This is a genomic window from Ruegeria sp. BHSB058, assembly GCF_059613285.1.
Map to the genome: position 1 here is coordinate 1 of NZ_JBXWSF010000020.1, position 55215 is coordinate 55215.

Here is a 55215-nt window from a genome sequence, read left to right on the forward strand (position 1 = left end):
TCCCGATGGGTGTGGGATCGAACCTGATCGTTCGTGACGGCGGTCTGCGCGCGGTGGTGATCCGGCTGGGGCGGGGCTTTAACGGCATATCAGTCGAGGGCAATACAGTTGCCGCCGGGGCGGCCGCGCTGGACGCGCATGTGGCGCGCAGGGCGGCGGATGCGGGTGTCGATCTGACGTTTCTGCGCACCATTCCCGGCTCGATCGGCGGCGCGGTGCGGATGAACGCGGGCTGCTATGGCAGCTATGTGGCCGATGTGTTTCGGAGCGCGACCGTGGTGACGCGCGGCGGCGAGATTGCTGAACTGACCGCAGCCGAGCTGAACTTTCGCTATCGCCAGTCCGACCTGCCGGAAGGCGCGGTGCTGGTGTCCGCGACATTGCAAGGCCCCTCGGGCGATCCGGATGAATTGCACGCCCGTATGGACGCGCAACTGCAAAAGCGCGACGAAACCCAGCCCACCAGGGATCGCAGCGCCGGGTCCACGTTTCGCAACCCGGCCGGGTTTTCCTCGACCGGGCGGGAGGATGACGTGCACGACCTCAAGGCGTGGAAAGTGATCGACGATGCCGGTTTGCGCGGCGCCCGAAAGGGCGGGGCGCAGATGAGCGAGAAGCATCCCAATTTCCTGATCAACACCGGTGACGCAACCGCCGCAGACCTCGAAGGTCTGGGCGAAGAGGTGCGAAAAAAGGTTTACGAAACAAGCGGCATCACGCTAGAGTGGGAAATCATGCGGATCGGTGATCCGCTTAAAGAATAAGAGCCGAACCCGCCGACCAGAACAGGCAAAACAAGGCGGCGGATCAAAGGCATAACACAGCAGCACGGGCCATCGAATAAGGTCCGGGGACATTGAGGCGCACGAACGTGGGTAGGTCGAGCAGGACAAGCCCCAAAGTGGCGGTATTGATGGGTGGACCTTCGAAGGAACGCGAGGTCTCGCTCAGCAGCGGGCGCGAATGCGCTGCCGCCCTCAGGGGAGAAGGCTTTGAGGTGGTCGAACTGGACGCTGGTCCCGACCTTTATGCGCGCCTTCAGGAGATCAGGCCGGACGTGGCGTTCAACGCCCTGCATGGACGCTGGGGCGAGGATGGTTGTGTGCAGGGGCTGCTGGAATGGCTGCGCATCCCCTATACCCATTCCGGGGTTCTGGCCTCGGCGCTGGCGATGGACAAGCAGCGCAGCAAGGAGGCGTTCCGCGTCGCGGGCCTGCCGATTGCCGACAGCGTGATCGTGCCGAAATCGGCGGTGATGGCCGATCATGTCATGGCCGCGCCTTACGTGGTCAAGCCGAACAACGAGGGTTCCAGCGTCGGTATATATCTGGTGTTCGACGGTGCAAACTCGCCGCCGAAACTGTCGGAGGACATGCCCGATCAGCTGATGGTCGAACAATATGTGGCGGGCCGCGAACTGACCGTATCGGTGATGGATGGCCGCGCGCTGACCGTGACCGAGATACTGACCGACGGCTGGTACGATTACGACGCCAAATACAAGCCCGGCGGCTCGCGCCATGTGCTGCCGGCTGACATCCCGTCCGAGATTTTCGATCTGTGCATGGACCATGCCCTGCGCGCCCATGAGGTTCTGGGCTGCAAGGGTGTCAGCCGCACCGACTTTCGTTGGGATGACAGCAAAGGCCGGGACGGACTGTTTCTGCTGGAAACCAACACCCAGCCGGGCATGACGCCGACCTCGCTGGTGCCCGAGCAGGGCCAGCATTGCGGCATGAGTTTCGGCGAGCTGTGCGGCTGGATGGTGGAGGACGCCTCATGCGACCGATAATTCCTCATCGCGAGCTTGTGGCCTATCGGGAAAAGCCACTGACCGCCGGGGATGCCGCATTCGAGGCGGCGGGCACGCCCGAGGGCCGCGCCAAGCCCCGGTTCCGGCTGCGGTTGCCTGGCCGGTCGGGCCGCAAGGCCGATCCGGCCCCGTCACGGCTGAGCTTTCGCTTTCAGCGCTGGATGCTGACCCCCGGCATTCGGTTGGGGTTGCGCATGGGCATCCCTTTCACCGTCGTGTTCGTGGCCGGAACCGCGTTTTTCGCCGATGACCAGCGCCGCGCCGCAGTGCATGGTTTTGTTGCCGATCTGCGCACCTCGTTCGAGGAGCGCCCCGAGTTCATGGTCAACCTGATGGCCATTGATGGGGCGGGCACGAACCTGGCCGAGGATATCCGCGAGGTGGTGCCGCTGGATTTCCCGATCAGCTCCTTTGACCTGGATGCGGACCAGATCCGCGAGACTATCGCCGGGCTCGACCCGGTCAAGTCGGTGAGCGTTCTGATCCGGCCTGGCGGTATCCTGCAGGTGGACGTGGTCGAGCGCGAACCGATGGTGGTCTGGCGCACCCGCGAAGGGATCGAGCTGCTGGACGAAACCGGCGCGCATGTGGACAACATCGCCGCGCGGACCGACCGCTCTGACCTGCCGGTGATTGCCGGCGATGGCGCGGATGCCCATGTCGGCGAGGCGCTGGCGCTGATGCGTACGGCGCAGGCGCTGGGCGACCGGGTGCGCGGGCTGGTGCGCGTGGGCGAGCGGCGTTGGGATCTGATCCTCGACCGCAACCAGCGCATCATGCTGCCGACCGAGCGCCCGGTGCAGGCGCTGGAACGGGTGCTTGCGGTCAGCGAGGTGCAGGATCTGCTGGAGCGCGACGTGGCGGCGGTGGACATGCGTCTGGGATCGCGGCCAACCATAAGAATGAACGAAACCGCCAGCGCAGAATGGTGGAATACGGAAGTAACGGTAAAGAGCGGGCAATAGCATGATGATGACGGATCTGTATCAGTCACAACGGGCCATGCGGCAGATGCGGCGGCAGGCGATGCAACGGGGCGTGGTGGCCATTCTGGACGTGGGCAGTTCCAAGATAGCCTGCCTGGTGTTGCGTTTCGACGGGGCTGGAAAGCTGAGCGAGGACAATTCCATCGGTTCGATGGCGGGCCAGACCGGGTTCCGGGTGATCGGCGCCGCGACGACCCGTTCGCGTGGGGTGCAGTTCGGCGAGGTCACCGCCATGCAGGAGACCGAACGCGCCATCCGTACCGCCGTGCAGGCGGCACAGAAGATGGCCGAGATCCGCGTCGACCATGTCATCGCCTGTTTTTCGGGGGCCAATCCCCGGTCTTACGGGCTGGACGCGCAGATCGATCTGGAAACGCAGATGGTCAGCGAGGCGGACATCGGGCGTGTCCTGAGCGCCTGTGACGTGCCGGAATACGGGGCGGGGCGCGAGGTGCTGCACGCCCAGCCGGTGAACTTTGCGCTCGACAACCGTTCGGGCCTGATCGACCCGCGCGGCCAGCTGGGTCAGACGCTGGCGGTGGACATGCATATGCTGACCGTCGACGCCTCGGCGATCTACAACCTTGTCCAGTGCATCAAGCGCTGCGATCTGGAACTGGCGGGGATCGCCAATTCGGCCTATGTCTCGGGCGTCTCGGCGCTGGTCGAGGACGAGCAGGAACTTGGCGCGGCCTGTATCGACATGGGCGGCGGCACCACCAGCGTGTCGATCTTCCTCAGGAAACACATGATCTATGCCGATTGCGTGCGCATGGGCGGCGATCACGTCACCGGCGACATTTCGATGGGGCTGGGCATCCCGGCCTCGGTTGCCGAGCGGATCAAGACAGTCAATGGTGGCGTGCATGCAACCGGCGCCGACGACCGTGACCTGATCGACATCGGCGGCGATACCGGCGACTGGGAACACGACCGTCGCACCGTCAGCCGGGCGGAACTGATCGGCATCATGCGCCCAAGGGTCGAGGAAATCCTCGAAGAGGTGCGCATGCGCCTTGATGCCGCCGGATTCGAACACCTGCCCAGCCAGCAGATCGTGCTGACCGGCGGCGCCAGCCAGGTCACCGGCCTTGACGGGCTGGCCAGCCGCATCCTTGGTCAGCGCGTGCGCCTGGGTCGCCCGCTGCGGGTTCACGGCCTGCCGCAATCGGCCACCGGTTCGGGGTTTTCCTCGGCCGTGGGGCTCAGCCTGTTTGCGGCGCACCCGCAGGATGAATGGTGGGATTTCGAAGTGCCGTCGGATACGTTCAACACCCGCCCGTTCAAGCGGGCGGTGCGCTGGTTCAAGGACAACTGGTAGTCTGAACGCGCGCTCAGCCCGGCCAGGCAAAGGACCGGGCCGAGCGCATCATCGCGTCGATGGCGGGCGGGAACCTGCGCCCCGGCACCGTGACCATCGCGATCTCGCGGCTTACCTCGGGCTCGGACAGCGGGCGCTGGATGAGGCCGGGCAGGGTTACCGAATATTCCGGCATGAAGGCAAAGCCGATCCCTGCCAGAACCATCGCCTGCACCCAATCCTCGCGTTCCGACCGGAAGCGGGCATAAAGTTCGATACCGTTCTGTTCGCAGACCCCCGTTACCATTTCCCGCAATTCGCAGGCCAGGCGATCGACATAGTCCTGCCCCGAGAGATCGGCGAGGGTGACCGCATTGCGCGCCCTCAGCGAATGGTCGGGGGGCAGGACCACCACGTAGCGCTCGGAATAGAGCGGGTGCACCCGGAACCGGTCGCGGACGTCGTCGGTCACGGTCATCACGACGGCGTCGAGTTCGTCATCGGCCAGCAGCCGTGACAGTTCGGGGGCCGGGGCCTCGCGCACCGCCATTTCCATGCCCGGATGGTTGCGCTTGAACTCGGCCAGGAACCGCGCCAGCCGCACATGGCCGACCGTCGCCATCACGCCCAGCCGGATCGGCGCCTTGTCCAGCAGGCGGAAATTCTGCGCCAGCATCCGGGTGGCTTCGGTTTCCTCCAGGATATGCTCCAGATGCGGCAGCATCGACCGCCCGAACTCGCTCAGCAGGATACGCCGCCCTTCGCGATGGAACACCGCCGCGCCCAGTTCCTGTTCAAGCGCCTTGATGCCCTTGGTCAGGGCAGGTTGCGACACGTCGCATTCTTCGGCGGCCTTGGTGAAATTCAATGTACGCGCCGCCGACAGCACGTACCGGACCTGAGACATTTCCATGTGACCTGACCCCCCTTGCGACCCCTTCATCAAAGGATACCGCAAAATGCCCAAACCGTCAGTTATCAATCCATAACGTGGGGCCGGTGGTCGATGACGGGTGGCGGTGTTTCAATGGTCGCATCAACCGCAACACCGGACGGGAGGAAACTGACATGTCGGTATTCATGGTGGAACGCAGTCTCAAGGGGATCAGCATGGAGGATCTGGCCGGCGCACAAAAGGCGGCGATCAGCACGGCGGAATCCATGCGCGGGCAGGGGGAGCAGATCAACTATATCCGCACCACCTTTGCGCCCGAGGATGGCCGCTGCATGTGCCTGTTCGAGGGCCAGAACGCCGACCAGGTAAAGCGCCTGAACGACACCGCGGGCCTGCCCTATGACAAGATCGTGCAGGCGCTCGATCTGACCCCGTAATTCCGACCGGGGCGCGCGGCGATTTCTTTGCGCCGCGCCCCTATTTGTCCGGTGACAGCCGAAGATCACCATGTTACATATCACATGAGCGCCCGCAAAAGAGGCGCCGCAGAGGGTCGGGCAGGCCCGCGAACATGAAAAGAGATCGCTGATTCCCGTAATGTCGCATTGCGGGCTAAACTTTTTGTTGTGCCGCGTGTGCACCTTCCCCCCATATTTGCGCAAATTGGCGAAATGCCGCGTGTTGAGATGCTGAATCTTCCATATTTTGTGGCAGATTTGCGTTTTTGGCGTGACGTTTGGAAATTGCATATGTAGGATTGGCTGTGGATAGGTCAGAAAAATCCCGCGTTTTGCGGGCAAAAAATACAGGCGGACAGAGCATGACATTGAATCTTTCGATGCCCGGGCAAGAAGAACTGAAGCCACGGATTACGGTTTTCGGCGTCGGCGGCGCTGGCGGCAATGCCGTCAACAACATGATTGAAAAACAGCTTGAAGGCGTCGATTTCGTTGTCGCCAACACCGACGCACAGGCGCTGCAGCAAAGCCAGTCGTCGGCGCGCGTGCAGCTGGGCGTCAAGGTGACCGAAGGGCTGGGCGCGGGCGCGCGTCCCTCTGTCGGCGCGGCGGCGGCCGAGGAAAGCATCGAACAAATCGTCGATCATCTGGCCGGGGCGCATATGTGTTTCATCACCGCTGGTATGGGCGGCGGCACCGGTACCGGCGCGGCCCCGATCATCGCACAGGCTGCGCGTGAACTGGGCGTGCTGACCGTCGGTGTGGTGACCAAGCCTTTCCAGTTCGAAGGCGCCAAGCGCATGCGTCAGGCCGAGGACGGCGTCGAGGCGCTGCAGCAGGTGGTCGATACTCTGATCATCATCCCGAACCAGAACCTGTTCCGCCTCGCCAACGAAAAGACCACGTTCACCGAGGCCTTCTCGATGGCCGATGACGTGCTGTACCAGGGCGTCAAGGGCGTGACCGACCTGATGGTGCGGCCGGGCCTGATCAACCTCGACTTTGCCGACGTCCGCGCGGTGATGGACGAGATGGGCAAGGCGATGATGGGCACCGGCGAAGCCGATGGCGAAGACCGCGCTGTTCAGGCCGCCGAAAAGGCCATCGCCAACCCGCTGCTGGACGAAATCAGCCTGCGTGGCGCCAAGGGCGTGCTGATCAACATCACCGGCAGCCACGATCTGACGCTGTTCGAGCTGGACGAGGCCGCTAACCGCATCCGCGAGGAAGTAGACCCGGATGCCAACATCATCGTCGGCTCGACGCTGGACCCGGCCATGGAAGGCACCATGCGCGTGTCGGTCGTTGCCACCGGTATCGACGCATCCGACGTGCATGCGGAAGTTCCCGTCGCCCGCCGCCGGTCGATGTCGGCCCCGCTGACGCAGAAGACCTCTGCCGAGGAAAAGGCACCGGTTGCGGCTGAACCCGCGCCTATTGCCGCCGAAACCCGGCCCGAGCCTGTGGCCGAGCGCGAACCTTCGCTGTTCGAGGCATCCGAGCCCGAAGAAGAGACCCACATCGCCTCCGGCTTTGACGACGAACCCGAAACGATGGAAGACGACGGCCTGCCGCCGCCCGCCTATCAGCCCAGGGTTCCGGAATTCGAACCGCAGGTCGACAGACACGAAGAAGCGGCCGAGTCCTTTGTCGCGCCGCGCGCTCCGGCACCGGGAACGCCGTCTCCGGAAGCGTTGCAGCGGCTTCAGGCCGCGGTCAAGAAAGTGCCGTCGTCGCAACAGCGCCGCCCCATGGTCGACCCCGTGCAGGCAAAGCCCGAAGTGCCCCACGAAAAGTCGCGCTTTGGCTTCAACAAGCTGATCGACCGGATGACCGGACACGCTGCCGACACGCCGTCGCAGCCGGTGCGCCACCAGCCGCCCGTGCGCCATCGTGACGCTACGGCACCCGCGCATGACGAGGCGGATCCCGAGCAGGAGCGCATCGAAATCCCCGCCTTCCTGCGGCGTCAGGCCAACTGAAAGCGGTAACAAATTAAGTATCCGGGGTCGCCGCTGGGCGGCCCCTTTTCTTTGCGATTCAGATGGTTATATCGCTGTGAGCAGGGTTCTGCCGATCTGTTACACACTTGTTTCATTCGGTTACAAAGAGTGAATTGTACGTAACTGCCCGGTCCCTTAACTGATTTGCCAACACAGCCCCTTGAGGTTGGACACGGCTCGCAGAGGCATATCTTGCAAAATACGCTCAAATCTCCGGTCACGTTCAAAGGCGTCGGCCTGCATGGCGGCCAGCCTGCCACGATGGTCCTGCGCCCGGCGGCTGCCGGTCACGGCATCTGGTTCAAACGCACCGATATTGAGCTTGGCAATGCGATGATCCCGGCCTCGTACGACGTGGTCGAGCGCACGCCGCTTTGCACCCGTCTGGTGAACGAGGCCGGTGCCTCGGTTTCGACGGTCGAGCATATCATGGCGGCGTTGGCCGGATGTGGTGTTCACAACGCGCTGATCGAAATCGACGGCCCCGAAGTGCCGATCATGGATGGCTCGTCCCTCGACTTCGTGCGCGGGATCATGGCGCGCGGCGTGCGTCAGCAGGCCAGCCCGGTTCTGGCCTTCGAGGTGCTCAAGCCAGTGACCGCGCAGCGCGAAGGCGCGCAGGCCACCCTGCTGCCCGCCGACGGGCTGACGATCGAGTTCCACATCGATTTCGAGGACGAGGCCATCGGCCGTCAGACCAAGACGCTTGATATGCGCAACGGATCATTCGCGCGCGAACTCAGCGATTGCCGCACGTTCTGCCGCCGCTCGGATGTCGAAGCGATGCGTGCCAACGGCCTGGCGCTGGGCGGCACGCTGGACAACGCGGTTGTGGTTCAGGGTGCCGAAGTGCTGACCCCGGGCGGCTTTCGCCACGCGGACGAGGCGGTGCGCCACAAGATGCTGGATGCGCTGGGTGACCTTTACCTCGCGGGGGGGCCGATTCTGGGCCACTACATCGGTGACAAGTCCGGTCACACGATGACCAACACGCTTTTGCGCAAGCTTTTCGAGACGCCGGGCGCGGTACGCCCCGTGCTGTGCACGCCCGAACAGGCCGCACGCCTGCCGGGACAGGGACTTGTCTGGGCGGAAATCCCCGAAGTCGCCTGACACCCAATCTTGATCGCGGCAAATCAGCGAAGGCGTTGATAAGGCGTTTTGCACCGGAATTTTATGTGCTAGACCGAAGCCCGATCAGGGGTGAACCCAGCGACAGTAGAAGGCAAGGATGGGCGGTATGGTTGGCAGCAAAGCGGCAGTCAGGCTTGCGGGTGCGATTCTTCTGACGGTTGCTCTGGCGTCATGCAGCGGGTTCGCCCGGCGGTCGGCAGACCGCACGCAGAATCTTGAAGGCTATACACCGGAACAGATCTTCGCCCGTGGCGAATACGAGCTGGCGCAAAGCCGCGAGGACGATGCGGCGTGGTATTTCTCGGAGATCGAGCGGCTTTATCCCTATTCGGACTGGGCGCGGCGGGCATTGATCATGCAGGCCTTTTCGTATCATTCCGACAAGAACTATGAGGAAAGCCGCGCCGCCGCGCAGCGTTACATCGATTTCTACCCGGCGGACGAGGACGCGGCCTATGCCCAGTATCTGCTGGCGCTCAGCTATTACGACCAGATCGACGAGGTGGGCCGTGATCAGGGCCTGACCTTCCAGGCGCTGCAGGCGCTGCGCACGGTGATCGAGGTCTATCCCGACAGTGAATACGCCACCTCGGCGATCCTGAAGTTCGACCTGGCCTTTGACCATCTGGCTGGCAAGGAGATGGAGATCGGGCGGTTCTACCTGCGCAAGGAACATTACACCGCCGCGATCAACCGCTTCCGCGTCGTGGTCGAGGATTTCCAGACCACCACCCACACCGCCGAGGCGCTGCACCGCCTCGTCGAGGCCTATCTGTCATTGGGGCTGGTGGACGAGGCGCAATCCGCAGGCGCGATCCTGGGCTACAACTACCAATCCAGCGAATGGTACGAGAGCAGCTACAAGCTGCTGACCTCGCGCGGGCTGAAACTCAAAGCGAGTGGCAACAACTGGCTCAGCCAGATCTACCGCCAGTCGATCAAGGGACAATGGTTGTAAGCGTCATGCCGACGGGTCTGGGAGACTAGGGCCGATGCTGCGGGCGCTTGATATTCGCGACATGCTTATCATCGACCGGCTTGAGATGTCCTTTCAGCCGGGCCTCAACGTACTGACCGGCGAGACCGGGGCGGGCAAATCCATCCTGCTTGATTCGCTTGGGTTCGTTCTGGGCTGGCGCGGGCGCGCCGAGCTGGTCCGGCAGGGCGCGGAACAGGGCGAGGTCGTGGCCGAGTTCGATTTGGCCGAGGGCCACCCGGCCCTTGCAGTGCTGGCCGAGGCAGGCATCCCGGCGGGGGAGGCGCTGATCCTGCGTCGGGTCAACACGGCGGACGGGCGCAAGACCGCCTGGGTCAACGACCGCCGCTGCTCGGGCGACGTGTTGCGGGCGCTGTCGGAAACGCTGATCGAACTGCATGGGCAACACGACGACCGGGGTTTGCTGAACCCGCGTGGTCATCGCGCGATGCTCGACACGTTTGCCGGTCTGGACGCCGATCTCGGCGCCGTACGCGGCGCGTGGGCGGCCCTGTCGCGCGCCCGCAAGGCGCTGGAGGAAACCGAGGCGGCGGTGAATGCCGTCCGCGCCGAGGAAGATTTCCTGCGTCATGCCGTGGGCGAGCTGGACAAGCTGGACCCGCAACCGGGCGAGGATGCCGAGCTGGACGCCCGGCGCCGGATGATGCAGGGCGCCGAACGTATCCGCGACGACGTGGCCCGCGCCTTTGACCTTTTGGGCGGCGATGGCGCCGAAGGCGCGATGGGCGACGCATTGCGCTGGCTCGAAGGCGTGTCGGACAAGGCGGGAGGTCAGCTGGAACAGCCGATCGCCGCCCTTGGCCGCGCCCTGATCGAGTTGGGCGAGGCGCAGGACGGTGTCGGCGCGTGCCTTGAGGCGCTGGATTTCGATCCTACCGAACTGGAACGGGTCGAGGAACGCCTGTTTGCGATCCGCGCGCTGGCCCGCAAGCACGATATTGCCCCCGACGATCTGGGCGGGTTTGCCGAAACGCTGCGGGCGCGGCTGAACCAGCTTGAGGCCGGCGATACCGCACTGTCGGATCGCCGCGCGGCGCTGATGGCGGCGCAGCGCGCCTATGACACCGCCGCTCGCGCCCTGACCGCCGCCCGCGCCGAGGCCGCGGGGCGTCTTGACCAGGCGGTGATGGCCGAACTTGCGCCGCTCAAGATGGAACGCGCGGTGTTCCGGACCGACATGACCGAGGCCGAGCCGGGCCCCGAGGGCCGCGATATGGTGGCCTTTACCGTGGCCACCAACCCCGGCGCGCCTGCCGGGCCGCTCAACAAGATCGCGTCGGGCGGCGAACTCAGCCGGTTCCTGCTGGCGCTCAAGGTTTGCCTGTCCGGCGATGACAGCGCCCGCACCATGATCTTTGACGAGATCGACCGGGGCGTCGGCGGCGCCACCGCCGATGCCGTCGGGCGCAGGCTGGCGTCACTGGCGCAGGACGGGCAGGTGCTGGTCGTCACCCATTCACCGCAGGTCGCGGCGCGTGCCGCGCATCACTGGCGGGTGCAGAAACAGGTCGAGGATGGCCAGACCCTGTCGACCGTGCTGCGGCTGGACCCGGACGAGCGGGTGGACGAGATCGCCCGCATGGTCGCGGGCGACACTATCACCGACGAGGCGCGCGCGGCTGCCCGCGCCTTGCTGCATGCCTGATCCGCGACCCTGCCGCAACGCGCGGGCCATAGTGTCGTGAACCGTCTTTTCTGTTAGGCCCTCGTGGCTTACTAAGGGATATCCGACGAACCGAGGGACGCGATGACACAGTCCACCCGCACCGTGTTGCGCAATCAGATTCAACAGGCCCTCGCCGCGATCAAGGATGCTTGGCGCGTGTTGCGCCGGCGCGGGCCCAGCCAGATCCAGTTCTGGTTCATCGCCCTTATGATCGGCATCGCCGCTGGCTTTGCCGCGCTGTTCTTTCGCAAGGGCATCGCCGCGCTGCAGGCCAATCTGTACGGAACCGACAACGTGCAATACCTGCACAGTTTCGCGGAAAAGCTGCCGTGGTACTGGATTCTGTTCATCCCGATCATCGGCGGTCTCGTGGTTGGCCTGATCCTGAATCATTTCACCGATGACGGGCGGGTGCGCTCGGTCGCCGACGTGATCGAAGGCTCGGCGCTGACCGATGGGCGGGTGGAAACCCGCGCCGGGATCGCGTCGATGGTGGCCTCGCTGATCACGCTCAGTTCCGGCGGCTCGTCGGGCCGCGAAGGCCCTGTGGTGCACATGGCGGGTGTGATCTCGACCTGGGTCAGCGACCGGATACATGCCGACGGCATTACCGGGCGCGACCTGTTGGGCTGCGCCGTGGCGGCGGCGGTTTCGGCCAGCTTCAACGCCCCCATCGCGGGCGCGCTGTTCGCGCTTGAGGTGGTGCTGCGCCATTTTGCCGTTCACGCCTTTGCCCCGATCGTCATCGCCGCTGTCGCGGGGACAGTGATCAACCGGCTGGAATATGGCGACGTGACCGAGTTCGTTCTGGACACGCCCGGTTCGCTGCAATTCTACGTCGAACTGCCCGCCTTTTTGCTGCTGGGGCTGATCTGCGGGCTGGTGTCGCTGCTGCTGATGCGCTCGATCTTCTTTGCCGAGGATATCGGTACCCACATCCAGAACCGCCTGTCGCTGCCGCGCTGGCTGCGTCCGGCGGTGTCGGGCGCAATGCTGGGCCTGATCGCCATCTGGTTTCCGCATATCATCGGCGTGGGCTATGAAACGACGATCCTTGCGCTGAGTGGCAAGCTGGCCCTGACCACGGCCATCGTGTTCGCGGTGGTCAAGACCGTGGCGCTGGCCATCACCATGGGCGGGCGCATGGGCGGCGGCGTATTTTCCCCGTCGCTGATGATCGGGGCGCTGACCGGGCTGGCATTCGGACATATCGCCACCGGGTTTCTGCCCGCCGTGTCGGGCACCGATGCGCTTTACGCCTTTGCGGGCATGGGTGCGGTTGCGGCGGCGGTGCTGGGCGCGCCGATCTCGACAACCCTGATCGTGTTCGAACTGACCGGTGACTGGCAGATCGGTCTTGCGGTGATGGTGTCGATCTCGATGTCCACCGCGCTGGCCTCGCGGCTGGTGGACCGGTCCTTTTTCCTGACCCAGCTGGAACGGCGCGACGTGCATCTGGCCGCAGGTCCGCAGGCCTATCTGCTGGCGATGCTGCGCGCGGGCGCGGTGATGCGCCCGCTGGGCGATCCGCGCGCGCTAAGCGCCGGGGAGTGCCGTGAACTGGCCGCTCAGGGCCTTTGCATCAGCGCCAGCTCGACGCTTGAGGCCGCGATGCCCTTCTTCGACCGTGACGACGTGGATTGCATTCCGGTGGTGATCCGCGAGGAGGACGGCACCGAAACACCGGTTGGCGTGCTTTATCACATCGACGCGCTCAAGGCCTATAACCGCGCCCTGGCCGCCACCGCGGCCGAGGAGCATTCGTGATCGGTCAGAGCTGCTCCACCTTCACCGAGTCGCTGAGAACGAAGGCCACGTGATCCTTGATCTCGGCCACGGGCGCGTCCGGGTTTTCATAGCTCCATGCCGCGTCGTTGGTGACGGACGACATGTTGACGATGTGAAAATAGGTCGCCTCGCCCTTGTGCTCGCAACTGGCGACCTTTTCGGACCGGTCCAGAAATGCCATCGCGATGTCGGCGCGGGGAAAATAGATGACAGGCGGCAGATCACCTTCGCTCAGCTCCAGCGCATTGGTCGTCTCGCCCAGGATTGCTCCGCCCGAACGTACGCTCCATTTACCGGGAGCCTTCCGAATCTTGATGTGATCAGTCATTCCTGTTCCTTCCGTATACGTATCAGAGCCTCGTTCGTGCCCTTTTCCTGTGACATGCAGATGTCAGATCGTTGAGGTCGCGGCATCCAACCACAGCCGGGCCTGTGCGCCAAGCCTCGGGCCGACCCTTTCCGCAACGTCGCGGTGATAGGCGTTGAGCCAGGCCCGTTCATCCGCGCTCAACATATCCACCACAATCAGCCGCCGGTCAATCGGGACATAGGTCAGTGTGCGCCAGTGCAGCATGGCGCGTTCGGCATCGCCGCCGGGCAGGGTGGGGGCCTCTTCCACCACGACGAGGTTCTCGATCCGGATGCCGAACGCTCCCTCGCGGTAATATCCCGGCTCGTTCGACAGGATCATTCCCGGCTCCAGCGGCACGTGGCTGAGGCGCGACAGGCGCTGCGGCCCTTCATGCACGCTCAGATAAGTGCCGACGCCATGCCCGACCCCGTGGTTGAAATCCTGTCCCGCCAGCCACAGCGGTGCGCGCGCCACGCATTCGATATCCCGCCCGGCCAGCCCGACGGGCCAGCGCAGCATCGACATGGCGATCATGCCTTTCAGCACGCGCGTGAAACAGGCTTTTTCGTCGTCTCCGACCTCGCCGATGGCAATGGTGCGGGTGATATCGGTGGTGCCGTCCAGATACTGTCCGCCGCTGTCCAGAACCAGAAGGTGGCCGTTTTCCAGCACGCTGTCGGTGTCCTCGGTCACCCGGTAATGCATGATCGCGCCATTGGGGCCGGTGCCAGCGATGGTGTCGAACGAGATTTCCCGCAACGCATTGTCCTTGCGGCGGCAACTTTCCAGCCGGGTGACCACCTGCGTCTCGCGCAGGGTTCCGGGCGCCTGGCCATCCAGCCAGCACAGCAGTTCCACAACTGCCGCCGCATCGCGCAGATGTGCCTCGGCAGTTCCGGCGATCTCGGCGGCGTTCTTGCGTGCCTTGGGCAGGGCGCAGGGGTCGCCGCCATCGACCAGCCGGTCGCCCAGTGTATTCGCCACGATCTGCGGCACCGTGCCCATGTCCACCTGCACCGGCCCAGCCAGGGCCTTGACCGCGGGCAGGAACCCGTCGGGATCGTGTACCGAAACCTGCGGCCCCAGATGCCCGCGCACCTCGCCGAGCTTTTCTGTCGCCATGAACAGGTCAACCCGGCCATCGCCGTGCAGAATGGCAAAGCCATGCGCCACCGGGTTGCGCGGAATGTCCGAGCCGCGAATGTTCAGCAGCCACATGATCGAATCGGGCAGGGTGATCACCGCAGCCTTGCGCCCCGCCGTGGTCATACCCCCGGCCAGACGGGCGATCTTGCTCTCAGAGCTTTCGCCGGCGAATTCGATCGGATGCGCCTTGACCGGGTTCATTGGCGGGGCGGGCTGATCGGGCCAGACCCGGTCCACCAGGTTTTCGCAGCGCACCAGTTCGATACCTGTGCCGTCCAGGTCCGCCAGCGCGCCCTTGATCTGACCCGCCGCATGCAGCCACGGATCGAACCCCACGCGCCCGCCATCCGGCAGCTTTTCCTTCAGCCATTGGGTCAGGCTGACATCCGGCCACGGCACCGGGGTAAACGCCGCTGCGACCTGCGCCTTGACCTGTGTGCGATAGCGCCCGTCCACGAATACGCCCGCCACGCCCCTCAGGGCGGCACAGAACCCGGCCGAGCCGGTGAACCCGGTCAACCAGGCCAGCCGGTCGTCATGGGCCGCCACATATTCCCCCTGATGGGCGTCCGCACGCGGGATCAGGAAGCCGTCCAGCCCGTGCTGTTCGATCTGCCCGCGCAGCGCGGCCAGCCGCGGCGGCCCCTGTTCCGGGCGGGCGGTCACTTCGAATGTCTGGAACATGGAGGCCTCGTTCGTCACTTGTCTTCGGCCGAAAGGTGCGGCGCGACGCGGGGAAAGTCCAGTCGCAAAGCCGTGCGCTCATTCGGCAAAAAAGCCGAGCAGCGCCCCAAGGTATTCATCCCACACCGCGTTGCCCGGCATCGGGATGTGGTTTGCGGTTTCCAGAACCATCAGCTCGGCATCGGGGATGCCTGCCGCAAGTTTCTGAGCCTCGGACAGGGGGTGAACATTGTCGTGCCGCGCGTGGATGATCAGCGTCGGGCAGCGGACCTGGGGCAGAAGCGGCAGCAGCGACTCGCGGTGAATGGCGTCGCGCACCTTAAGGATCGTCTGTTGTGAACTTGCACCGATCATGTTGCGCGCCATGTCGTGTACGGCGTCCAGCGGCCCTTCGGGGAAATAGCTGAGCATCATGGCGGAAACGAAGCTGATCTCAGGCGCGCTCCACCCTTCGGCAGCCAGCGCGCGCAGCGCGTCCGAACTCAGTTCCGGCGACCGCCGCCCGCGCCCTTCGGCATAGCCGCCGACGATGACAAGGCGGCGCACGCGGTCGGGGTGTTTCACGGCAACACGCACCGCCGACAAGGCACCGCCGGATTCCGAAAACAGTCCAAAACGCTCGAACCCGGCGGCGTCTGCCGCGGTTATCATGTTCTCGGCCAGAGCGTCGAACGAGAATTCCTCAAGCGCGCGATCCGACCGGCCAAACCCGATGGGATCGAAACGCAACAGCGTGTGATGCGCGCCAATTGCCTCGAACAGCGCGCGCTCGGATGGTGTGTTCCACTCGGCCTCGATGTCCGTCGTGTTGTATCCGCCGCGCACCAAAAGCGGCCCCGATCCGGTCACGGCATAGGCAAGCGATTTCCCCTCGGGCGTCTGCGTGTACCGGATGCGTTGCACCGATGCCGGTGCGGGCATGTCCTGCCCGACCTCGGCAACAGGGGCTACCCATTTGAGCCCCCGCCGGGCAACCGTGGCGATCACCCGTTGCGACTTGCCGTCATCGCCCACGGCCTTGCGGGCGGCGGCAATGCGGGCGCTGATGGCCGAGTCGGACACGATCCGGCCATGCCAGACCTCTTCGACGATCTCGTCCCGGCTGACCAGCCGCCCGGCGTTGCGCACCAGCAGATGCAACAGGTCGAACACCTGTGGTTCCACCGCAACCGGCGCGCCGTCGCACAGCAACAGGTGCTCCCTGGCGTCCAGAACATAGATGTCGAAACCGTACCGCATGTCGGGATAACACCCGTCTTTTGCCGATCCGGCAAGGTGTTACCGCAAAAACAGGGGTTTCTAAGGGAAATCCAAGGACCGTCTTCAAGCGGCAGGGGGGCGAGGTGCGCCATCCTGACAGCATCACTATTGGAGGACCCCGACCATGATGGCGCCGTTTGACACCGCATTGCTTCGCCACACCGCCGACAGGCACCAGCCCCCTTCGCGCACCGAACGCGTCGCAGCCAGACAAGCCGAAGAGGCGGTCAATGAAAAACGCCGCACCTTGTGGAACAGTGTGCGGCGTCATCTCGACTGGTGGGCGGGGCGGATCAGCTCGCCTTCCTGATCCCCATCACCCGCGCCCGCGCGCGCGGGTCGCTGTCGAACAGGGCCGCCAGTTGTTCCGTCATCGCGCCGGCCAGCTGTTCGACATCGGTGATCGTCACTGCGCGGTCGTAATAGCGGGTCACGTCATGGCCGATCCCGATGGCCAGCAGCTCGACCATCTTGCGCTTTTCCACCATGGCGATCACATCGCGCAGGTGCTTTTCCAGATAGTTGGCGGGGTTCACGCTGAGCGTTGAATCATCGACCGGGGCGCCATCCGAAATCACCATCAGAATCTTGCGCTGCTCCCGCCGCGCGATCATCCGGCGATGCGCCCATTCCAGCGCCTCGCCGTCGATGTTTTCCTTCAGCAGGCCCTCTTTCATCATCAGGCCCAGATTGGGTCTCGCCCGCCGCCACGGGGCATCGGCGCCCTTATAGATGATGTGGCGCAGGTCGTTCAGACGGCCGGGTTGCTGCGGGCGGCCATCGTTCAGCCACGCCTCGCGCGCCTGTCCGCCTTTCCACGCCCGCGTGGTAAAGCCCAGAATCTCGACCTTCACATTGCAACGCTCCAGCGTCCGCGCCAGAACATCGGCACAGATCGCGGCGATCGAGATCGGACGCCCCCGCATCGACCCGGAATTGTCCAGCAGCAGCGTCACCACCGTGTCCCGGAACTCGGTATCCTTCTCGACCTTGAAACTCAGCGGTGTGGTGGGGTTTGCCACAACACGCGCCAGACGGCCCGCATCCAGAATGCCTTCCTCGCGGTCGAATTCCCAACTGCGGTTCTGCTGCGCCTGCAACCGGCGCTGCAACTTGTTGGCAAGGCGCGAAACCGCCCCTTTCAAAGGCTCAAGCTGCTGGTCCAGATAGGCGCGCAGCCGTTCCAGTTCTGCGGGCTCGGCCAGATCTTCGGCCGCGATCTCTTCGTCATGGGTGTCGAGGTAGATCTTGTAATCCGGATCGGCCTCGGAGGCGGGCGGCGGGGCAGGAGGTTCCTGCGGCGCTTCGCCCTCGGGCATCTCGATCTCGTCGCCCATGTCGTCTTCGGCCATCTCGTCCATCGAGACCTGGGCCTGAGACTGATCCTGCTGTTCTTCCTGGGCCTGTTCGGGGTCGGCGTCGGCGTCCTGATCCTCCTGATCGTCCTGACCGGTGCTGTCGGGATCGGGCTGTTCGTCGGCGTCGTCCTCGGCCTGATCATCCTGATCCTCGTCCAGTTCGTCCGGGTCGTCGCCCAGCTGGTCGCCATAGCCCAGATCCTTGATCACCTGCCGCGCGAACCTGGCGAACTCGGCCTGATTCGAGAGGATATCGTCAAGGTTTTCCAGCGTTCCGCCGGCCTGTTCCTCGATGAAGCCGCGCCACAGGTTCATCACGTTCTCGGCGGCGGGCGGCAGGTCGCGCCCCGTGGCCAGATGCCGGATCAGATAGCCCGCGGCCACCGGCAGCGGCGCCTCGGCGGGTTGCTTGCACTGGTCATAGCCACGCCGGATCGCCTCGTGGCTGATCTTGACGTCGATGTTCGACGCGGTGCCCGGCATGTCGCGCGCGCCCATCGCCTCGCAGCGGGCAACCTCCATCGCCTCATAGAGATCCCGCGCCATGTCGCCCGGAGGGGCATAGCGGTTGTGCGTGGCATCGTCGTGATAGCGGCGCTGCAAGGCCAGCGCATCCGCCGTGCCGCGTGCCAGCAGCACCTCTTCGCGGCTCATCCTGCGCGAAACCTGCGGCAGCCGCATCGACTCGCCCGACAGCCCCGAGGGATCGACCGTGTATGACACGTTCAATTCCGGATCGTGGGCCATCACCTTGGTGGCCTCGGCCAGCGCCTTCTTGAACGGATCGGCGGGGTTGTCGTTTGGTTTTTTCATCAATCGGCCCCTGCCTGTTCAAGCGTCATTTCACCGGTCGCCAGCCGCGCCAGCACATCCACATGCACATCCAGCGCATCCACCACAGTATACCCCGGTTCCTGCCCGTCAAAGGCCAGATTCAGATCGGTGCCCGCCAGCACAATTGCGTCGGCGTCAAGATCGTTGACCATGCGGCGGCCTGCATCCAGAAACAGGGCGCGGTCGGACGCTGAACATACCCCTGCAATCGCCATGTCCTGATAGGTCTGCCCCAGCGTGTCGATCTCGTCTTCCAATGCGACCGCGCCGGTCTGCGCAAGCTGTCCATAGAGTTTCGTTCGCATCACAACCCGCGTACCCAGCAATCCGACGGTTCCAAACCCTTGCGAGGCGAAATAGGCGTCCAAAGGTTTGACCGCCGATATCAAGGGCAATGAGGACAGTGCCACCGTCTCGTCATAGCAGAAATGCCCGCCCAGAGATGTGATCGCTGCGCAGTCGGCGCCCGCCGCTTTCAGCCGGTCGATCAGGCCCGCATAGATCCGCGCCTGCGTGTTCCGGTCATCGGCCAGATTGGTTCGCACCAGATCCTGCACATCCGCATGAACGATGGTCAGCGCCAGCCGCTTGCCCTGCGCGGCCACAGCGGCAGTCAGCCGCTGATAATAGACCACCGTCGCCGCAACTCCGATCCCGCCTATCAAGCCGATATGCACGGCCGACGTCATGTCACCCCAGGCTCGCGCTCGCGGCGCTTTCCGGCAGTTCCTCGTCAAAGCAGCGCTGATAGAATTCGGCCACGGTCTGGCGTTCCAGCTCGTCGCATTTGTTCAGGAAGCTCAGGCGGAAGGCATAGCCCACGTCGCGGAAGATCTCGGCGTTCTGCGCCCAGTTGATCACCGTCCGCGGGCTCATCACCGTGGACAGATCGCCATTCATGAACGCCGTCCGGGTCAGGTCGGCGACGGTCACCATCTGGCTGACGGTCTTGCGCCCTGTAGCGGTGTTGTAATGCGGCGCCTTCGACAGCACGATCATCGTCTCGGCGTCGTGGCTGAGGTAGTTCAGCGTCGAGACCAGCGACCAGCGGTCCATCTGCGCCTGGTTGATCTGCTGCACCCCGTGATAAAGACCGGTGGTATCGCCCAGACCCACGGTGTTGGCGGTGGCAAACAGGCGGAAATACTTGTGCGGGGTGATGATCTCGTTCTGGTCCAGCAGGGTCAGCTTGCCGTCATGTTCCAGCACGCGCTGGATCACGAACATCACGTCGGCACGGCCCGCGTCGTATTCATCGAACACGATGGCGACCGGGTTGCGCAGCGCCCAGGGCAGGATGCCCTCGTGGAATTCGGTCACCTGCTTGCCGTCGCGCAGCTTGATCGCGTCCTTGCCGATCAGGTCGATCCGGCTGATATGGCTGTCAAGGTTGACGCGCACCGCAGGCCAGTTCAGCCGCGCCGCGACCTGTTCGATATGGGTCGATTTGCCGGTGCCGTGATAGCCCTGGATCATAACCCGGCGATTATGGGCAAAGCCGGCCAGGATCGCCAGCGTGGTTTCCGGGTCGAACTTGTAGGTGTGGTCCATCGCCGGCACCCGGTCCGAGGCTTCGGAAAATCCCTTGACCATCATGTCGGTGTCGATGCCGAACACGTCACGGACCGAGATCTCTTCGGTGGGTTTTGCGTTGATGTCGATCGATCCGTCAGCCATGCGCCTCGTCCTTATCCTGTGCCCCGCCTGGCGGGTTTGAGCCCGTGTGTGGTGCAACATATTGCGGACAAGGGCAAGGGAAAGGCGCGCGGTCCGGCGACTGATACGGCGTTTCTTTCCAAACTGGCCTTACCGATGATCGCGCCAATGCCCGGCGGCGGTTTTCCGCGGGGGCAGCATGGTCCGGCCAAGTCTTGTTTGAAGTCAACTTGTTCCAAGCTATTCTGAAATTCAGATACGTCCTGAACGCAGGAGAAATCAACATGGCGCTGGATATTTTCGGCCCAACCTCGATCTCGATCGGATCGACCACGAATACCACCAGCGCGCAATATACCGCGTCAAAATTCGGGGCGGCGTGGAGCGTCGACGTTCTGGATGCCGGGGGGCTGTCGCCCTCGGATTACACGGTCACGATCTCCAGCACCGGGTTGCTGACCGTCACGCTGGAACCCGGCATTTTTGTCGATCCCGACGCCACCTTTACGCTGCGAGTGAACGCGACGACCGGGCCGGGAGTGGGCAACAACGGCTCTCTGATCGTCACGGTCGCGCTGCCGGATGGTATCGTGCCCTGCTTTGTGGCTGGAACTTTGCTGGAAACCGCCGCAGGGCCGGTCCCGGTCGAAGACATTACCGCCGGCGACCAACTCCGGCTTGCGGATGGCGGGCTGGCCGCTGTCACCTGGGTGGGGCAACGCACATTGCATCCCGACCAGCTTTGCGCCCTGCCGCGTCTGTGCCCGGTGCGGATCAGCCGCGACGCGCTTGGCCCTGGCTTGCCGACCCATGATCTGTTGGTCTCGCCCCAACACCGCATCGTGCTGGAAGGATGGCGCGCACAGCTTCATTTCGGCGCGGATCAGGTTTTTGCCGCCGCCATTCATCTGGTCGATGACAGCCGCATCCGGCAGATCATGCCCGATGGCCCCGTCACCTATGTCCACGTGGCCTGCGCCCGGCACGAGGTGGTTCTGTCCCACGGCCTCAAGACCGAAACCCTGTTTCCCGGCGATGCGGCCCTGATGGCGCTGGACCGGGCCGACGTGGCCGAGTTGAAAGACCTGTTTCCCGAAGTGTCGGGCCACGATCCGGCGCGCCTGCCGGTGACGCGCCTGCCCTGCCTGAAGCGGTACGAGGCAAGTGTTTTCAGGGCTATGGGCTGACTCACCGGCACACCGAGAACCATATGGCTTTTCCGGTAGCGGACGGCAGGTTGGATTGAGCAGCGCCGACCCTAGCTGTGCAACCGCTTGTAATCCTGCGGCGTGCATCCCATCCGGCGTTTGAAGAACCGGGTGAAATCGCCGGGATTGCCGTAACCCGTTTCATAAGCGACATCGGTGACGTTGTATTCCGGCACGGCAAGCATCCTGCGTGCGATGTCCAGACGGGCATGTGACAGCAGGTCCGAATGGCTCGTCCCGAACGCGGCCAGTTTCCGTCGATAGCTTCGTTCGCTCATTCCAAAGGCAGCGGCAACGCGGCGCGCCGAGATGTCGACAGGCGATGAGGCCAGGAACTTGGTGATGCAGGCTTTCAGCGCCTGCTCCGGCTGTCGCGCCTCGGGTGTTCCGTGCCCTGCGACCGGGGCTGACAAGGCCACGTCGGCGCGGATGATCGTGCCAAGATCGAAGGCCAGACCGAAATGGTCGGTATCCGGTTCCACGGGCAGGTCTTTCAGATTCTCCGGCAGGTCACCCGAGCGCAGGGCGATTGGCAGCCGAAGCGCAACCGGCTGCAGGCCCGGCGCAAGGATGCGTCGCGCCCCTGACAGCATGATGCTCAGGTTATATTGCAGCACCGACCACCGGTCGGACCATTCGGTCGCGGATGTGGTGCGCAGCACCCAGACCTGCTGGCCGCGGATTTCGCAGGAAAAACGGGCGCCAGTTATGAAGCCGTTGAAGACCCGCGTCATGGCCTCGAGCGATTCCCGGTTGGTGATGCCGGTGGGCAAAGGAACACCCGCCACGGAATGGGTCTGCGCGCGCTCTGTCGGGTCCATGGAAAGACTGTCGAACAGGAAATTGTTCTGCCCGTTCTCCCGTTGTACCAATTCCAGAAAAAGTTCGGTCGCGTGCAGGGGGACATACCCATGAGGTTCGTCCACGATGTTTCCCGGAAGCCCGGCCCGCTCGGCCAGCCGTTCCAGTTTGCTGCTTGGCATGTCCGCCGCACCGAATACCGGGCGCAGGGCAGGGGCAAATACGAGATCGAGACGGATCATACCGCTTCTCCTGTCCCGTTTTCTGAAAACGTCAATTCACTGATCGATAGATTGCCGCTGAACTCTTTTTGGCCGGAAATGCTAAGCATCTTCCTGCAAACATCGTAATATTACAATGAATTATTTCAACGACGATCTGGGGGAGTATAATATGATTGCTTTCAAGACATTAAGGCGGCTGAAGGCGACGGCATCTGCCGCGATGATTTGCGCGGGCATGTTCACCGCGACCGTGTCGGCGGCGCAGGACAAGCCGATGAACTTTCTGATCATCTGGGGGGATGACGTCGGATACTGGAACATCAGCGCCTACAATCAGGGCATGATGGGCTATGAGACCCCCAACATCGACCGCATCGCCAGCGAAGGCATGCTGTTCACCCACGCATACGGCGAACAGTCCTGCACCGCCGGGCGCGCCAGTTTCGTCACCGGTCAGTCAGGTTTCCGCACCGGTCTGCTCAAGGTCGGCCTGCCCGGCGCCAAAGAAGGGATGAGCGAGAAGGACCCGACAATCGCCGAATACATGCGGTCCAAGGGCTACATGACCGGCCAGTACGGCAAGAACCACCTTGGCGATCTGGACGAGCATCTGCCGACCAACCACGGCTTTGACGAGTTTTTCGGCAATCTCTATCACCTGAACGCCGAGGAAGAGCCGGAGAATGCCGACTATCCCAAGAACCCCGAGTTCAAGGAAAGATTCGGCCCGCGCGGAGTAATCCGTTCGAATGTCGACGGCACGGTCGAGGATACCGGGCCACTGACCCGCAAGCGGATGGAAACCATCGACGAGGAAGTCACCGCCGGGGCGCTCGATTTCATTGACCGCGCGGTCAGCGAGGATAAGCCGTTCTTCCTGTGGTACAACACCACCCGGATGCATATCTTCACCCACCTCAAGGAAGAAAGCCGGGGCGTCACCGGGCTGGGCATCTATCCCGACGGCATGGTCGAACATGACGGCATGGTCGGCGAGATGCTCGACAAGCTCGACGAACTGGGCATCGCCGACAATACCGTGGTGATGTATTCCACCGACAACGGGGCCGAAGTGTTCAGCTGGCCCGATGGCGGCACCACGCCGTTCCGCAACGAGAAGAACTCGAACTGGGATGGCGGCTTCCGCGTGCCGATGATCATCAAGTGGCCGGGCGTGATCGAGCCGGGGCGCAAGTCGAACACGATCATCAGCCACCTCGACTGGTTCCCGACTTTCATGTCGGCGCTGGGCGATGCGGACATGAAGGAAAAGATGCTGACCGAAGCCCCCTTTGGCGAGGGCAACGAGCCGGTGCATCTGGACGGGTACGACTTCATGCCGTATTTCCGCGGCGAAGCCGACAAGGGGCCGCGGCGCGAGTTCTTCTATTTCTCCGACGGCGGCGACCTGATGAACCTGCGCTATGACCAGTGGAAAGTGGTCTTTGCCGAACAGCGCGCCGAAAGCTTCGATGTCTGGCAGGATCCGCTGACCCCCTTGCGGTTGCCCAAGGTGTTCAACATGTTCTCGGATCCGTTCGAAAAGGCCGACCACGAGGCGATCAACTATCCGCAATGGCGGCTGGAACGGGCCTATCTTCTGGTTCCCGCCCAGGCCTTTGTGGCGCAGTTCCTTGGCACGTTCGAGAAATACCCGCCGCGCCAGAAACCCGCGAGCTTCTCGATCGACCAGGTTCTGGAAACCCTGCAGACCAATCAGGGCGGCTGAAACGGCCAAAAACCCCACCACTCACAGAAGGGCGCCCCGACCGGGCGTCCTTTTTTCGACCCCGCGAGGTTCCGTTGCAGGGCGCGTGACAGCCCACCGCTCTGCGTCTACGCTGCATATGCGCATATCGACAGGAGGGGTCCATGCACCGCAAGCTCGCGGCCATTCTTGCCGCCGATGTCGTCGGGTTCACCGGCATGATCGCCCGCGACGAAGAGGGAACGCTCAGGCACGTGGAACAGCTGCGTCACGAGGTGATCGGGATGCAAGTCGAGGCCCATCGCGGCCGCGTGTTCAAGGCCATGGGCGACGGGTTTCTGGCCGAGTTTTCCAGCACGATCGAGGCGGTTCACTGCGCGGTCGCGATCCAGCGAACCATGGCCATCAACGGCGCGCGCGACCGGGACACCACACCGATGCGCCTGCGGCTTGGGGTTTCCGTAGGTGACGTCGTCGTGCAGGACGGCGATCTGCTGGGCGAGGGAGTCAATCAGGCTGCCCGCCTTCAGGCGCTGGCGGAACCGGGCGGCATCGCCGTGTCGGGCGAGATCATGAGCCAGATCCGGGGCAAGATCGACCTTCCGCTGCAGGATTGCGGCCACCAGCGGGTCAAGGACTCCGATGATCCGATCCACGTCTACATGACGCGCGAGCATGGCGAGAACCGCGCGCGCGGGCTGTTCGATTTCGACGAAGACGCATTGGCGGCGATGTCGGCCACAGGTGGCTGTCTGTGTGGTGCGATCCGGTACGAAATCAGCCTGCCGCCGATCAGTACCGGCTATTGCCATTGCCGCTTTTGCCAACGGTTCACCGGCGCGGCGATGAGCGCGTGGACGGCGTTTCCCGCCTCGGGCGTACGGTTTCCCGGGGCCGAGCCCCGGTATTTTTCCTCGTCTCCCATCGGCGAGCGCGGCTTCTGTCCCGATTGCGGATCAAGCCTCACCTACCGGCTGGTGCAGCCAAGGCGCGCAGCCTATCTCGTGGTGATGACGACCAGCCTTGACGAGCCGGGCAAATACGCGCCCGCCGCCCATAGCGGCATCGAAAGCCGCATGCCGTGGCTCGACATCCTCGACGATCTGCCCCGCACCACCTGCGCCAATTCCCGCGTGCTTCAGGAAGCCTGGTCATCGGTGGGCCTGCCGGACCCCGAGACATGGGTGCCGCACGCCAAACCGCCCAAGGTGTTCTGAACCGCAACCGGTGCCCCACCCGCCGCGCGCGGGATTTACAGCGCTGCCCTCAGCTTCTACCGTTCCGGACGCCCCGATTCCTGCCGGTGGAGACCAATGCCGCACGACACCCCCAATATCCTGCTGGTCATGGCCGACCAGATGACCCCCTTCATGCTCGAGGCCTGCGGCCACCGGGTCGCGCGCACCAGACACATGAAGGCGCTGGCCGACCGGGCGGTCAACTTTGCCACCGCCTATACGCCCAGCCCGATCTGTGTACCTGCACGGTCGTGTTTCATGACCGGGCTGCACACCTCGACCACCGGTTGCTACGACAACGGCGATCCCTATCACAGCTTCATCCCGACCTTCGCCCATTACCTGACCAACGCGGGCTATGACACCGTGCTGTCGGGCAAGATGCATTTCATCGGCGCCGACCAGCTGCACGGCTTCCGGCGGCGGCTCAACACCGACATCTACCCCTCGGGGTTCATCTGGTCCTACCCGCTGCTCGATGAAAACGACCCCAACGCGATGGCCTTCGATTTCGCGCCCCAGTACCAGGCCCGCAATATCGGCGCAGGCTGGAGCGCCGAGCTGCAATATGACGAGGAAACCCATTTCCGCGCGCTCGAATACCTGCGCCACGCCCCCGACCGGCCCTTCATGCTGACGGTGTCCTATACCAACCCGCACCCGCCCTATATCGTGCCCCGCAAATACTGGGACATGTACAAGGATGCCGACCTGCCGCTGCCGCATTACCCGGCGGACATGGATGCGCACTATTCGGATTTCGACCGCGCGTTCTTGCGCTGGTACGGGCTCGACCGCAAAAGTATCCGCAATGAAACCGACCTTATCGCCATGCGCCGCGGCTTTGCCGCGCTCGCCCATTACATCGACGACAAGCTGGGAGAGCTGCTCGACGTGCTCGATGAACAGGGCCTGCGCGACAACACGATGGTCATCGTCACCTCGGACCATGGCGAGATGCTGGGCGAAAAGGGCCTGATCCAGAAACGCAGCCACTATGAATGGTCCGCCCGCATCCCGCTGATCATCGACCTTCCCGGCGCCGGGTACCGCCGCGTCGACACGCCCGTTTCGCTGATCGACCTGCCCGCCACCTTCCTTGATCTGGTCGGCGCCACGCCCGCCCGCCCGATGGAGGGGCGCTCGCTGATGCCCGCGCTGCGCGGCGAGCCGCTGGACGAGGTGCCGGTGATCTCGGAATATCACGGCGAAGGCATCATGCGCCCCAGCTTCATGATCCGCAAAGGTGCGTGGAAATACCTCTACTGCCACCGCTCCCGGCCACAACTCTTCAACATCGACGCCGATCCCGGCGAGTGGACCAACCTGGCCGGAGCGCCGCAAGCCGCCGATATCGAACGCGAGATGGCGGCGATCATCACCGATCGCTTCGATCTGGATGCCATCGAACGCGATGTCTGGGCGCGGCTGGCGCAAAAACAGGTGGTCAACGCGGCCATGGCGGCGAACGAGACCGCGTGGGACTATCAGCCCGACCCGAACGCATCGACCGCCTATATCAGAACCTGAAAAACGGCCCGTCCGATGACTCGAACAGGCCTGCTTCTTTCTGGCCTCGAATACCCGAATTCCGCCGCAACCGCCGGGCGCGACGTTTATCTGAAATTGCGGCTGTCCTTGATCTGATCCCAGGCCCAGACCACTTCCTGCAACTGGTCTTCCTGGCTGCGGTCGCCGCCGTTCATGTCGGGGTGCAGCACCTTGATCAGCTTCTTGTAGGCCGATCGCACCTCGGCCTTGGTCCAGCTGTCCTTGGCCTCAAGGATCTCTATGGCGCGCCGTTCGGTCGGCGGCAGGCGGCGTCCTCCGGCGGCGGCACGGCCCGGGTTCTTGGTGGCATTCTCGCCCAGAACCTGATGCGGGTCCTCGATGCCCAGCCGCGCCCAGGCGCGGGTTTCGGGATCGATGAAGGGCTTGGTCTCACGCTCCCACACCTTGTCCTTCGAGCGCTGCGCGTTCAGCTCGGCCTCGGTGGTGCCGTCGAAAAAGTTCCATTTCTGGTTATATTCGCGCACATGCTGCTGGCAGAACCAAAAGAAATCGTCCAGAACGTCCGGCGCCTTTGGCGCGCGGTACTTGCCCGCCTCTTCGCATCCCTCGTGGTCGCAGAGGCGGGTCGAGGTCTCGGACGCACCCGACATGCCCCGCCGCCCGCGCGGGTTTTTCTTCTTTGCGGATGAGACCGACATGTCGAACCCGAACGGGTCTGATTTCACCATGGCGCTGCTCCTTACGAACTCGTCTTCTCGACTCGGAGGCAGCAGTTTAGTCTAAGTGGCCGAAGATAGAAGAGGGGAGCGGCAATTATTTTGCCGCATGAGCAGAAATGAGCATGACCGAAGACATCCGTACCCGCCTGACCCAGGCGTTTGAGCCGCGCGAGCTTGACGTGATCGACGACAGCGAAAGCCATCGCGGCCACGCGGGATATCGCGAAGGTGGCGAAAGCCATTTCAATGTCCGCATCCGCGCCGAGGCCTTTGCCGGCAAATCCCGCGTCGCCTGTCACCGCGCGGTGCATGCCGCCCTGGGTGACATCGTCCCCCGCATCCACGCGCTGTCGCTGGATATCGGCAGCTAGCGCCGCGCTGGTCCGCGCAGGGCGGCACCGCTTTGACACGGCAGGCGCCCGCGCTAAGCTGGCCGGATCAAGTTGGATCGAGTATCGCCATGCCGCCGACCAGAAAACTGGCCGCAGTCCTCTCTGCCGATGTCGTGAACTATTCGGGGCAGATGAAGGCTGACGAAAACCGAACGCTCACCGAGCTTCGCAAACTGCGAAAGGACGTGTTCGAGCCGATGGTCGCCGATCATCTGGGCAACGTGATCAAGCGCATGGGCGACGGCTGGCTGGTCGAGTTTGCGGCGGTTTCCGACGCCGTGCGCTGCGCCCTCGATCTTCAAAGCGGCACGGCGCAGCATTCCGCGCTGCAACTGCGGGTCGGGGTACATCTGGGCGACGTCGCCTTTGACGATGACGACATCTTTGGCGACGGCGTCAATCTGGCCGCCCGCCTTCAGGCCGAGGCGGAACCGGGTACGGTGCTGATTTCCGACGTGGTCCAGCGCAGTGTCGACGAAGAACTGGCCAAGATCTTTCGCCGGGCCGGAGATCGCAACTTCAAGAACCTGCCCGCGCCCGTCCCGGTGTTTCAATGGTCCCCGCCCGAGGCGCCGCCGCCGCGCGTGACGCCGAAAACCCATGCCCAGTCCCTCATGATCGGCGTGCTGCCGTTCGACAACCTGTCCTCGGATCCCGATCAGGCTTTTTTTGCCGACGGCATCACCGAAGAGATCATCACCACGCTCTCCAAGCTTCCGAAACTGCTGGTGGTCGCGCGCAATTCCACGTTTGTGTACAAGGGGCGTTCCGTCGACATCAAACAGGTCGGGCTGGAACAGGGTCTCGATCTGGTTCTGGAAGGCAGCGTGCGTCAAAGCCGCGACCGGGTCAGGATCACCGCCCAGCTCATCGACGCCAGATCGGGGATGCATCTTTGGGCCGACCGTTTCGACAGGCACCTCGAGGATGTCTTCGAGGTGCAGGACGAGATTGCCCTCAAGATCGCGACAGAGCTTCGGGTCGAACTGCTCGAAGGCGAAATGGCTCGCTTCCGCGGATCGGGAACCACCAACATGGAGGCGTGGACCTCGCAACTCAAGGCGGTCGAATGCTGCCGGAAAGTCACGAAGGAAAGCTATGCCGAGGCCCGCCGTCTCGCCGAACGCGCAATTGCGCTGGATGCATCCTACTCGGCCCCTCTGTGCACCCTCGGGCATGTCTGCACCGTCGAGGCGCGGCACGATTTCACGCCGGATCGCGCCGCAGCACTGGCCGAGGCGCGCGAATGCGCGCAGCGCGCCCTGCAGATCGACAGCTACAATCCCGAGGCCCACGCGATCGACGGCTTTGCCGAGGCCATCGACGGAAATCTCGACGCCGCGATCCGCAAATTCAACACGGCGCTGGCGCTCAATCCGAACCACGCCGATGTCGCCGCCCGGCTTTCGCTGACGCTGGCCTTCAACGGGCAGGTTACCGAGGCGATCCGTTTCGCGCAGCAGGCCATCACGCTCAACCCGTACTATCCCGGATGGTATGCGGGCGTGCTTGGCTTTGCGTTGCGGCTCGATGGGCGACACGCCAGGGCCATCGAGGCCTTCAGGGAATACAGCGACATCGTCGAGGGCTTCGGCCATCTGGATCTTGCGATTGTCCATGCCGAAACCGGCGATATCGACACGGCCCGGCAAGAAGCGCAAACGCTGCTGAAACACCGCCCGAACTTCACGATATCTTCGTGGAAGAAAACGCAGCTTTACCGCGATCCCCGTAACCTGGACAGGGATTGCGATCATCTGCGGCAGGCCGGTCTGCCGGATTGAACAGCGTATCGGGCGCAGCCCGACCGCTGCCACCGGTTTGCCGCGCGTCCCGACAAGGCGCTAAGGTCGAACCTGCAAGATCACATTCATGGATCGGAGTGGCCGCATGCAACCTCCTGAGACGCAGGGCAAACCGGTGTTCAAAGCGGGGCTTGATCCGTCGCCCCGCACATATTCCGACACCGTCACCCTGTTGCGCCGCGCAACCTTCGCCCCCGACCGCCTGCCCAGCCAAACCCCCGCGCAGATCGAGGCATGGCTGCTCGAAGACGCGCTTGCCGCCGGGGATCTTCTGGAATTCTATCAGGAATTCCTGTGGCGCATGCTCAGGGCCGGGATGCCGGTGGAACGAAGCAGCCTGCATGTCGGCACTCTGCACCCGCAGGTCCTGGGCTATGTCTGGATGTGGAACAGCGACGACGGTTTCTGCGACGAGGGTGTCATCGACCAGTCGGTGCGCATGACGGATGCCTACCGCCGCAATCCGCTGTCCCGGGTGATCGATCATGGCGAACGCTTCCGTGCTCGCCTCGATCCGTCCAGACGGGCCAAGCATGGCCCGTTGTTGGGCGACCTCGCCGAGCAGGGATATACCGAATACGCGGCCTTTCCCCTCCGCTCCGGCGGCGCCAACCACAATGCGGCAACCGTTGCGACACGGCAGCAGGGTGGGTATTCGGACGAAGAGTTCGGCCAGATCGAGCGCCTGTTGCGCATTTTCGCTCTGCATGTCGAACGCCACATCGCCGAGCGGATTTCCCAAAACATCGCCAGCACCTATCTCGGCTCGGATGCCGGCCGTCAGGTTCTCGACGGCTCGATCCGGCGCGGTTCCGGTGCCGCGGTCGAGGCGATCATCTGGGCATCGGACCTGCGCGGGTTCACGCGGCTTTCCGACCAGATGACCGATGGTCAGCTGACAGCCGTCCTGAATGCCTATTTCGAATGCCTCGCCAGTGCGGTCATCGCGCAGGGCGGCGATGTCCTGAAATTCATCGGGGACGGGATGCTGGCGGTGTTTCCCTTTGCGGCCTTCAGCGATGAGACCGCCACAGCACAGGCCGCACTCTCCGCCACACAACGGGCGCTGGGCGCACTCGATGCCCTGAACGCCGATCCCGCCGCTCTTGCCGGGGTCATGGCCTGGCGGCCCCTGCAGACGGGAATTGCGCTCCACCGCGGCACGGTGTTTTTCGGAAATGTCGGCGCGCCGGACAGGCTGGATTTCACCGTGATCGGCAAGGCGGTGAACACCGCAAGCCGGGTCGAGGCGCTTTGCAAAACCACCGAACGGCCCGTGCTGGTCACCGCGCCGGTTGCTTCCCTCGCCAGCCGCGATCTCGCCAGCCTCGGCTTTTTCGAACTGGCTGGGCTGGAACAGCCGCTGGAGCTGTTTACGTTCCGCTGATCCGTCGCGCGACGGGACAACGACCTGCGCCTTGCCGCCGAGGGCCCTGAATACCGCAACTGCCGTTCTTGCGCGCGACACCGCTTTCATGCGCCAGCGAAGACCACCAGCACGAATGCCCGACTACGCGCCTTGCCAAAAATAGTATCCGGTCAGGAACAGTCCAAAAGCTATGATGCCTGCGCGCAGCGTCGACTGAGGAACCATCAGAGACAGAAATCCGCCAAGATAACCACCTATGGAAGAGCTGACCATCATGACCACAGCGAATGGCCACGACACCGAACCGCTGAGGCCGAAAATTATGACCGCCACGATGCTCACGGCGAAAACCACCGCATTTTTCAACGCGTTGGCCTCATGCAGATCTGCGTGTCCGTTCAGTATCAGCGCGGCCAACAGGATCTGCCCCAGGCCCGCGCCAAAGTATCCGCCGTAAACAGAAAAGAGAAAAAGCACCGCAACCGGCAAAAACGCCCATATGCGGGCCGAACCGATCCTCAATACCAGAATTGCCCGCCGAATTCCGGGCGCGGTCGAAAACAAGACCGTCGCAAATCCGATGAGATATGGCACGGCCGAGGCAAAGGCTGCCTCGCCGAGGTACAACAGCAACAAGGCACCAAGCGTTCCGCCCAGAACGCCAATGCCTACGGGCATCAGGCAATTCCGGCCAAGACGCTTCAACTGAGGGCGGAATGCCGGAAGCGCCGCAAGATTGGCGGGCGTCAGGGCCACCATGTTCGTCGTGTTGGCGACCAGGGGGGGCAGGCCCGCCCATATCAGGACTGGAAAGGTGAAAAACGTCCCGCCACCGGCAATGGCATTGGTGGCGCCCGCCAGAACGCCGGCGGCGACAAGAATCAGATAGGTCTCGACCCCTGCGGCTTCCAAGACAGGTTCCCCAACTGAATGACACGACCGTCCGAGCGCCGTGAAAACGGGTCACCCAAATCAAGTATGCCGGCGTTTTCAGTCTGGTCCGGGCCGCTCAGGTCCGTCAAGGAACAGACAGCCGGCGTGTTTTCCACCTGCGCCGTCAGGTTTTTTCTTCTTCGTCCGGCTCGGGCTGTGTCTCGGCCCTCTTGAAAGACAACGGCGGATCATTCGACTCCTGCGAGATCCGCGCCGGGCCGGAAATCGTGCCGGGCCCCGGAACCGGGCGGGCCAGCGGGATGCCCTCGGGCGTGTGACTGGGCATCTCGACTTCCGCAGTTGTCGGCTCGCTGCCCTCCGCCAGCGGCCTGCGAAAGACCAGCACGTTGCGCCAGTTGACCGTGCTTCCCGTGATCCCGCTGCGCTCTTCGCTGGGCAGCAGTTCGGCCCGCAGATATTCCCACCCCTCGGCCGCCAGGGCGTTGAGCGACTGTTGCACCGAAAGGGCAAACCGCCCCTCTGCCGTTTTGACACCCCTGGCCTTGGTGCCCTTTTGCGGGGCCGGGACCACCTTGTATTCGTATCGGATCATGCTCGCGCCTTTGGTTGATTGCGCGCAGGTTACTGCAACCTCCGTCCAAAAGGCCAGAGCTCTGAAACCCGCAACCGCCAGGTGGCGGCATTTCCGCCAGACCCGTGGCCAAAACCCGCCAACTTGACGCACGCCCCTGCGCGTAGGCTTAATGCAGGGGCGATTTTGCGATTTGATACATGCTTTCAGGACCTGTCCATTGACGAAAGGCCAAGACAACACACGCTGGTGGATTTTGGGCGCGATGGGGGTGATCCTCGGGGTCATCCTGCTGGACGAAACCGTCGTCGGCGTCGCCCTGCCGACCATCCAGGCCGAGATCGGCCTGACCGCGCTGGGCGCGCATTGGGTGGTGAACGTCTATCTGCTGACGCTGGCGGCGCTGGCCGGAGCGGCGGGCAGACTGGGCGACATTCTGGGCACGCGGGCGCTGGTCGTGGCGGGGCTGGTGCTGTTCGGCCTGTCCTCGGCTGTCGCCGGGATGGCGGGCAGCGGCACAACCCTGATGCTTGCGCGCATGATGCAGGGGATCGGGGCCGCGGTGATCTTTCCGCTGTCTCTGGTGCTGGTCTCGATGTCCTTCGGCGAGGATGAGCGCGGCATGGCGCTGGGCATCTACGGCTCCATCGGCACCACCTTTCTGGCGCTGGGGCCGGTGGTCGGAGGGCTGCTGACCGAATACCTCTCCTGGCGCTGGATCTTCTGGATCAACCCGCCGATCGTTCTGGTCGTGGCGGCGGTCACCTGGCGGTTCTGGCGCGACCCCGACCGCGTGCCCGAGGACCGGTTCGACTGGCGTGGCCTTGTGCTGCTGGTCACCGGCCTGACCCTGACCGTCTTTGCCATCATGGAGGGGCCGGACCGCGGCTGGACCCGCGCGGACGTGGTTCTGCCGCTGGGTCTGGGGCTGGTGCTGCTGGCGCTGCTGATCCCGGCCGAGCTGAAATTCACACCGCCCCTGATCGCGGTGCGCCTGTTTTCCAACCCGACCTTCGCCGCCTCGAACCTGATCGTGTTCCTGGCCCAATATGTAAAGATCGCCAGCTATGTCTTTGGCGCGATGTATTTTCAAACCGCGATGGGCCTGTCGCCGCTGATGGCGGGCGTAGCGCTGTTGCCCGCCGTGGCGCCGCCGATGTTCTCGGCCCCCTTTGCGGGCAAGGCCGCGGACAGGTTCGGAACCCGTGGCCCGTCGCTCATGGGGGTGCTGGGGTCGATGCTTGGTATTTCGGCGGTGGCGCTGGGTATGGGGATGCACAGCCACGCGCTGATCCTTGCCGGGCTGCTTTTGTCGGGCGTCGCCGTATCCTTTCTGTTCGTGCCGCCGCAGCGCGCGGTGATGATGTCGGTGCCGCCCGCGATGCAGGGGCAGGCGGGCGGCATCGTGCTCAGCAGCCAGCTTCTGGGCGGCACCCTCGGCATGGCGCTCTGCAGCACGGTCTATGCCATGACCGGCAGCTTTCCGGCGGTGTTCTGGACCACCGCCGCCTTTGCTCTGGCGGTGCTGCTCTATGCGCATTTTGCCATCGAACATCCGAAGCACAGCAAGCCGAAAGGGACCCCGTGAAACCCAATCTGACCCGCCTCCTGCGCGCACTCGCCATCGCCTTTCTACCTGGCCTGACAGCCGGGCTTGCATCGGCGCAGGACGGCGCGCCAAAGCTCGACTTCGCCTCGCGCAATCCCGACTTGCCCAATGTCGCGGTGCTGGCCACCGGCGGCACCATCGCCGAACGCACCGACCCCAAGACCGGCGGCGCGGTTCCGGCGGTCTCGGCCAAGGATCTGGTTGCCGCCGTGCCGGGCCTGTCCAAACTGGCCAATATCGGCGTGCTGCAGGTCAGCAACATCGATTCCTCGCAAATGACCCCGTTGATCTGGGCCAGGCTCAGCGCCGATCTGGACGCGGTGCTCGCACGCCCCGACATTGCCGGAGCGGTCGTCACCCACGGCACCGACACCATGGCCGAGGGCGCGTTTTTCGTGGATGTAACGCTCAAAAGCGGCAAGCCGGTGGTGTTCACAGGCGCGATGAACGACGCCTCCAGCCCCAACCCCGACGGCCCCGGCAACATCCATGCTGCCGTCGCACAGGTGCTGTCGCCCAATGCCGGAAACTGGGGCGTGACCGTGACCCTCAACCGCTATGTCAATTCCGCCCGCCACGTGCGCAAGACCCAGACAACCAACGTCCAGACCTTCAACTCGGGCGAAAAAGGGTATCTGGGCTATGTCCTGGGCACCGATGTGCAGCGCCTCAACGACCGGGTGAACCGTATCCGCCTGCCGTTGCCCGAGCCGATGCCGCAAGACTTTCCCGACATCCCGATCATCATGGATTATGCCGGCTCTGACGGCGGATTGCTGCGTCATGCCGTCGACAGTGGCGCCAGGGGGCTGGTGGTCGAAGGCGTCGGCGCGGGCAACGTGAACGCCGCCACCTTCAAGGCCATCGAATACGCTCTGTCCAGGGGGCTGCCCGTGGTCATCGCCACCCGCGTTCCCCATGGCCGGGTCGAACCGATCTATGGCGATCAGGGCGGCGGCGCGACGCTGCAGAAAGCGGGCTGCATCCTCGCCGGAGACCTGCCATCGACCAAGGCCCGCCTGCTGCTGATGCTGGGCCTGCTGCAGCACGGGCCGGACAGGGCGGCGTTGGGGAAGCTGTTTGAGGGGGGATGACCCGGCTCCAGACAAAATAGCACCCGATTGGCCAGCCCTCACAGCATAGGTTGCAGTTTGTCAAAGATGGTCTGCAACATGGGCGATGAACGCGTCGAGGTCGTCGGGTTCGAGGCCACGGCTGCCGTTGCCATGTGAACTGGTTTTTGCGGATGCAGTCGGCATATCGCAGCCCGAAGCGGCCAAACGCCACTGGACGGAAATATCTGCTAACTGACCTCGCCGCGCGGGTCGCGTAAACCATCAGGGCCAGCGGTCACGTGCACCGCGTCTAAAGGCCGAACACAAGACCGCTTCTGACAAAATGCAAATCACCTCAAAAATGTCTTGCTTTGCAGGAGCCATCCATGCAGGACAAAGCGCCATTTCGCTGCAGTTGCGCCAAGGGCTGGTCTTATTGAGTGATAGATTGATCCAGTTCCAAAATATTGCCTTCTGGGTCACATCATCAGAGCCCCCGCTGCCCTCGACCTCGGCCTCTTGCGATGCCTCGATCCATACCGGCGTGGTGCCTGCCGTACATGGATCGACCGGCAACCACGATGTGTTTCGCTTCTCGATGCCCGATATCTTTTCGGAGGTGCGCAAGCGGGGTGGCGTGACCGGGCCGTGGCCCATTCCTACTGGTCAGAGTTTTTCAACCGCGCGCCCTTCGATCCGGTCCGCGACATCGAATATGACGAGCCCGAGAGCGGCACCATCAACCATGGCCGCTTCCACACGATGGCGGGGTACTGGCCAGCCAACCAGATGACGCCCAGTGATGCCGACCTCTTCGCGACGCTGACCATGCTGACAGAGCGCTACAACCTCAATTTCGGCATTCTGCACACCTGCACGCTTGATAGCATGGGCCACAGGTTCAAACATGACTGTGAAGAGATGGACGGCGCGTGCTGCGCCCTCGACGCTCAGCTGACGCCCTATATCCGGCGCTGGCGTGACAACGGCTACGAGGTGATCGTTACCGCCGATCACCGCCAGTCGATGCGCGGTCACCATGGCGGGCGCGGTGAAGACCAGCAAGACGTCGCCCTTTATTACTTCGGCGGAGCAAACGGCCCCGATCCCGAAACGGCCCTGAAACTTACCCAGCTCGCCCCAACAGTCATTTCCCGCCTGGGTCTGCCAATCCCTGGACCCATGTCGGAGGACAGTTTCCTAAACTGAGTCACACTCGCAAATATGACCTCCCTGTCGCGATGAGTTCGCGCAACCTGGGTGGCGTCAATATCGGCGCCACCCCTTTTTGCGGATCAACCGAACCAAAACATTCCAACTTTGAAAGACAGCTTTGAGTGTAAGGTCGCTATTTGTGTATCTCGCAGCATTTGCAAAATAGGCTCAGCCGTTGAATCCGCCGCTCCTTGCCAGAATGCCCGCTGCCAGATAGAAAACGGCACACGAATATCTCGAAAATTCGGGAACTCCGTGCAGTTGCGGATGTTTGGCCGGAAGGTGCGAGGACTTGGCCAAAGGACTGTCTCAGAGCGTGTCATCATCGCGGATCGCGGCGACACAGCATGGCTGTGAAGAGCCCAGATCCACCAGTGCTGCGCGCAGCCGAAAGGGCTGCAATACCATCTAATTTGTGGTCGTTGGCAGGCAGGTTTCTAATCTTGGCGGGGTCGCACGGTTTGATCGTGATCGAGATCTTCCATATCCTTGAAACGATCACCGATGCGATGATGCGGGCGGCCACCTGTTGCCACGCCGATCGCGATCAGGATTTCATCGGCGGCGGGCGCATCGGGAATGTTAAACTCTACGGTCATAAAGTGAGAGCGCGCACCGCCCCGGGTTATATGCTTGAGCGGCATGGTGATCGAATTGCCCGGCCCGCCACGTTTGTTTGAAAACGGAATGAACTCACTGCTTTGCACCGCGTCGCGCAAAAAATTGCCAAACCGCAGGGTATGGATTAGGGCTGATCCGTGTTCGACCTCACCGTTCACGCCAACAATGGCGGATTTTCCAAACGCCTCGACGTTTTCGCCGCCACCCACCAGCGGCATGAGCCGGCCGACCATCTCCTCTCCGAGCACCGGAGCGAAAGCGTGAATTTCGGGGCGCAGATCCTCGACAAACCGACCAGACCACGGGTTTTTCAGAACGGCGGCGACGGCGGCCATACGCAATGGCGGGGTTGCCGGTTTGTGGCCTTCGATCAGAGTGTCTTCGATAAAGGCGACGTATTTGCGAACTTCGGGTGTCATATGTTCTCTGCCTATTTGGGGTTAGGTGCCACAATTGGCGGCGAGGAATGGGTCAATCAGGCCACCAATTTGATCGGGGGCTTCCAGCAGCACCGAGTGTTTGAGGCGAGGCAGGATGTGCAGTTCTGATCCGGCGATCCGTGCATGGATGAATTCCGACATGCGTGGATTAGAACCAATGTCCTTTTCGCCAGTCATGATCAGCGTCGGCACGGCGATACGTTCGAGTTGATCCCCCAGATCGCTGCCTGCAAGCACGCGATAAGCGGCGACGTAGCAATCTGGGTCATTTTGCAGGGATTTCTGACGGCGCGCCTCCAGTACCTCGGGGTGGGCCGCGGCGAATTCGGGAGTGAACCAACGATCAACGGCGTTGGACAGATGGGTTGTCGCTCCTTCGCGCGCAAGGGTTTCGGCACGTTCGTTGACGCGGGCCTGCTCATCAGGTGTGCGACCCGCGACGGTAGAAACCAGAGTAAGGGATTGCACACGGTCAGGATGAGACAGCGCCAGGGATTGCGCCACCAGACCGCCCAGAGAAAAGCCGATGACCGAAACACGGTTCAACCCCAGATGATCCAGCAAAGCGACGGCATCGCCACTTAGATCATCCAGCGTATAAGGCCCCGGCGTTCGCTGTGATTGCCCGTGCCCGCGCTGATCATAACGAACATAACGCCGATCCGGCGACATGTGTGACAGCACACCATCCCAACTTTCCAAATCGGCACCCACGCCATGGATCAGCAAAACCGGGGGGCCGGTTCCTTCATCACGGTAGTTGAGCGCTACCGCCGCTCCGCGCTTAAACATCCGCAAGAATCCGGGCATCCCGCGACCTAAAACTGAGCGTTGCCTGCGATCCGATTTCGAGCGCGGTCGCCTCGGCCTGCGCGGCTTGTTCCAATGCGATCACTTCTGTGCCGTCCTCAAGTGCGATGATCGCCTTGCGCGACTGTCCGAGGTAGATCAGCTCCTTTACGGTGCCGCTGAGCGTGTTGTCATCGCCTGATGCATTTGTCCCGCCCACGACGTGAAGCCGCTCGGGCCTGATCGCCAGAACAGCAGCCGCGCCCTCAGGCAGAGGAGCATCCATCTGCCCGCTGAGACCACGCACCTTGGCATTTTTCCCTGTCGCCGCTTCGATCCGGCCGGAAACGAAATTGGTCTCGCCGATGAAGTCAGCGACAAATTTGGTCTGGGGTGCCTCGTAGAGATCGTGCGGTGTGCCGATCTGCTCAATACGACCCTCGTTGAATACGGCAATTCGGTCGGACATCACCAATGCCTCTTCCTGATCGTGGGTAACGTACAAAACAGTTGCACCAAGGTTCTTGTGCAAATGCATGATTTCGATCTGCATATGCTCGCGAAGTTTCTTGTCGAGCGCACCAAGAGGTTCATCCATCAAAAGAAGCCGAGGCTTGAACACCATGGCGCGGGCCAGAGCCACGCGCTGTTGTTGACCCCCCGACAGTTCCTTGGGCAAACGCAGGCCAAACCCGGCCAGACCCACCATTTCCATCGCTTCCTCGACCCGCGCGCGGCGGTCCGCCTTGGGTACGCCTCGCATCTCTAATGGAAAGGCTACGTTTTGGGCCACAGACATATGCGGGAACAGTGCATAATGTTGAAACACCATGCCGATGTCGCGTTTCCATACCGGGATCGGATCAAGTGGTTTGCCTTCCAGCTGGATATGTCCTTTGGTTGGTTCGGTGAAACCTGCAACCATCATCAAGGTAGTGGTTTTGCCCGACCCAGAGGGCCCAAGGAAAGTGACAAATTCGCCCGGTGCAACATCAAGATTGATATCCTTGGCAGCAACAACACTTCCATAGGCCTTGCCGACTTCAGAAAGTTTGAGAATTGGGTCGGTCATCTGGGAGGTCCTTACAGCCCGGGCGCACGGCCGGAACGGCGTCGCGCAAGCCCATCCATCAGAAGGGCGAAGAGAGAAAACAAGAACAGCACTGTCGCGATGGCGGCAATGGTCGGGTCAGTGTCACCCTTGACGTTCGACCACATCTGCACCGTTACCGGGCGCACCCTTGGTGTCGATAGAAACAGCGATACAACGAGTTCGTCAAAAGAGATGACCATTGCAAACAACATGCCTGACATCACCGAGGGCGCGATCAGCGGCAGGGTAACCCGGCGGAATGCAGTCCATGGGGGTGCGCCACAATTTGCGGCGGCGTCCTCTAGACGCTTGTCGAACACGGCCAGATTGGCGCTTACAGTCGACAGAACAAAGGGCAGGGTCAGGATCACATGCGCGATGACCAGCCCGGAGAGTGTACCGTAAAGGCCCCAAATCCGGAACACGCCGAAGATCGCAGCGGCAGTGATGATCACCGGGATAATCAGCGGTGCCATCAGGATACCACGGATCGCTATTGCCCATTTGCTTTGCATCCGGCTGAGCGCAAGTGCAGCAGCGGTGCCAAATATTGTGGCGATGATTGCAGTGGGCAAAAGGATCTTCACCGACGTCCAGAGCGTTCTCGTCCAAGTCGGATTGTTGAACATCTTCTCGTACCATTGCAGCGAAAAGCCAGGCGGTGGGAAGGTGAGGTACAGCGCCGAACTGAACGAGATTACCAAGGTAATCACCAGCGGCGACAACATGTAGATGACCAACAGAACGTTGATCACGCCGCGCACCCCGCCCCAGAACCGATCGGAATGGAACATCAGATGCGCCTTCCCTTGATCTTGAGGAGGGCGTTGATCAGCAGGAACAGCAGGCCGGTCCCGACCAGCAGAACGATGGCCAGGGCGGACGCCAGCGGCCAGTCGCCGAATTCGTCGATCCTCTCGAAGATCAGCTGTGCGATCATGATATCGCCGCGGCCACCCAGCAAAGCCGGGGTAATGAAATACCCAAGCGCGATGATGAAGACGAGCATCGCCCCGGTTGCCAACCCCGGCAGGCAAAGCGGCAGGTAGATCCGGAAAAACGCCCGGATGGGGGTGGCGCCAAGGTTGGTGGCGGCCTTGAAATACGACCCGTCGATGCGCGCCATGACGGAGAACAGGGGAAAGACCATGAAGGGCAACAGCACCTGCACCATTCCCAGCAACACTCCAAAACGGTTGTAAACCAGGTCCAGCGGTTCTGTGAGGAGGCCGATGCCGATCAGGATGTCGTTGATGATCCCGCCGCGTTGCAGGATCACCAGCCAGGCGAAACTGCGTACCAGGATCGAGGTCCAGAACGGGATCAGGACCGAAAAGATCAGAACCTTGCGCACCCAGGGGCTTGAATGAACCATGGAGTAGGCGACCGGAAACCCGATCAACGCGCATAAAATCGTCGTTGCCCCGGCAATCGCCACGGTGTTCCACAGAACACCCAGATAGATCGTTCGGGAAAAAATCGTGATGTAATTCTGCAAACCCCAGACGGGTTCAGAGACGCTGCGCTGTAACAGCCAGCTAACGGGATAGAGAAAACATAACCCGACCAACAGCACTGCCGGTGCCAGTAGCCAGATGTTACGATCCTTCAGGAACATCGCGCAGCGTCTCCGGTTGGTTTACGTCAGGTTAGCTTCCACTCTGTCCAGCGTTCGGTCAGCTCTGCAAGGTTGTCGCGCCAGTAATCGGCTCGGATCAGGAACCCCTTGGCCTGATTGTCCTCGCTCGTGGCAAGCCAAGGTAAAACGTCCTCGTTGACATTGGCAAAGGCAGCAGGGTTCACCGGCGCATAGGCCAGCGTGTTAGCCATCAGTGCCTGATTGTCGGCGTCCGCTGTTGCGTTCATGAAGTGCTGCGCGACCTCGGCGTTTGGTGCCCCTTTGGGAATCACCAGATAGTCGATCGACCGGATGTTCTGGTTCCAGCTGATGTTCACCGGTGCCCCTTTTTGGTTTACGTCGAACGCGCGTCCGTTGAGGATCACACCGACTCCAACTTCCTTGTCGACGAATAGTTGCTGGCTGACAGAGTTGGAACTGTACCAGATCACATGATCCTTGATGGTGTCGAGCTTGGCAAAGGCACGATCCACGTCCAGCGGATAAAGGTCCTCGGGTGCGACACCGTCGGCCATCAGTGCAATCTCCATCATCGGATAGACCCGGTCGCGTAAAGCGCGCTTGCCCGGATATTTCTCGACATCAAAGACATCTGCCCAACTTTGCGGCGCATTGTCGCCCACGACATCGGAGTTGTAGCCAATGTTGTAAGACCACACGATACAGCCGATCCCCTTGCGGTGAACGTACGCCTGGTCCAGCTCGCTGGCATCGACAATGTCAAAATCCAGGTCCTCGAACAGGTCTTCATTGGCAAAGAGGAAGGTGTCGGTTACGTCAACCGTATCCCAGATTGGTTCGCCCGCTTCCACCATGGTGCGCAGCTTGGAACCGTCCATCGGGCCGTCCTGGATAATCAGAGCGCCGGTTTCTTCCATGAACGGGTTGCAATAGGCAGCCTCCTGTGCAGCCTGATAGCTTCCGCCCCAGCTGGCGAACACCATCTCGCGGCCTGACAGGTCGACGGCGGCCATGGCAGGGCGGCTTGCAACGCCGAGCGCGGCCACAGAAGCAGAGGCATAAAGCGACGTGCTTAGGAATTTGCGGCGGCTCAGACCCGCCATTTTGTTTTGATCAGTCATTGGTTTGGCTCCCTGTTGTTGTTTGCATTTCCCATCCCGCGAGCCGTCAGGCCGCCATTTCCTTGGCACGGAAATAGGGGATGACGCGTTCGCCGAACAGCTCGACGGTTCGCACCGCCACGTCATGCGGCAACCCGAAGGTGGGGCCGATCATGATGTGGTTGATTCCTGCGGCCTGATAGCGTTCCAGCTTTTCGATGATTTCATCCGGCGTACCGAACAGCAGGTTCTGTTTCAGGTTTTCGGCCTGATATTCCCCGCGTCCGGCGACCGTGTCGAAATCCACCGGCTCGGGGAACCCGTCGGTCACCGCGCCGGAATTCTTGAACAGGTTTTCGAAGTTGCGACCGAAGTTAACCACCGACTTTACCGCCGTATCAAGTACGCCGGGATCGTCGTAGACACAGCAGACCCGCAAAGTGGCATGTTCCAGACGGGCCGGGTTTCCGGCTGCATTGCTGGCATTGCCGAATTTTTCGACAAGGTCTTCGACCTCGGAAAAATCTTTGCGCAGGGCTGTGGACATGACGTTGCAATTGTTCTTCAGCGCGAATTCGAACGTATTCTGATCACGCGCCGCCACCCACATGCTGGGCGGTTTGCCAAGCGGTTTAGGCACACAGGCCACTGAAGGGAAATTCCATAACTCTCCGTCATGGGCATAGTCACCTTCCCACAGCCGCTGAACCGCCGGGATGATTTCGCGCAGGTATCTGCCGCCCTCGCCCTGGGGCATGCCACCGGCCATGCGGTCGAATTCGTACTGATAAGCACCGCGACCCAGACCCAGCTCCAGCCGGCCACCGGTCAGGATGTCACACATTGCCGCCTCACCGGCCAGCCGGATCGGATGCCAATAGGGCGCCGCGACCACCGCCGTACCAAGCCGGGCGTTCTTGGTGTGATTGCCCCAATGTGCCAGCAACTGGAACGGGTTCGGGGAAATCGTCAGCTCGATCGTATGGTGTTCGGCGGTCCAAATGATGTCGAACCCGCCCTGATCGGCTATTCTGACCAGATCGAGTGCCTCATCGGCCACCACATCCATTGTCTTGGATGTGTCGAAACGGGCCATGTTCACGATAATGGAAAATTTCATGTGTTGGTCCTATTTGTTGATCCGCATCACAAAGGCGTCCTGCTGGGCGCCGGAATAGTCGATCACGACTGTCTTGATGCGGCTGTACTCTTCGATGGCGGCAAAGCCGTTGTGTTTGCCGTAGCCTGAGTCCTTGAAGCCACCCACGGGCGACATCACGGAAGGGCTGCGGTAGGTGTTGATCCAGACCATCCCGGCCTCGATCCTGCGCATGAAGCGCAGCGCGCGATTGATGTTCTGCGTCCAGATGCCCGAGGCCAGCGCGAAGTCGCTGTCATTGGCCTGTTTTAAAAGGTCATCTTCGTCGCGGAATTTCAGGATGGACAGCACCGGGCCGAACACTTCTTCCCGGGCAATCCGCATGTCGTTGGTCACATCGGTGAAAATGATAGGTTCGACATACCACCCCTCACCCAAGCCCGAAGGACGACCACCGCCAAAGGCCAGCGTGGCGCCCTGTGACTTGGCGCTTTCGACAAATTCAGCGACTTTTTCAACCTGTGACCACAGCGCCAGAGGGCCGAGCTGCACGTCATCCCGTCGTGGATCACCGATCGTGATGGCGCGGGTTCTGTCGATGATGCGGGCAACCACATCGTCATAAACGCTTTCCTGTATGAAACAACGCGAACCTGCCACGCAGGTTTGACCGGCAGCAGCAAAAATTCCCGCGACCACACCGTTGGCCGCGGCATCCAGATCGGCGTCATCACACACCACGTTGGGCGACTTTCCACCCAGCTCAAGCGTGGCTGGCGTCAGTTGATCAGCGGCGTTTCGCGCAATGACCCGACCGGTCGCAGGACCGCCGGTAAAGTCGATCTTGGCAATGCCGGGGTGGGTGATCAGCGCGTTGCCGGCGCTATGGCCGTAGCCTGTGACAACGTTGAACACTCCGTCGGGGAATCCCGCCTCTGCCACCATTTCGGCGAATGCGACGGCCCCCGCCGAGGCATGTTCGGACGGTTTGACGACCACCGCGTTGCCACAGGCCAGCGCGGGCGCAATAGCGCGGATCATCATGTAAAGCGGGGAATTCCAGGGAATGATGACCCCAATCACGCCCAACGGCTCGCGTACCGTGAAATTAAGCATGTCGGGTTTGTTGACCGGTATCGTTGTGCCCTCGATCTTGTCGGCCATACCCGCGAAATAGCGCAGACCCACCGGCAACGCCTGTGCCAGCGCCCGCATTTCACGCAATAGCTTGCCGTTGTCCTTCACCTCGATTTCGGCGATGCGATCGATATTGCGTTCAAGGATTTCCGCCAGCTTCAGCATCAGCAATCCGCGCTGGCTTTGGGTGATGTCACACCACGCAGGATCACGCATCGCATCGCGGGCAGCTTCGACCGCGGCATCCACCTCGGCATCGGTGCAGTCGGATATCCTGCACCAGATCCGACCGGTGGTGGGATCGAAACATTCGATCTCTGCGCCGTTCGATTGGCGAAAGGCACCCCCGAAATGGATCGGCAGGCACGTATCCTGAATGCTTGCCACGGTAAATGCGGTCACGTGACGTTCTCCTGTTCTGCTAGCAATTTGCTCCACGGGGTCGATTGGCGGTCGATCGGGTTGATCCGGCCGGGACTGTCGGTGCCATCCACGTACAGTCCGAAACGCGCATCGCGATATTCTGTCTGGTAACGCCGCAGGACCGACTGCACGGGCCGCGAGGCGATCTCTTGCAGCGGCAGGTCGGTTACCGGAAAGAGCCGCAGATCATCGGGCACTGAACCGTCTTCCATTTCTCCGTGAAAGATCAGCCAGGTCGCGTTGCCCGAGGGCGCATCGAAGACCGAGTAGAGAAACCCAAGTTCCGCATTGATCCCGGCGTCAGCCAGCCCCCTTTCCAGCGAGGCGCGGCTCTCGCGAAAGACGGGGCGCACATCGCCCATGGGCAGGCTCCAGCCTTCGGCGGTGTGCCGCAGCAGAACCTCGCCCTGACGATCCAGCAGACAACCCACCCGGACACCGCCGTGATGCGAAACAGAATCCGCGGCGGTCTCTGCCAATCCCAGTTCGAGGTAATGCCCGCGCAAATAGGCCAGCGGGCGACCGTCAGTCTGATGAAACCCGGTGATGCGTCCGATCAGGATGATGTGGTCGCCCGCGTCCACCAGATTGTCGGTTTCACAGTCGAACCAGGCAACCGCCCCGCCGATGAGCGGACTACCTGACATGCTTTCGGTCCAGTCGGTTCCCTCGAAACGGTCAGGCACCCGGCTGGCAAATCGGGTGGACACATCTTTTTGTGCCTCGCCAAGAATATTTACCGCAAAGCAGCCAGCCCGGGAGAAGTGGCCGACGTTGGAAGAGGTCTTGGCGAGGCACACGAGCAGCAGGGGCGGCTCGAGAGAAACCGATGTAAAGGAGTTGGCGGTAAACCCGATGGGCGTTCCATCCTCGGCACGCGCAGTAACGACGGTTACACCGGTCGTGAAGCTGCCGAATGCCTGTCGCAAACGCAAGCGCTGATCGTTTTCGCCATCTTGTGCCCGAGCCGCCATACGCGCTGATTCCCTGTCCGTTCCCGGTCAGATTAGAGAGGGAATCAGGCCCGCGGCTTCCACCAGTTTGATCTAGATCAAAAAGTATTTTTCCTACGTTTCATATGAATTCATCAGTTTCGTAAGGCGCAATGCCAGATCAAACTCAAAGCATTTATCCGAATCGTTGAAATCGACGCCATATTGGTCGCTGATCTGTTCTATCCGGTAGCGCAAAGTCGTGACGTGAATGCCCAGGCAATCCGCGGCCTCCTGATAGCGTCGGCCGGCCCGCAGGAACACCTCGATAGTTTCCCGGGCGATCCGGGCCTTGCGCGATGCACAGGTTAGCGGCGCGGGTAGGACATTATCGAGAAAATTCTGAATCATCGTCGCATCAGCCGAGGCCATCAGAACCGGAAAATCGCCGATATTGACCTGGCTGACCCAACCTGTCTGTTTCAGAGAATGCGCCACCGCCAACGTGTTCGCGCAGGTCTGCCGCGCGGCGGTAAGCCCGTCGATACTGCCGATCCTTTCCGACATCACCAGTGCGATGCCCTGCGGGAGCACGGAAAGGATGCGTGACAGAAACGTCGTCTTTTGTTTCGCCGCGCGGTCTTCTGCGTCGCTGACCAACAGGACAAGGTCGCCTTCCAGTATACAGGAGATGACGGAGCCGAAACTTGCCTGAGCGTTTCGTTGGATGAAACTGTGCGCGCCCACATCTATGGCATGGTTTGTGGGTAGTCGTAGCATAACCAGACGCATGTCTGTTTGCAGATCGAAATCCAACACATGCGCCTCGTCAAGTATTTCATCCAGGTCTTTCCAGTCGCCGTTGAGCAGGCGCGACAAAAGCCGTCGCGCTGTGACCCGGCGGGACCGGAACTCGATGAAGCTGCGCAATATGAATGATGACAAGGCAAGCCGGCCCGCCTGTGCGGCGATCCTCTCATGATCGCTCAGAACCGCGTTGCGGAAAAAGAACAACGCGCCCACGTGCCTGCCATCAATTTGCAGGGCGCTAACTTCGGCACGAATCCGCGAGCCATCGATACGCAAATCCACAAGCTCTTCGCTCGCCAGGTTTCTGGCAGCCAGCGCCGCACGGATCAGATCGTCGGGCAGGCGCCTTGCCGTCGACAACTGAAGTGGCGGTGGGGCGGCGGGGTTGAACAATCCCCGGCCCGATGTCAGATCGACTGCCAGCCACCCCGCAGGGAACAGGCTACTAAGGCCTTCGGCCAATGAATCCGTCGCTTCGGATTCCAGCGTCTTGTTGAGCGAAGCCGTCATGTTCTCGAGAATGCTCTTCAGTCTCTGCGCCTGTTGACGCTCCTCCTCCAGTTTGCGCATCTTGCGCATCGCGATATTTGTCAGTTCCGCCACGCATTGCAGAAAGCCCAGGTCGGCGGCGCTGACATCGACGACCTTCCTCGATGCGACCGAATAGACCATCTGGCGTTGCCCGGAATCGCGCACGTCAAGCGGTATCATGACTGCAGTGTGATAACCGCGCTGCCGCGCATCATCCCGGAAACTCGGAAAGTCATCCTGCGCCGCAACATCGCGCATGATCAGCGGCTCGCGCTGTTCCAGAACCTGGCCCACAGGAGAAAATCGCGCATCCCAGCCAGGGACCTTGCTCAGGTCGCCGCCGTAATACGGGTCATATCGGACAATCGGAATGGCCAGACCCGCTTCGGGATCCAACACTTGAATACTGCTGATATCCCATTTGGAATGCTCGCATACTCCCTTGGTTAGTAACTGATATGTCTCCTCTGCGTTTTGGCTGTCGTCGATGACTCGTGCGAGCCTGGAAATATTCAACAGCAGATTTTCCGAACCGATAACAGGTTGCTTGTGCAATTGACCCCCCGACGCGTGGTTGCATGGATATTTCAGAATACGCAGCAAAGCCGACAGTCAGCAAGGCAACAAGAATACGAACCCGTTTGGTGAACGGCGCGGGCAAATAATTGGAAACACATGAAAATTCACAAAGGTTTGGCATTCCATGGGCTCGGGTTGACCGATTTATTCTTCGAACAACTACTTCTGCCCCGGAACCGACCGAAGATTTTTCCATGGCCGTCATTGGTGTGCACTTAGGCGAATTCACCCTTTGCCCCGCACCCTGTACGTGGCCCTCTGAGAGTTTCTGCTTGGTCGCAAATGGCCGGTCTTTCCGCTGCTCGGCGGCGCTGAAATTTACGCCTCTGCGGCATTTCTGGTGCTGCGAGCGCGTGCAGCACGAAAATCGAATTCACAGGTTGGACTCACGCCCGGCTTTCGCTGCACAAACCACAGAAGACTGGTTTGGGAAGAGCCGACCTTGGGTCGTTCAGAAAACAAGGGTTTCTCAGGACTTCTGTCATCATCGGTGCGGGTCTCTGAAGCACAAGGGAATCCTGCCTTGCAATCCGTGCCATAATTGGTATGAAGCAACATGAATATGTTAACGCTAACATAGCGGCTTTGAAGCGGACGCTCGACCGCTATATCATCAAGGGCGGGTAAATTTCAGGAGGAGCCCAGAACATGGTTTCACGCGTGATACCGGTTGACCCGTTCGATCTGGTACTGTTCGGCGCGACTGGCGATCTGGCGCAACGCAAGATATTGCCCGGTCTTTATCACCGGTTCGAGGTCGGGCAGATGCCGGACGCGGCCCGGATTATCGGTTCGGCGCGTTCTGATATGGACGCCGTGGCGTTCCGGGAACTTGTACAAAATGGCATAAGGCAGTTCGCACCCCAGTACAAATCGGACATCTTGGCTCGTTTCCTGGAGCGCGTTGAATATATTCCGGTCGATGCGCTGGGCGACTCGGGTTGGTCCGATCTGGTCAATTCCCTGCGCCCTGACGCGGTGCGCGCTTTCTATCTGTCGGTCGGCCCGTCGCTCTTTTCCGGCATCGCGCGGCGGTTGCACGACTACGGTCTGGCCACTCTGGAAAGCCGTATCGTCATCGAAAAGCCTTTCGGTCATGACCTGTCCTCGGCGCAGGCCCTGAACGCGGAATTGCGTGGGTGTTTCAAAGAACATCAGATCTATCGCATTGATCATTATCTGGGCAAGGAAACCGTTCAGAACCTGATGGCGCTGCGCTTCGCCAATTCGCTGTTCGAACCTTTGTGGAATTCGACCCATATCGACCATGTTCAGATCACCGTGGCCGAAACCGTCGGAATCGAGGGACGCGAAGCCTATTATGACAGGTCCGGTGCCATGCGGGACATGATCCAGAATCACCTGATCCAGCTTCTCTGTCTCATCGCGATGGAACCCCCGTCAAAGTTCAACTCCAACGCGGTTCGTGACGAGAAAGTCAAGGTAATAGAGGCACTTGAGCCGGTGGAGCCCGGTGACATCGCGCGCGGGCAGTATCGCGCCGACAAGGGTGCAGACGGCTTTATCGATCACGTGGGCAACAAGGAAAGCCGCACCGAAAGCTTCATTGCGCTCAAGGTGCGTGTCGGCAACTGGCGCTGGGCCGGGGTGCCGTTCTATCTGCGAACGGGCAAGCGCCTGCGTGCACGGGAATCCGAAATCGCCGTGTATTTCCGCGACCCGCCACATACGATATTTCCCAATGTCGGCCACCTGCGCGGCAACGTACTGGTGATCCGCCTGCAGCCGGACGAAGGCATCACTCTGAGCACCACCATCAAGGATCCGGGTCCGGGCGGGTTCCGGCTGGCGGATGTGTCGCTGGACATGAGTTTTGCCGAGGCGCTGGGCGCGGATTCCCGCGCGCAGGACGCCTATGAACGGCTGGTAATGGATGTCATTCGCGGCGACCAGACCCTGTTCATGCGCGGCGACGAGGTCGAAGCTGCATGGGCATGGGTCGATCCTGTCATCCAGAGTTGGGAGGACAACCGCGACCGCCCATCGCTTTACGATCAAGGCAGTTCCGGCCCCGAAGATGCGCTGATGCTTATGCACCGCGATGGCCGACGCTGGCGGCAGATCGGAGAGTGAGATGGTAAATAAGGTCATCGAACAGGTCACGCGGCGCATCGTCGACCGCAGCAAAGACTTGCGCGCTGCTCATCTGCAGCGGATGGAGCATGCCTTGGCGTCCGGTCCGGCGCGCGCGCATCTCTCCTGCAGTGGTCAGGCGCACGCCTATGCCGGTGCGGGCGAAGACCAAGAGGCGCTTGCTATCGGCAGCGCCGGGCATCTGGGGGTCGTCACCAGCTATAATGACATGCTCTCGGCGCATCAGCCCTTTGAGCGGTATCCCGAGCTCATCCGCAACGCAGCTCGCGCGGCGGGTGGCACCGCGCAGGTGGCTGGTGGTGTTCCGGCTATGTGCGACGGCGTCACACAAGGGGCGGCGGGGATGGAATTGTCGCTGTTCTCACGCGACGTGATTGCGATGGCGGCGGGGGTGGCGCTCAGTCACAACACCTTTGACGCAGCGGTGTTTCTTGGAGTTTGCGACAAGATCGTTCCGGGGCTGGTTATCGCTGCGCAGGCCTTTGGGCATCTGCCAGCGGTCTTCCTGCCGGCCGGTCCCATGACCAGCGGCCTGGCCAATGACGAAAAAGCAAAGGTCCGTCAGCAGTTTGCGGCGGGTGAATGTGGGCGGGCCGAGTTGATGGCAGCCGAGATGGCAGCCTATCATGGGCCGGGCACTTGCACCTTTTACGGGACGGCTAATACAAACCAGATGCTGATGGAGTTCATGGGACTGCACCTGCCGGGGTCCAGTTTCGTGACCCCGAATACCGCCCTGCGGGACGCCCTGACCGAAGAAGGCGCGCGTCGTGCCTTGTCGCTAAGCGCCCTGGGAAACAGCTATACGCCGGTCTGCAAGATTCTTGATGAGCGCGCCTTTGTAAACGGCATTGTCGGTTTGATGGCGACCGGAGGGTCCACCAACCTGCTGATCCACCTTGTCGCAATGGCGCGCGCAGGCGGGATCGTTCTGGATTGGCACGACTTTTCCGATATTTCCCAAGCGGTGCCCCTGATCGCAAGGGTCTATCCCAACGGCCTGGCCGATGTGAACCATTTCCACGCGGCGGGCGGACTCGGATATGCCATCGGGACCCTGTTGGACGAAGGATTGCTGCATCCCGACACGACAACAGTCGCAGGGAAGGGCCTGCATCATTACACGCAGGAGCCGAAGCTGATTGATGGTAATCTGGTCTGGCAGAAGGGGGCTGGGACCAGCCTCAATGACAAGATCCTGCGCCCAGCCTCGGAGCCGTTTCAGCCGACTGGCGGGCTGTCCCGGCTCAGTGGTTCATTGGGAACGGCGGTGATGAAGACCTCGGCAGTCGCGCCGGAGCATTGGCGTGTCGAGGCCCCGGTGCGGGTCTTCCACGACCAGGACGAAGTGAAGGCGGCATTCAAGACGGGCGAACTGACCAGTGATCTGGTGTTGGTTGTGCGGTTTCAGGGACCCAAGGCCAATGGCATGCCCGAGCTGCATTCGCTAACGCCGATCCTGTCGATCCTTCAGGGGCGGGGACAAAAGGTGGCGCTGGTTACTGATGGGCGTATGTCCGGGGCTTCGGGCAAGGTGCCTGCCGCAATCCATGTCTGTCCCGAAGCGCTGGATGGTGGTCCGATTTCTCAACTGCGCGACGGGGATATCGTGCGTGTGGATGCCAAGCATGGCGTTCTGGAAATACTGACCGAAGGCGTTCTGGACCGCGCGCCAGCCAAGGCCGATTTGTCGGCACACCAGTTTGGCGTCGGGCGAGAACTGTTCGCAGCTTTCCGTTCCGCCGTCAGTTCTGCCGATGCTGGGGCAAGTGTGTTTGGAGGATAGATCGTGACAATGAAAACAGCTCGCACCCGCGAAATCTGCGAACTCGCCCCAATTGTCCCCGTGCTTGTTATCGACGATGCAGCTCATGCCCGGCCCCTGGCAGAGGCTTTGATCGCAGGAGGTTTGCCCGCGCTGGAGGTCACGCTGAGAACATCTGCCGCGCTGGATGCGATCCGGGCGATGGCCGAGGTGCCGGGCGGAGTGGTTGGGGCCGGAACACTGGTCACGCCCGACGACGTGCGCGCCGCAAAACAGGCCGGGGCGCAGTTCGGGGTGTCGCCCGGCGCCACCGACAGATTGATTGCCGCCTGCGAGTCCGAAGGGTTGCCGCTGTTGCCAGGTGCCGCCACTGCAACCGAAGCAATGCGTCTTTTGGAGCAGGGCTATGACATGCTCAAGTTCTTTCCCGCCGAAGCATCGGGCGGCTCTGCGGCGCTAAAGGCGATTGGCGCTCCGTTGCCGCAGATATCTTTTTGCCCAACCGGTGGCGTTTCCCCTGCAAATGCCATCAGCTATCTGAGCTTGCCGAACGTGATCTGCGCAGGCGGCAGTTGGGTTGCACCGAAACGCATGGTCGCAGCGGGCGACTGGGCTGGAATCGAGAAACTGGCGCGTGAAGCAGCGACGCTAAAGCCCTGATCCGACGCCACCTATTTTGCGCCGACCGAGTTTTGCCCGGACTTTCCGCCCAACATCCGTGCCACGACCTTGCGCAGCCAACCCTGGTCTTGCGTATCCGCGTCAACAGGTTGCCGGGTCTGTGCCGCGACGCCTTCGGGATCGACAACAGTCAATCCATCCTGGAATTGCAGACGGTATAGATCGGCATATATGCCGCCGCGCGCCAGCAGCTCTTCATGAGTGCCCTCGTCAACTGCCCGCCCGCGATCCATCACGACAATCTTGTCGGCATTCCGGATCGTCGACAGCCGGTGCGCGATGACGATGGTGGTTCGTCCACCAGACAGTTTGTCCAACGCGGCCTGAACCACCTTTTCCGATTGCGCGTCCAGCGCCGATGTCGCTTCGTCCAGCAATAGGATCGGAGTATTGCGCAGCAGGGCGCGCGCGATAACCACACGCTGCCGCTGGCCGCCGGACAGGGCCGATCCGCGCGGCCCGACAAGCGTCTCCAACCCATTTTCAAGCTTGGGCAAAAAGTCGGTGACGTGGGCGGCGTCCAGAACCTCTTTCAACTGCGCGTCCGTCACGTCGGTGCGGCCCAGAAGGATATTTTCGCGCAGAGTTTCGTCGAACAGCAAGGCCTCTTGCGTCACCACGGAGAACAGATTGCGCAGGTCCGGCAGCGCCATGTCCTTGACCGCGACCCCGGCAATTTCGACCGACCCGTCCTTGGGATCGACAAGGCGCGTCAACAGGTTGAACACGGTGGATTTTCCTGCGCCCGATGCACCAACAAGCGCGGTGGTCTTACCCGCCTCTGCCGTTACGGTCAGGCCGCGCAAGACCTTGGCGTCACCATAGGACAGAGTAACATCCTTCAACAGGATCTCGGGCAACCCCTTTGGCGCGGCAACGGGTTTGGCGGGCGATTTCAGCCGGATCGGTGAATCCATCAATTCCTTGATCCGCTCCATCGCCGCGGCGGCGACCTGCCAGGTGCCGGAAATCGATGCCAAACGCCGCATGGGGTCGAAGGCCAGTCCAATTGCTGTGAAAAAGCTCATGAACTGGCCGACGGTCTTTTCACCCGAAATGATTTCGGCCCCGCCATAAAGAAGCACGCCCATGAAGCCGACACCGGCCATCACGTCGATCAGGCCTGTGATCGAGGCGGTTCCGAAAGAGGCCCGGATTTCCGAACGGACGAACCCGTTCATGTGTTTGCCGAAACGGTCTGCCTGATAGTGTTCCAGATTGTTCAGCTTTATCGGTACGATGCCGTGGAAAATCTCGTCCAATCGTGTCGAAAGCGTTGCACCGAGATCGCGGGCTGACGCGGCTTTCTTGCGGACATAGCGCTGCGCAGCACCGATGGGCAGGAACATCAGCGGTACGCCAATCAGCATGATCGCGGTCCAGATCCAGTCCACATTGATCGCCACACCCATCAGCACAACGAGCGACACAAGATCCTTGCCCGCCCCCCGGATGATGATCTGCCAAACGTTGTTCACGGCGCCAACGTCTGCCTGCACCCGCTGAATAAGAAAGCCCGGCGGATGAACCTGATGGAACGATGTGTCCTGCCGGATCAGATGGTCCAGCAGATCTGTTCTGAGATGCGCCGCTGTTTCCTGCGAAATTCTGGACAGGATCACCTTTTGCGTAACACCCGCAAGACCCCGAACCGAAAAGATCACGAAAAACGCAATGCTGACCCAAACCAGAGCGTTGGAATTGCCCTGAACGAAGATGTTGTCGAACATCGGCTGCATCATGTAACTGATCGCGCCGACCATTGACCCTTCGATGATCATGAAGACCGCTGCAATCGCAAGCAGTCCCATGCGTGGACGCAGGTACTTCTCCCACAACCAGCCGAACAGCTCGACCGAGGATTTGGGTTTGACGCTCATCGTCCGGCTTTCGTATGCAGGAAAGGGGGGTATTTTTTTGTCATGACGCGCCCATTTAAGCACCCCGGCCGCACTGCGCAAGCTGAGCAGGGTTTTTTCATGTAACTGCGGGGCTTTGCTGACGCGACGACCTGAGTACATGCAAATGCGCAGCTTGACGCCGTCTGCGGTAAACATAGTGTAGGCGCAAAAATCATCTGGCAGATCGCATGTCACACTCCAGCAAAGTCTCGCAAGGACGCGAATACCTCGCCATCCCGGGCCCATCGATCATTCCTGACGTGGTCCTTCAGGCCATGCATCGTCCTGCACCCAACATCTATTCCGGAGAACTGGTCGAGATGGTGCCGGGCATTATCGAAGGTCTGCGCGCCGTCGCACGCACCCGGCATCAGGCGTCCGTTTATATCTCCAACGGACATGGCGCGTGGGAGGCGTCCCTTGCCAACGTCATAGCGCCCGGTGAGACGGTGCTTGCACCCGCTTCAGGCATATTCACCCATGGCTGGGCAGAAATCGCGCGGGGCTTGGGCGCCAGGGTCAGAACGATCGATTTCGGCAGGTCGTCGGCATGGGATCTGGGCAGGATTGCCGAAGTGTTGCGCAAGGATCAGGAACACAAGATCAAGGCCGTACTCGCTGTCCATGTCGATACATCGAGTTCGATCCGAAACGACATACCCGCGCTGCGAAACCTTCTTGACGAACTGCAGCATCCCGCTCTGCTGATGGCCGACTGCATCGCGTCGCTGGCCTGTGAGCGGTTCGAGATGGACGCGTGGGGTGTCGACGTCATGGTTGCCGCTTGCCAAAAGGGGCTTATGGTGCCGCCAGGGCTGAGTTTTGTCTTTTTCAATGACAAGGCACAGGCCAAGCGGTCGGCAATGCCGCGCGTGACGAAATACTGGGACTGGCAACCTCGGGCCAATCCGGACGAATTTTATCAGTATTTCGGAGGAACGGCTCCAAC

General features: G+C 61.9%; 46 protein-coding genes and 1 pseudogene. 25 read left to right on the top strand and 22 right to left on the bottom strand.

Annotated features, from left to right (window positions below; genetic code table 11):
* The 4 genes from murB to ftsA form a co-directional block, all read left to right on the top strand.
* Positions 1-764, top strand: a 764-nt coding sequence (murB, locus tag AC2FNB_RS07405) for a UDP-N-acetylmuramate dehydrogenase (protein WP_496745419.1), incomplete at its 5' end; no start/stop codon positions are given.
* 107 nt (positions 765-871) lie between these two features.
* The gene (locus AC2FNB_RS07410; protein ID WP_496745420.1) at positions 872-1792 is read left to right on the top strand and encodes a D-alanine--D-alanine ligase; all 921 of its coding nucleotides are present in this window, start codon (positions 872-874) and stop codon (positions 1790-1792) included.
* Complete coding sequence (locus AC2FNB_RS07415; RefSeq protein WP_496745422.1) at positions 1780-2778, top strand: cell division protein FtsQ/DivIB; 999 nt, start codon at positions 1780-1782, stop codon at positions 2776-2778. Before AC2FNB_RS07410 ends, AC2FNB_RS07415 begins: the two co-directional genes overlap by 13 nt.
* A gap of 7 nt (positions 2779-2785) precedes the next feature.
* Positions 2786-4120 carry a cell division protein FtsA gene (gene ftsA / locus AC2FNB_RS07420; RefSeq protein WP_480749334.1) on the top strand — a complete coding sequence of 445 codons (1335 nt, stop codon included), beginning with the start codon at positions 2786-2788 and terminating at the stop codon, positions 4118-4120.
* Between the two features lie 13 nt (positions 4121-4133).
* On the opposite strand, the gene AC2FNB_RS07425 is transcribed toward ftsA, so the two are convergent.
* Positions 4134-5012 carry a LysR family transcriptional regulator gene (locus AC2FNB_RS07425; protein ID WP_496745425.1) on the bottom strand — a complete coding sequence of 293 codons (879 nt, stop codon included), beginning with the start codon at positions 5010-5012 and terminating at the stop codon, positions 4134-4136.
* Positions 5013-5167: 155 nt separating this feature from the next.
* On the opposite strand from AC2FNB_RS07425, the gene AC2FNB_RS07430 reads away from it, so the two are divergent.
* From AC2FNB_RS07430 to AC2FNB_RS07455, 6 genes are all read left to right on the top strand, one after another.
* Complete coding sequence (locus tag AC2FNB_RS07430; protein ID WP_480749167.1) at positions 5168-5431, top strand: DUF4242 domain-containing protein; 264 nt, start codon at positions 5168-5170, stop codon at positions 5429-5431.
* Positions 5432-5814: 383 nt separating this feature from the next.
* Positions 5815-7434, top strand: a complete 1620-nt coding sequence (gene ftsZ / locus AC2FNB_RS07435) for a cell division protein FtsZ (RefSeq protein ID WP_480749168.1) — start codon at positions 5815-5817, stop codon at positions 7432-7434.
* A gap of 213 nt (positions 7435-7647) precedes the next feature.
* Positions 7648-8568, top strand: a complete 921-nt coding sequence (gene lpxC, locus AC2FNB_RS07440) for a UDP-3-O-acyl-N-acetylglucosamine deacetylase (protein ID WP_480749169.1) — start codon at positions 7648-7650, stop codon at positions 8566-8568.
* 127 nt (positions 8569-8695) lie between these two features.
* Positions 8696-9547, top strand: a complete 852-nt coding sequence (locus AC2FNB_RS07445; RefSeq protein ID WP_480749170.1) for an outer membrane protein assembly factor BamD — start codon at positions 8696-8698, stop codon at positions 9545-9547.
* 34 nt (positions 9548-9581) lie between these two features.
* Positions 9582-11231 carry a DNA repair protein RecN gene (recN, locus tag AC2FNB_RS07450; RefSeq protein ID WP_496745426.1) on the top strand — a complete coding sequence of 550 codons (1650 nt, stop codon included), beginning with the start codon at positions 9582-9584 and terminating at the stop codon, positions 11229-11231.
* 102 nt (positions 11232-11333) lie between these two features.
* On the top strand, positions 11334-13019 hold the full coding sequence (locus AC2FNB_RS07455; RefSeq protein ID WP_496745428.1) for a chloride channel protein: 1686 nt from the start codon (positions 11334-11336) through the stop codon (positions 13017-13019).
* A gap of 4 nt (positions 13020-13023) precedes the next feature.
* On the opposite strand, the gene AC2FNB_RS07460 is transcribed toward AC2FNB_RS07455, so the two are convergent.
* The 3 genes from AC2FNB_RS07460 to AC2FNB_RS07470 form a co-directional block, all read right to left on the bottom strand.
* Complete coding sequence (locus AC2FNB_RS07460) at positions 13024-13368, bottom strand: DUF427 domain-containing protein (RefSeq protein WP_496745429.1); 345 nt, start codon at positions 13366-13368, stop codon at positions 13024-13026.
* Between the two features lie 63 nt (positions 13369-13431).
* Positions 13432-15222 carry an aminopeptidase P family protein gene (locus AC2FNB_RS07465; RefSeq protein WP_496745431.1) on the bottom strand — a complete coding sequence of 597 codons (1791 nt, stop codon included), beginning with the start codon at positions 15220-15222 and terminating at the stop codon, positions 13432-13434.
* A 78-nt stretch (positions 15223-15300) separates the two neighbouring features.
* Entirely contained in the window at positions 15301-16461 is a 1161-nt protein-coding gene (locus AC2FNB_RS07470) for an alpha/beta hydrolase (protein WP_496745433.1), read from the bottom strand.
* A gap of 145 nt (positions 16462-16606) precedes the next feature.
* On the opposite strand from AC2FNB_RS07470, the gene AC2FNB_RS07475 reads away from it, so the two are divergent.
* On the top strand, positions 16607-16792 hold the full coding sequence (locus tag AC2FNB_RS07475; RefSeq protein WP_480749176.1) for a hypothetical protein: 186 nt from the start codon (positions 16607-16609) through the stop codon (positions 16790-16792).
* Here AC2FNB_RS07475 and cobT read toward each other — a convergent pair.
* From cobT to cobS, 3 genes are read right to left on the bottom strand one after another with little or no spacing between them, the layout of a single operon-like run.
* Positions 16776-18653 carry a cobaltochelatase subunit CobT gene (cobT, locus tag AC2FNB_RS07480; protein WP_496745435.1) on the bottom strand — a complete coding sequence of 626 codons (1878 nt, stop codon included), beginning with the start codon at positions 18651-18653 and terminating at the stop codon, positions 16776-16778. The genes AC2FNB_RS07475 and cobT overlap by 17 nt on opposite strands.
* Positions 18653-19351, bottom strand: coding sequence for an aspartate/glutamate racemase family protein (locus tag AC2FNB_RS07485; RefSeq protein ID WP_496745465.1), 699 nt, complete (start codon positions 19349-19351; stop codon positions 18653-18655). The genes cobT and AC2FNB_RS07485 overlap by 1 nt, the downstream gene beginning before the upstream one ends.
* A gap of 13 nt (positions 19352-19364) precedes the next feature.
* The gene (cobS, locus tag AC2FNB_RS07490; protein ID WP_480749179.1) at positions 19365-20351 is read right to left on the bottom strand and encodes a cobaltochelatase subunit CobS; all 987 of its coding nucleotides are present in this window, start codon (positions 20349-20351) and stop codon (positions 19365-19367) included.
* Positions 20352-20614: 263 nt separating this feature from the next.
* On the opposite strand from cobS, the gene AC2FNB_RS07495 reads away from it, so the two are divergent.
* The gene (locus AC2FNB_RS07495; protein ID WP_496745436.1) at positions 20615-21517 is read left to right on the top strand and encodes a Hint domain-containing protein; all 903 of its coding nucleotides are present in this window, start codon (positions 20615-20617) and stop codon (positions 21515-21517) included.
* Between the two features lie 71 nt (positions 21518-21588).
* Here the strand turns inward: AC2FNB_RS07495 and AC2FNB_RS07500 are convergent, their stop codons facing one another.
* Positions 21589-22581 carry a helix-turn-helix transcriptional regulator gene (locus AC2FNB_RS07500; RefSeq protein WP_496745437.1) on the bottom strand — a complete coding sequence of 331 codons (993 nt, stop codon included), beginning with the start codon at positions 22579-22581 and terminating at the stop codon, positions 21589-21591.
* A 151-nt stretch (positions 22582-22732) separates the two neighbouring features.
* Here AC2FNB_RS07500 and AC2FNB_RS07505 point away from each other — a divergent pair, with 151 nt between their 5' ends.
* From AC2FNB_RS07505 to betC, 3 genes are all read left to right on the top strand, one after another.
* Positions 22733-24292, top strand: coding sequence for an arylsulfatase (locus tag AC2FNB_RS07505; RefSeq protein WP_496745438.1), 1560 nt, complete (start codon positions 22733-22735; stop codon positions 24290-24292).
* A 143-nt stretch (positions 24293-24435) separates the two neighbouring features.
* Positions 24436-25488, top strand: a complete 1053-nt coding sequence (locus AC2FNB_RS07510; RefSeq protein ID WP_496745439.1) for a GFA family protein — start codon at positions 24436-24438, stop codon at positions 25486-25488.
* 96 nt (positions 25489-25584) lie between these two features.
* Positions 25585-27039 (top strand): choline-sulfatase, encoded by a 1455-nt coding sequence (betC, locus tag AC2FNB_RS07515; protein WP_496745441.1) that lies wholly within the window; start codon positions 25585-25587, stop codon positions 27037-27039.
* 86 nt (positions 27040-27125) lie between these two features.
* Here betC and AC2FNB_RS07520 read toward each other — a convergent pair whose 3' ends face one another.
* Positions 27126-27749: a J domain-containing protein gene (locus tag AC2FNB_RS07520; RefSeq protein WP_480749185.1), complete on the bottom strand. Its 624-nt coding sequence runs from the start codon at positions 27747-27749 to the stop codon at positions 27126-27128.
* Positions 27750-27856: 107 nt separating this feature from the next.
* Here AC2FNB_RS07520 and AC2FNB_RS07525 point away from each other — a divergent pair, with 107 nt between their 5' ends.
* The 3 genes from AC2FNB_RS07525 (at position 27857) to AC2FNB_RS07535 (ending at position 31324) form a co-directional block, all read left to right on the top strand.
* Positions 27857-28111, top strand: coding sequence for a BolA family protein (locus AC2FNB_RS07525; protein ID WP_480749186.1), 255 nt, complete (start codon positions 27857-27859; stop codon positions 28109-28111).
* An 89-nt stretch (positions 28112-28200) separates the two neighbouring features.
* Complete coding sequence (locus tag AC2FNB_RS07530) at positions 28201-29916, top strand: tetratricopeptide repeat protein (protein ID WP_480749187.1); 1716 nt, start codon at positions 28201-28203, stop codon at positions 29914-29916.
* 106 nt (positions 29917-30022) lie between these two features.
* On the top strand, positions 30023-31324 hold the full coding sequence (locus AC2FNB_RS07535; RefSeq protein ID WP_496745443.1) for an adenylate/guanylate cyclase domain-containing protein: 1302 nt from the start codon (positions 30023-30025) through the stop codon (positions 31322-31324).
* Between the two features lie 123 nt (positions 31325-31447).
* Here AC2FNB_RS07535 and AC2FNB_RS07540 read toward each other — a convergent pair whose 3' ends face one another.
* Together AC2FNB_RS07540 and AC2FNB_RS07545 are read right to left on the bottom strand one after the other, a co-directional pair.
* Entirely contained in the window at positions 31448-32218 is a 771-nt protein-coding gene (locus AC2FNB_RS07540) for a sulfite exporter TauE/SafE family protein (protein ID WP_496745445.1), read from the bottom strand.
* A gap of 145 nt (positions 32219-32363) precedes the next feature.
* On the bottom strand, positions 32364-32792 hold the full coding sequence (locus AC2FNB_RS07545) for a DUF4177 domain-containing protein (RefSeq protein WP_496745447.1): 429 nt from the start codon (positions 32790-32792) through the stop codon (positions 32364-32366).
* 199 nt (positions 32793-32991) lie between these two features.
* Between AC2FNB_RS07545 and AC2FNB_RS07550 the strand changes: the two genes are divergently transcribed.
* The 3 genes and pseudogenes from AC2FNB_RS07550 to AC2FNB_RS07560 form a co-directional block, all read left to right on the top strand.
* Positions 32992-34359, top strand: a complete 1368-nt coding sequence (locus AC2FNB_RS07550) for an MFS transporter (RefSeq protein ID WP_480749191.1) — start codon at positions 32992-32994, stop codon at positions 34357-34359.
* Entirely contained in the window at positions 34356-35474 is a 1119-nt protein-coding gene (locus tag AC2FNB_RS07555) for an asparaginase (protein WP_496745448.1), read from the top strand. Before AC2FNB_RS07550 ends, AC2FNB_RS07555 begins: the two co-directional genes overlap by 4 nt.
* Before the next feature lie 418 nt (positions 35475-35892).
* A pseudogene (locus tag AC2FNB_RS07560) lies at positions 35893-36644 on the top strand (alkaline phosphatase family protein); the annotation flags it as partial.
* 443 nt (positions 36645-37087) lie between these two features.
* On the opposite strand, the gene AC2FNB_RS07565 reads toward AC2FNB_RS07560, so the two are convergent.
* The 10 genes from AC2FNB_RS07565 to AC2FNB_RS07610 all read right to left on the bottom strand — a co-directional run bounded on the left by AC2FNB_RS07565 (position 37088) and on the right by AC2FNB_RS07610 (position 47828).
* A complete protein-coding gene (locus tag AC2FNB_RS07565) occupies positions 37088-37690 on the bottom strand; it encodes an amino acid synthesis family protein (RefSeq protein ID WP_496745450.1) in 603 nt (200 codons plus the stop codon).
* A gap of 21 nt (positions 37691-37711) precedes the next feature.
* On the bottom strand, positions 37712-38503 hold the full coding sequence (locus AC2FNB_RS07570) for an alpha/beta fold hydrolase (protein ID WP_480749194.1): 792 nt from the start codon (positions 38501-38503) through the stop codon (positions 37712-37714).
* Positions 38496-39572 carry an ABC transporter ATP-binding protein gene (locus AC2FNB_RS07575; RefSeq protein ID WP_496745452.1) on the bottom strand — a complete coding sequence of 359 codons (1077 nt, stop codon included), beginning with the start codon at positions 39570-39572 and terminating at the stop codon, positions 38496-38498. Before AC2FNB_RS07575 ends, AC2FNB_RS07570 begins: the two co-directional genes overlap by 8 nt.
* A gap of 11 nt (positions 39573-39583) precedes the next feature.
* On the bottom strand, positions 39584-40387 hold the full coding sequence (locus AC2FNB_RS07580; RefSeq protein WP_480749196.1) for an ABC transporter permease: 804 nt from the start codon (positions 40385-40387) through the stop codon (positions 39584-39586).
* Complete coding sequence (locus tag AC2FNB_RS07585; protein WP_480749197.1) at positions 40387-41211, bottom strand: ABC transporter permease; 825 nt, start codon at positions 41209-41211, stop codon at positions 40387-40389. The genes AC2FNB_RS07580 and AC2FNB_RS07585 overlap by 1 nt, the downstream gene beginning before the upstream one ends.
* Positions 41212-41237: 26 nt before the next feature.
* On the bottom strand, positions 41238-42314 hold the full coding sequence (locus AC2FNB_RS07590; protein ID WP_480749198.1) for an ABC transporter substrate-binding protein: 1077 nt from the start codon (positions 42312-42314) through the stop codon (positions 41238-41240).
* Positions 42315-42360: 46 nt separating this feature from the next.
* Positions 42361-43413, bottom strand: coding sequence for an LLM class flavin-dependent oxidoreductase (locus AC2FNB_RS07595; RefSeq protein WP_480749199.1), 1053 nt, complete (start codon positions 43411-43413; stop codon positions 42361-42363).
* Positions 43414-43422: 9 nt separating this feature from the next.
* On the bottom strand, positions 43423-44931 hold the full coding sequence (locus tag AC2FNB_RS07600) for an aldehyde dehydrogenase (protein ID WP_496745455.1): 1509 nt from the start codon (positions 44929-44931) through the stop codon (positions 43423-43425).
* Entirely contained in the window at positions 44928-45926 is a 999-nt protein-coding gene (locus AC2FNB_RS07605) for a flavin reductase (protein ID WP_480749201.1), read from the bottom strand. Before AC2FNB_RS07605 ends, AC2FNB_RS07600 begins: the two co-directional genes overlap by 4 nt.
* 93 nt (positions 45927-46019) lie before the next feature.
* The gene (locus AC2FNB_RS07610) at positions 46020-47828 is read right to left on the bottom strand and encodes a helix-turn-helix domain-containing protein (protein ID WP_480749202.1); all 1809 of its coding nucleotides are present in this window, start codon (positions 47826-47828) and stop codon (positions 46020-46022) included.
* A 624-nt stretch (positions 47829-48452) separates the two neighbouring features.
* On the opposite strand from AC2FNB_RS07610, the gene zwf reads away from it, so the two are divergent.
* The 3 genes from zwf to eda are packed head-to-tail and all read left to right on the top strand — an operon-like array spanning position 48453 to position 52344.
* Positions 48453-49898, top strand: coding sequence for a glucose-6-phosphate dehydrogenase (gene zwf / locus AC2FNB_RS07615; RefSeq protein ID WP_496745457.1), 1446 nt, complete (start codon positions 48453-48455; stop codon positions 49896-49898).
* A 1-nt stretch (position 49899) separates the two neighbouring features.
* Entirely contained in the window at positions 49900-51705 is a 1806-nt protein-coding gene (edd, locus tag AC2FNB_RS07620) for a phosphogluconate dehydratase (protein WP_496745459.1), read from the top strand.
* 9 nt (positions 51706-51714) lie between these two features.
* Complete coding sequence (eda, locus tag AC2FNB_RS07625) at positions 51715-52344, top strand: bifunctional 4-hydroxy-2-oxoglutarate aldolase/2-dehydro-3-deoxy-phosphogluconate aldolase (protein ID WP_496745461.1); 630 nt, start codon at positions 51715-51717, stop codon at positions 52342-52344.
* Between the two features lie 11 nt (positions 52345-52355).
* Here the strand turns inward: eda and AC2FNB_RS07630 are convergent, their stop codons facing one another.
* The gene (locus tag AC2FNB_RS07630; RefSeq protein WP_480749205.1) at positions 52356-54245 is read right to left on the bottom strand and encodes an ABC transporter ATP-binding protein; all 1890 of its coding nucleotides are present in this window, start codon (positions 54243-54245) and stop codon (positions 52356-52358) included.
* A gap of 209 nt (positions 54246-54454) precedes the next feature.
* Between AC2FNB_RS07630 and AC2FNB_RS07635 the strand changes: the two genes are divergently transcribed.
* Positions 54455-55215: pyridoxal-phosphate-dependent aminotransferase family protein (locus tag AC2FNB_RS07635; protein ID WP_496745463.1), on the top strand; the 761-nt coding region annotated here is incomplete at its 3' end.

What these genes read in the sequence shown, in the direction of transcription:
- AC2FNB_RS07415 (WP_496745422.1), top strand. Translation starts at nt 1,780, where the DNA reads ATGCGACCGATAATTCCTCATCGCGAGCTTGTGGCCTATCGGGAAAAG.
- ftsA (WP_480749334.1), top strand. Translation starts at nt 2,786, where the DNA reads ATGACGGATCTGTATCAGTCACAACGGGCCATGCGGCAGATGCGGCGG.
- AC2FNB_RS07425 (WP_496745425.1), bottom strand. Translation starts at nt 5,012, where the DNA reads ATGGAAATGTCTCAGGTCCGGTACGTGCTGTCGGCGGCGCGTACATTG.
- AC2FNB_RS07430 (WP_480749167.1), top strand. Translation starts at nt 5,168, where the DNA reads ATGTCGGTATTCATGGTGGAACGCAGTCTCAAGGGGATCAGCATGGAG.
- ftsZ (WP_480749168.1), top strand. Translation starts at nt 5,815, where the DNA reads ATGACATTGAATCTTTCGATGCCCGGGCAAGAAGAACTGAAGCCACGG.
- AC2FNB_RS07445 (WP_480749170.1), top strand. Translation starts at nt 8,696, where the DNA reads ATGGTTGGCAGCAAAGCGGCAGTCAGGCTTGCGGGTGCGATTCTTCTG.
- recN (WP_496745426.1), top strand. Translation starts at nt 9,582, where the DNA reads ATGCTGCGGGCGCTTGATATTCGCGACATGCTTATCATCGACCGGCTT.
- AC2FNB_RS07455 (WP_496745428.1), top strand. Translation starts at nt 11,334, where the DNA reads ATGACACAGTCCACCCGCACCGTGTTGCGCAATCAGATTCAACAGGCC.
- AC2FNB_RS07460 (WP_496745429.1), bottom strand. Translation starts at nt 13,368, where the DNA reads ATGACTGATCACATCAAGATTCGGAAGGCTCCCGGTAAATGGAGCGTA.
- AC2FNB_RS07465 (WP_496745431.1), bottom strand. Translation starts at nt 15,222, where the DNA reads ATGTTCCAGACATTCGAAGTGACCGCCCGCCCGGAACAGGGGCCGCCG.
- AC2FNB_RS07470 (WP_496745433.1), bottom strand. Translation starts at nt 16,461, where the DNA reads ATGCGGTACGGTTTCGACATCTATGTTCTGGACGCCAGGGAGCACCTG.
- AC2FNB_RS07475 (WP_480749176.1), top strand. Translation starts at nt 16,607, where the DNA reads ATGATGGCGCCGTTTGACACCGCATTGCTTCGCCACACCGCCGACAGG.
- cobT (WP_496745435.1), bottom strand. Translation starts at nt 18,653, where the DNA reads ATGAAAAAACCAAACGACAACCCCGCCGATCCGTTCAAGAAGGCGCTG.
- cobS (WP_480749179.1), bottom strand. Translation starts at nt 20,351, where the DNA reads ATGGCTGACGGATCGATCGACATCAACGCAAAACCCACCGAAGAGATC.
- AC2FNB_RS07495 (WP_496745436.1), top strand. Translation starts at nt 20,615, where the DNA reads ATGGCGCTGGATATTTTCGGCCCAACCTCGATCTCGATCGGATCGACC.
- AC2FNB_RS07500 (WP_496745437.1), bottom strand. Translation starts at nt 22,581, where the DNA reads ATGATCCGTCTCGATCTCGTATTTGCCCCTGCCCTGCGCCCGGTATTC.
- AC2FNB_RS07505 (WP_496745438.1), top strand. Translation starts at nt 22,733, where the DNA reads ATGATTGCTTTCAAGACATTAAGGCGGCTGAAGGCGACGGCATCTGCC.
- AC2FNB_RS07510 (WP_496745439.1), top strand. Translation starts at nt 24,436, where the DNA reads ATGCACCGCAAGCTCGCGGCCATTCTTGCCGCCGATGTCGTCGGGTTC.
- betC (WP_496745441.1), top strand. Translation starts at nt 25,585, where the DNA reads ATGCCGCACGACACCCCCAATATCCTGCTGGTCATGGCCGACCAGATG.
- AC2FNB_RS07520 (WP_480749185.1), bottom strand. Translation starts at nt 27,749, where the DNA reads ATGGTGAAATCAGACCCGTTCGGGTTCGACATGTCGGTCTCATCCGCA.
- AC2FNB_RS07525 (WP_480749186.1), top strand. Translation starts at nt 27,857, where the DNA reads ATGAGCATGACCGAAGACATCCGTACCCGCCTGACCCAGGCGTTTGAG.
- AC2FNB_RS07530 (WP_480749187.1), top strand. Translation starts at nt 28,201, where the DNA reads ATGCCGCCGACCAGAAAACTGGCCGCAGTCCTCTCTGCCGATGTCGTG.
- AC2FNB_RS07535 (WP_496745443.1), top strand. Translation starts at nt 30,023, where the DNA reads ATGCAACCTCCTGAGACGCAGGGCAAACCGGTGTTCAAAGCGGGGCTT.
- AC2FNB_RS07545 (WP_496745447.1), bottom strand. Translation starts at nt 32,792, where the DNA reads ATGATCCGATACGAATACAAGGTGGTCCCGGCCCCGCAAAAGGGCACC.
- AC2FNB_RS07565 (WP_496745450.1), bottom strand. Translation starts at nt 37,690, where the DNA reads ATGACACCCGAAGTTCGCAAATACGTCGCCTTTATCGAAGACACTCTG.
- AC2FNB_RS07570 (WP_480749194.1), bottom strand. Translation starts at nt 38,503, where the DNA reads ATGTTTAAGCGCGGAGCGGCGGTAGCGCTCAACTACCGTGATGAAGGA.
- AC2FNB_RS07575 (WP_496745452.1), bottom strand. Translation starts at nt 39,572, where the DNA reads ATGACCGACCCAATTCTCAAACTTTCTGAAGTCGGCAAGGCCTATGGA.
- AC2FNB_RS07580 (WP_480749196.1), bottom strand. Translation starts at nt 40,387, where the DNA reads ATGTTCCATTCCGATCGGTTCTGGGGCGGGGTGCGCGGCGTGATCAAC.
- AC2FNB_RS07585 (WP_480749197.1), bottom strand. Translation starts at nt 41,211, where the DNA reads ATGTTCCTGAAGGATCGTAACATCTGGCTACTGGCACCGGCAGTGCTG.
- AC2FNB_RS07590 (WP_480749198.1), bottom strand. Translation starts at nt 42,314, where the DNA reads ATGACTGATCAAAACAAAATGGCGGGTCTGAGCCGCCGCAAATTCCTA.
- AC2FNB_RS07595 (WP_480749199.1), bottom strand. Translation starts at nt 43,413, where the DNA reads ATGAAATTTTCCATTATCGTGAACATGGCCCGTTTCGACACATCCAAG.
- AC2FNB_RS07605 (WP_480749201.1), bottom strand. Translation starts at nt 45,926, where the DNA reads ATGGCGGCTCGGGCACAAGATGGCGAAAACGATCAGCGCTTGCGTTTG.
- zwf (WP_496745457.1), top strand. Translation starts at nt 48,453, where the DNA reads ATGGTTTCACGCGTGATACCGGTTGACCCGTTCGATCTGGTACTGTTC.
- edd (WP_496745459.1), top strand. Translation starts at nt 49,900, where the DNA reads ATGGTAAATAAGGTCATCGAACAGGTCACGCGGCGCATCGTCGACCGC.
- eda (WP_496745461.1), top strand. Translation starts at nt 51,715, where the DNA reads ATGAAAACAGCTCGCACCCGCGAAATCTGCGAACTCGCCCCAATTGTC.
- AC2FNB_RS07630 (WP_480749205.1), bottom strand. Translation starts at nt 54,245, where the DNA reads ATGAGCGTCAAACCCAAATCCTCGGTCGAGCTGTTCGGCTGGTTGTGG.